The 57,671-nt window shown below is 46.0% G+C and carries 54 protein-coding genes and 3 tRNA genes (2 of these 57 running past the window's edge); 24 read left to right on the top strand and 33 right to left on the bottom strand.

Annotated features, from left to right (window positions below; translation table 11 throughout):
* From gspM to ACT6PV_RS07415, 9 genes are all read left to right on the top strand, one after another.
* Positions 1 to 243, top strand: the 3' portion of a protein-coding gene (gene gspM / locus ACT6PV_RS07455) for a type II secretion system protein GspM (protein ID WP_445115773.1). 240 nt of this gene lie to the left of the window's left edge; 243 of the gene's 483 nt are visible here — the last part of the coding sequence; the start codon falls outside the window, past its left edge; its stop codon occupies positions 241 to 243.
* Between the two features lie 89 nt (positions 244 to 332).
* On the top strand, positions 333 to 1,337 hold the full coding sequence (locus ACT6PV_RS07450) for a quinone-dependent dihydroorotate dehydrogenase (RefSeq protein ID WP_445117059.1): 1,005 nt from the start codon (positions 333 to 335) through the stop codon (positions 1,335 to 1,337).
* 2 nt (positions 1,338 to 1,339) lie between these two features.
* Positions 1,340 to 1,921, top strand: coding sequence for a CvpA family protein (locus tag ACT6PV_RS07445; protein ID WP_445115772.1), 582 nt, complete (start codon positions 1,340 to 1,342; stop codon positions 1,919 to 1,921).
* A gap of 24 nt (positions 1,922 to 1,945) precedes the next feature.
* Positions 1,946 to 3,487 (top strand): amidophosphoribosyltransferase, encoded by a 1,542-nt coding sequence (gene purF, locus ACT6PV_RS07440; RefSeq protein WP_445115771.1) that lies wholly within the window; start codon positions 1,946 to 1,948, stop codon positions 3,485 to 3,487.
* An 89-nt stretch (positions 3,488 to 3,576) separates the two neighbouring features.
* The gene (locus tag ACT6PV_RS07435) at positions 3,577 to 5,466 is read left to right on the top strand and encodes a M48 family metalloprotease (RefSeq protein WP_445115770.1); all 1,890 of its coding nucleotides are present in this window, start codon (positions 3,577 to 3,579) and stop codon (positions 5,464 to 5,466) included.
* Between the two features lie 132 nt (positions 5,467 to 5,598).
* Positions 5,599 to 6,300, top strand: a complete 702-nt coding sequence (locus ACT6PV_RS07430) for a hypothetical protein (RefSeq protein WP_445115769.1) — start codon at positions 5,599 to 5,601, stop codon at positions 6,298 to 6,300.
* A gap of 13 nt (positions 6,301 to 6,313) precedes the next feature.
* The gene (locus tag ACT6PV_RS07425) at positions 6,314 to 7,282 is read left to right on the top strand and encodes a 2-hydroxyacid dehydrogenase (RefSeq protein ID WP_445115768.1); all 969 of its coding nucleotides are present in this window, start codon (positions 6,314 to 6,316) and stop codon (positions 7,280 to 7,282) included.
* A 111-nt stretch (positions 7,283 to 7,393) separates the two neighbouring features.
* A complete protein-coding gene (locus tag ACT6PV_RS07420) occupies positions 7,394 to 8,800 on the top strand; it encodes a M48 family metalloprotease (protein ID WP_445117058.1) in 1,407 nt (468 codons plus the stop codon).
* A 168-nt stretch (positions 8,801 to 8,968) separates the two neighbouring features.
* Positions 8,969 to 9,316 (top strand): hypothetical protein, encoded by a 348-nt coding sequence (locus ACT6PV_RS07415; protein WP_445115767.1) that lies wholly within the window; start codon positions 8,969 to 8,971, stop codon positions 9,314 to 9,316.
* A 77-nt stretch (positions 9,317 to 9,393) separates the two neighbouring features.
* Here the strand turns inward: ACT6PV_RS07415 and ACT6PV_RS07410 are convergent, their stop codons facing one another.
* Together ACT6PV_RS07410 and rpsU are read right to left on the bottom strand one after the other, a co-directional pair.
* Positions 9,394 to 9,840: a GatB/YqeY domain-containing protein gene (locus ACT6PV_RS07410; protein WP_445115766.1), complete on the bottom strand. Its 447-nt coding sequence runs from the start codon at positions 9,838 to 9,840 to the stop codon at positions 9,394 to 9,396.
* 36 nt (positions 9,841 to 9,876) lie between these two features.
* The gene (gene rpsU, locus ACT6PV_RS07405; protein ID WP_054581683.1) at positions 9,877 to 10,092 is read right to left on the bottom strand and encodes a 30S ribosomal protein S21; all 216 of its coding nucleotides are present in this window, start codon (positions 10,090 to 10,092) and stop codon (positions 9,877 to 9,879) included.
* A 145-nt stretch (positions 10,093 to 10,237) separates the two neighbouring features.
* Between rpsU and tsaD the strand changes: the two genes are divergently transcribed.
* Together tsaD and ACT6PV_RS07395 are read left to right on the top strand one after the other, a co-directional pair.
* Positions 10,238 to 11,275 (top strand): tRNA (adenosine(37)-N6)-threonylcarbamoyltransferase complex transferase subunit TsaD, encoded by a 1,038-nt coding sequence (tsaD, locus tag ACT6PV_RS07400; protein WP_445115765.1) that lies wholly within the window; start codon positions 10,238 to 10,240, stop codon positions 11,273 to 11,275.
* A gap of 142 nt (positions 11,276 to 11,417) precedes the next feature.
* Complete coding sequence (locus ACT6PV_RS07395) at positions 11,418 to 12,767, top strand: esterase-like activity of phytase family protein (protein WP_445115764.1); 1,350 nt, start codon at positions 11,418 to 11,420, stop codon at positions 12,765 to 12,767.
* A 197-nt stretch (positions 12,768 to 12,964) separates the two neighbouring features.
* On the opposite strand, the gene ACT6PV_RS07390 is transcribed toward ACT6PV_RS07395, so the two are convergent.
* Together ACT6PV_RS07390 and ACT6PV_RS07385 are read right to left on the bottom strand one after the other, a co-directional pair.
* Positions 12,965 to 13,741 carry an L-threonylcarbamoyladenylate synthase gene (locus ACT6PV_RS07390; RefSeq protein ID WP_445115763.1) on the bottom strand — a complete coding sequence of 259 codons (777 nt, stop codon included), beginning with the start codon at positions 13,739 to 13,741 and terminating at the stop codon, positions 12,965 to 12,967.
* A 509-nt stretch (positions 13,742 to 14,250) separates the two neighbouring features.
* Positions 14,251 to 15,123: an ATP-binding protein gene (locus ACT6PV_RS07385; protein WP_445115762.1), complete on the bottom strand. Its 873-nt coding sequence runs from the start codon at positions 15,121 to 15,123 to the stop codon at positions 14,251 to 14,253.
* A 262-nt stretch (positions 15,124 to 15,385) separates the two neighbouring features.
* Between ACT6PV_RS07385 and ACT6PV_RS07380 the strand changes: the two genes are divergently transcribed.
* The 5 genes from ACT6PV_RS07380 to ACT6PV_RS07360 all read left to right on the top strand — a co-directional run bounded on the left by ACT6PV_RS07380 (position 15,386) and on the right by ACT6PV_RS07360 (position 18,311).
* Positions 15,386 to 16,897 carry a DUF3336 domain-containing protein gene (locus ACT6PV_RS07380; protein WP_445115761.1) on the top strand — a complete coding sequence of 504 codons (1,512 nt, stop codon included), beginning with the start codon at positions 15,386 to 15,388 and terminating at the stop codon, positions 16,895 to 16,897.
* A gap of 61 nt (positions 16,898 to 16,958) precedes the next feature.
* Positions 16,959 to 17,693 carry a protein kinase domain-containing protein gene (locus ACT6PV_RS07375; protein WP_445115760.1) on the top strand — a complete coding sequence of 245 codons (735 nt, stop codon included), beginning with the start codon at positions 16,959 to 16,961 and terminating at the stop codon, positions 17,691 to 17,693.
* Positions 17,694 to 17,801: 108 nt separating this feature from the next.
* Positions 17,802 to 17,886, top strand: a tRNA-Leu gene (locus ACT6PV_RS07370).
* Between the two features lie 40 nt (positions 17,887 to 17,926).
* A tRNA-Trp gene (locus ACT6PV_RS07365) sits at positions 17,927 to 18,000 on the top strand.
* Between the two features lie 226 nt (positions 18,001 to 18,226).
* Positions 18,227 to 18,311 (top strand) — tRNA-Leu (locus ACT6PV_RS07360).
* Positions 18,312 to 18,477: 166 nt separating this feature from the next.
* On the opposite strand, the gene ACT6PV_RS07355 is transcribed toward ACT6PV_RS07360, so the two are convergent.
* From ACT6PV_RS07355 to ACT6PV_RS07300, 12 genes are all read right to left on the bottom strand, one after another.
* On the bottom strand, positions 18,478 to 18,681 hold the full coding sequence (locus ACT6PV_RS07355) for a hypothetical protein (protein WP_445115759.1): 204 nt from the start codon (positions 18,679 to 18,681) through the stop codon (positions 18,478 to 18,480).
* A gap of 404 nt (positions 18,682 to 19,085) precedes the next feature.
* On the bottom strand, positions 19,086 to 19,817 hold the full coding sequence (gene gloB, locus ACT6PV_RS07350; RefSeq protein WP_445115758.1) for a hydroxyacylglutathione hydrolase: 732 nt from the start codon (positions 19,815 to 19,817) through the stop codon (positions 19,086 to 19,088).
* Between the two features lie 143 nt (positions 19,818 to 19,960).
* A complete protein-coding gene (locus ACT6PV_RS07345) occupies positions 19,961 to 20,656 on the bottom strand; it encodes a methionine ABC transporter permease (protein WP_445115757.1) in 696 nt (231 codons plus the stop codon).
* Positions 20,653 to 21,678, bottom strand: coding sequence for a methionine ABC transporter ATP-binding protein (locus ACT6PV_RS07340; protein ID WP_445115756.1), 1,026 nt, complete (start codon positions 21,676 to 21,678; stop codon positions 20,653 to 20,655). Before ACT6PV_RS07340 ends, ACT6PV_RS07345 begins: the two co-directional genes overlap by 4 nt.
* A gap of 73 nt (positions 21,679 to 21,751) precedes the next feature.
* A complete protein-coding gene (locus tag ACT6PV_RS07335; protein ID WP_445115755.1) occupies positions 21,752 to 22,621 on the bottom strand; it encodes a MetQ/NlpA family ABC transporter substrate-binding protein in 870 nt (289 codons plus the stop codon).
* Between the two features lie 344 nt (positions 22,622 to 22,965).
* Positions 22,966 to 24,252: a phosphoribosylamine--glycine ligase gene (gene purD / locus ACT6PV_RS07330; RefSeq protein WP_445115754.1), complete on the bottom strand. Its 1,287-nt coding sequence runs from the start codon at positions 24,250 to 24,252 to the stop codon at positions 22,966 to 22,968.
* Positions 24,253 to 24,377: 125 nt separating this feature from the next.
* A complete protein-coding gene (gene purH / locus ACT6PV_RS07325) occupies positions 24,378 to 25,952 on the bottom strand; it encodes a bifunctional phosphoribosylaminoimidazolecarboxamide formyltransferase/IMP cyclohydrolase (RefSeq protein WP_445115753.1) in 1,575 nt (524 codons plus the stop codon).
* 95 nt (positions 25,953 to 26,047) lie between these two features.
* The gene (gene fis / locus ACT6PV_RS07320; RefSeq protein WP_001086304.1) at positions 26,048 to 26,317 is read right to left on the bottom strand and encodes a DNA-binding transcriptional regulator Fis; all 270 of its coding nucleotides are present in this window, start codon (positions 26,315 to 26,317) and stop codon (positions 26,048 to 26,050) included.
* Between the two features lie 374 nt (positions 26,318 to 26,691).
* Positions 26,692 to 27,615: a zinc-ribbon and DUF3426 domain-containing protein gene (locus tag ACT6PV_RS07315; protein WP_445117057.1), complete on the bottom strand. Its 924-nt coding sequence runs from the start codon at positions 27,613 to 27,615 to the stop codon at positions 26,692 to 26,694.
* Positions 27,560 to 28,474 (bottom strand): 50S ribosomal protein L11 methyltransferase, encoded by a 915-nt coding sequence (gene prmA, locus ACT6PV_RS07310; RefSeq protein WP_445115752.1) that lies wholly within the window; start codon positions 28,472 to 28,474, stop codon positions 27,560 to 27,562. The genes ACT6PV_RS07315 and prmA overlap by 56 nt, the downstream gene beginning before the upstream one ends.
* 112 nt (positions 28,475 to 28,586) lie before the next feature.
* Entirely contained in the window at positions 28,587 to 29,474 is an 888-nt protein-coding gene (locus ACT6PV_RS07305; RefSeq protein WP_445115751.1) for a bile acid:sodium symporter family protein, read from the bottom strand.
* Between the two features lie 191 nt (positions 29,475 to 29,665).
* Entirely contained in the window at positions 29,666 to 30,013 is a 348-nt protein-coding gene (locus ACT6PV_RS07300) for a hypothetical protein (protein ID WP_445115750.1), read from the bottom strand.
* Between the two features lie 365 nt (positions 30,014 to 30,378).
* On the opposite strand from ACT6PV_RS07300, the gene mnmG reads away from it, so the two are divergent.
* Positions 30,379 to 32,259 carry a tRNA uridine-5-carboxymethylaminomethyl(34) synthesis enzyme MnmG gene (mnmG, locus tag ACT6PV_RS07295; RefSeq protein WP_445115749.1) on the top strand — a complete coding sequence of 627 codons (1,881 nt, stop codon included), beginning with the start codon at positions 30,379 to 30,381 and terminating at the stop codon, positions 32,257 to 32,259.
* Positions 32,260 to 32,776: 517 nt separating this feature from the next.
* On the opposite strand, the gene ACT6PV_RS07290 is transcribed toward mnmG, so the two are convergent.
* Complete coding sequence (locus tag ACT6PV_RS07290) at positions 32,777 to 33,772, bottom strand: helix-turn-helix transcriptional regulator (protein WP_445115748.1); 996 nt, start codon at positions 33,770 to 33,772, stop codon at positions 32,777 to 32,779.
* 353 nt (positions 33,773 to 34,125) lie between these two features.
* Here ACT6PV_RS07290 and ACT6PV_RS07285 point away from each other — a divergent pair, with 353 nt between their 5' ends.
* The 4 genes from ACT6PV_RS07285 to ACT6PV_RS07270 all read left to right on the top strand — a co-directional run bounded on the left by ACT6PV_RS07285 (position 34,126) and on the right by ACT6PV_RS07270 (position 37,915).
* Positions 34,126 to 35,694 carry a circularly permuted type 2 ATP-grasp protein gene (locus ACT6PV_RS07285; protein WP_445115747.1) on the top strand — a complete coding sequence of 523 codons (1,569 nt, stop codon included), beginning with the start codon at positions 34,126 to 34,128 and terminating at the stop codon, positions 35,692 to 35,694.
* A 32-nt stretch (positions 35,695 to 35,726) separates the two neighbouring features.
* Positions 35,727 to 36,335, top strand: a complete 609-nt coding sequence (locus ACT6PV_RS07280) for an alpha-E domain-containing protein (protein ID WP_445115746.1) — start codon at positions 35,727 to 35,729, stop codon at positions 36,333 to 36,335.
* Positions 36,332 to 37,111 (top strand): transglutaminase family protein, encoded by a 780-nt coding sequence (locus ACT6PV_RS07275; protein WP_445115745.1) that lies wholly within the window; start codon positions 36,332 to 36,334, stop codon positions 37,109 to 37,111. Before ACT6PV_RS07280 ends, ACT6PV_RS07275 begins: the two co-directional genes overlap by 4 nt.
* 69 nt (positions 37,112 to 37,180) lie before the next feature.
* Positions 37,181 to 37,915, top strand: a complete 735-nt coding sequence (locus ACT6PV_RS07270; RefSeq protein ID WP_445115744.1) for a peptidase — start codon at positions 37,181 to 37,183, stop codon at positions 37,913 to 37,915.
* A 112-nt stretch (positions 37,916 to 38,027) separates the two neighbouring features.
* Here the strand turns inward: ACT6PV_RS07270 and alr are convergent, their stop codons facing one another.
* From alr to ppsA, 13 genes are all read right to left on the bottom strand, one after another.
* The gene (gene alr / locus ACT6PV_RS07265; RefSeq protein WP_445115743.1) at positions 38,028 to 39,116 is read right to left on the bottom strand and encodes an alanine racemase; all 1,089 of its coding nucleotides are present in this window, start codon (positions 39,114 to 39,116) and stop codon (positions 38,028 to 38,030) included.
* A 262-nt stretch (positions 39,117 to 39,378) separates the two neighbouring features.
* On the bottom strand, positions 39,379 to 39,858 hold the full coding sequence (locus tag ACT6PV_RS07260; RefSeq protein ID WP_445115742.1) for a DoxX family protein: 480 nt from the start codon (positions 39,856 to 39,858) through the stop codon (positions 39,379 to 39,381).
* 178 nt (positions 39,859 to 40,036) lie between these two features.
* Positions 40,037 to 41,482: a replicative DNA helicase gene (gene dnaB, locus ACT6PV_RS07255; protein WP_445115741.1), complete on the bottom strand. Its 1,446-nt coding sequence runs from the start codon at positions 41,480 to 41,482 to the stop codon at positions 40,037 to 40,039.
* Between the two features lie 208 nt (positions 41,483 to 41,690).
* Positions 41,691 to 42,137, bottom strand: coding sequence for a 50S ribosomal protein L9 (rplI, locus tag ACT6PV_RS07250; protein WP_445115740.1), 447 nt, complete (start codon positions 42,135 to 42,137; stop codon positions 41,691 to 41,693).
* Between the two features lie 8 nt (positions 42,138 to 42,145).
* Entirely contained in the window at positions 42,146 to 42,373 is a 228-nt protein-coding gene (rpsR, locus tag ACT6PV_RS07245; protein ID WP_445115739.1) for a 30S ribosomal protein S18, read from the bottom strand.
* Positions 42,374 to 42,384: 11 nt separating this feature from the next.
* On the bottom strand, positions 42,385 to 42,774 hold the full coding sequence (gene rpsF / locus ACT6PV_RS07240; protein WP_445115738.1) for a 30S ribosomal protein S6: 390 nt from the start codon (positions 42,772 to 42,774) through the stop codon (positions 42,385 to 42,387).
* A gap of 297 nt (positions 42,775 to 43,071) precedes the next feature.
* A complete protein-coding gene (gene cyoE / locus ACT6PV_RS07235; RefSeq protein WP_445115737.1) occupies positions 43,072 to 43,950 on the bottom strand; it encodes a heme o synthase in 879 nt (292 codons plus the stop codon).
* 10 nt (positions 43,951 to 43,960) lie between these two features.
* Complete coding sequence (cyoD, locus tag ACT6PV_RS07230) at positions 43,961 to 44,293, bottom strand: cytochrome o ubiquinol oxidase subunit IV (RefSeq protein ID WP_445115736.1); 333 nt, start codon at positions 44,291 to 44,293, stop codon at positions 43,961 to 43,963.
* Entirely contained in the window at positions 44,293 to 44,910 is a 618-nt protein-coding gene (cyoC, locus tag ACT6PV_RS07225; RefSeq protein ID WP_445115735.1) for a cytochrome o ubiquinol oxidase subunit III, read from the bottom strand. The genes cyoD and cyoC overlap by 1 nt, the downstream gene beginning before the upstream one ends.
* A gap of 4 nt (positions 44,911 to 44,914) precedes the next feature.
* Positions 44,915 to 46,903, bottom strand: a complete 1,989-nt coding sequence (gene cyoB, locus ACT6PV_RS07220; RefSeq protein WP_445115734.1) for a cytochrome o ubiquinol oxidase subunit I — start codon at positions 46,901 to 46,903, stop codon at positions 44,915 to 44,917.
* Positions 46,904 to 46,906: 3 nt separating this feature from the next.
* Positions 46,907 to 47,953: a ubiquinol oxidase subunit II gene (gene cyoA / locus ACT6PV_RS07215; RefSeq protein WP_445115733.1), complete on the bottom strand. Its 1,047-nt coding sequence runs from the start codon at positions 47,951 to 47,953 to the stop codon at positions 46,907 to 46,909.
* A gap of 320 nt (positions 47,954 to 48,273) precedes the next feature.
* On the bottom strand, positions 48,274 to 49,020 hold the full coding sequence (locus ACT6PV_RS07210; protein WP_445115732.1) for an RDD family protein: 747 nt from the start codon (positions 49,018 to 49,020) through the stop codon (positions 48,274 to 48,276).
* 651 nt (positions 49,021 to 49,671) lie between these two features.
* Positions 49,672 to 52,050: a phosphoenolpyruvate synthase gene (gene ppsA, locus ACT6PV_RS07205; protein WP_445115731.1), complete on the bottom strand. Its 2,379-nt coding sequence runs from the start codon at positions 52,048 to 52,050 to the stop codon at positions 49,672 to 49,674.
* 156 nt (positions 52,051 to 52,206) lie between these two features.
* On the opposite strand from ppsA, the gene ppsR reads away from it, so the two are divergent.
* Entirely contained in the window at positions 52,207 to 53,043 is an 837-nt protein-coding gene (gene ppsR / locus ACT6PV_RS07200) for a posphoenolpyruvate synthetase regulatory kinase/phosphorylase PpsR (RefSeq protein ID WP_445115730.1), read from the top strand.
* A 55-nt stretch (positions 53,044 to 53,098) separates the two neighbouring features.
* Here ppsR and ACT6PV_RS07195 read toward each other — a convergent pair whose 3' ends face one another.
* From ACT6PV_RS07195 to ACT6PV_RS07185, 3 genes are all read right to left on the bottom strand, one after another.
* Positions 53,099 to 54,103 (bottom strand): LLM class flavin-dependent oxidoreductase, encoded by a 1,005-nt coding sequence (locus ACT6PV_RS07195; protein WP_445115729.1) that lies wholly within the window; start codon positions 54,101 to 54,103, stop codon positions 53,099 to 53,101.
* 194 nt (positions 54,104 to 54,297) lie between these two features.
* A complete protein-coding gene (locus tag ACT6PV_RS07190; RefSeq protein ID WP_445115728.1) occupies positions 54,298 to 54,807 on the bottom strand; it encodes a hypothetical protein in 510 nt (169 codons plus the stop codon).
* 278 nt (positions 54,808 to 55,085) lie between these two features.
* The gene (locus ACT6PV_RS07185; protein WP_445115727.1) at positions 55,086 to 55,514 is read right to left on the bottom strand and encodes a hypothetical protein; all 429 of its coding nucleotides are present in this window, start codon (positions 55,512 to 55,514) and stop codon (positions 55,086 to 55,088) included.
* A 365-nt stretch (positions 55,515 to 55,879) separates the two neighbouring features.
* Here ACT6PV_RS07185 and prfA point away from each other — a divergent pair, with 365 nt between their 5' ends.
* Together prfA and prmC are read left to right on the top strand one after the other, a co-directional pair.
* A complete protein-coding gene (gene prfA / locus ACT6PV_RS07180; protein ID WP_445115726.1) occupies positions 55,880 to 56,968 on the top strand; it encodes a peptide chain release factor 1 in 1,089 nt (362 codons plus the stop codon).
* Positions 56,968 to 57,671, top strand: the 5' portion of a protein-coding gene (gene prmC / locus ACT6PV_RS07175; protein ID WP_445115725.1) for a peptide chain release factor N(5)-glutamine methyltransferase. Its footprint extends 112 nt past the window's final position; 704 of the gene's 816 nt are visible here — the first part of the coding sequence; its start codon is at positions 56,968 to 56,970; the stop codon falls past the right edge of the window. Before prfA ends, prmC begins: the two co-directional genes overlap by 1 nt.

Genomic DNA, 57,671 nt, shown 5'->3' with positions numbered 1-57,671 from the left:
AAGCCGACAGATGATCCAGCCATGACCACTGCCGATAAGGTTCAGCGGGCGGCACAGCGACAGGAGCTGGCTGTGGCGGTATCACAGCAGGCGGACAAACAGATGCAGATTGTTGCACAGCATGAAAACTATGCTGTATTGGCCAATTTTCTGACTCAGCTGGCGCAGGCGGGAATCAGTATTCAGAAAATGGAACTCAGCAAGGCGGACGGCAAGGTCAAACTGACTGCAACTGTACAGTAGTGAACAAATAAACGGTTGTCAGGCATGGTGTTTTATATGATCTATGTCATATAATGTCACTATCTGGAAAGCAGTAGACTTTGATTGATATGTTATATTCGCTTGCACGCCCTTTGTTGTTTTCCCTGGCACCAGAACGTGCGCATGAACTGACATTATCATTACTTAAATCCTGTCAGAAAATAGGCATGATGCGGCAGCCTGTTGCAGCTAAACCAGTGACCTGTATGGGAATCGAATTTCCCAACCCTGTGGGGCTTGCAGCAGGCCTGGACAAAAATGGTGCCTATATTGATGCGCTGGCAGCGCTTGGTTTCGGTTTTATTGAAATTGGAACCGTCACACCACGCCCTCAGTCGGGCAATCCTCAGCCCCGTTTATTCAGAATTCCGGGAGCCCGCGCCATTATTAACCGTATGGGATTCAATAATGAAGGCGTCGATCAACTGGTAGAAAATGTCAAGGCTGCACGTTTTAAGGGTATTTTAGGCATTAATATCGGCAAGAACGCCGATACCTCTGTTGAGGATGCTGTTGCTGATTATTTGCTCTGCCTGGAAAAAGTCTATCATTATGCTTCCTATATCACAGTCAATATTTCCTCTCCAAATACGAAAAATCTGCGTAGCCTGCAAAGTGGTCATGCGTTGACTGAACTGCTGAGAACGCTCAGAAAACGTCAGTTGGAACTGGCCGCAGAATATCAGCACTATGTGCCACTGGTGCTGAAGGTGGCACCGGACCTGACCGGGCAGGACATTGAATTTATTGCATCACAGTTGATTCAGTTTAATATTGATGGATTGATTGTCACCAATACCACGCTGTCACGGGAGGGTGTGGAAAATCTGCCCTTTGCTGATGAAAGTGGTGGTCTGTCCGGTGCGCCAGTATTTGAAAAAAGCACGTGGTGCCTGGCAGAATTTTCACAGCACCTGAAAGGCACGGTCCCCTTGATCGGGGTGGGTGGTATCCTCAGTGGCGAGCAGGCTGCTGCAAAACAGCAGGCCGGTGCCAGTCTGGTTCAGTTATACAGCGGTATGATTTATACTGGGCCGGAACTGATTAAAGACTGCGTTAATGCCATGATCTGACTATGAATACAATTGATATTGTTATCCTGATTATTCTGCTGATTGGCGGATTGAATGGTTTGCGTCAGGGATTTATTCAGGCATTTGCCAGTCTGGCAGGCTGGATATTTGCTTTCATTGTCGCTGCAAAATATGCGGTTGTGGTTGCTCCCTATATGGCGGGTCTCAGCCACGATCCTGTAGTGCAGAAGATTGCTGCCTTTGCCGCAATTGTACTCGGCATTCTTGTGCTGACCTGGCTGGTCAGTGCATTACTGGGCAGTATTTTAAACAGTTTAAGACTCGGACTGCTGAATCGGCTGGTGGGTGGTGTATTCGGGACCTTGAAAGGTCTGTTTATCGTCCTCATTATCATGCATATGCTTGGACCGTGGGTCGAAAGTTCACCTCACTGGAAACAGTCAAAAGCCATACAGCTGCTGTTGCCTTATGCATCACGGGTGACTGAACTGGGCAAAGACGCTGCAAGTCTTGCCCTGAATGAAATACAGTCGTCCGGCAGTCAGTCTGCGGGCACTGGATCAGAACCTGATACTGCTGAGAAAGTAAAGTCTTTTGATTCAGTCAGAAATTCCTTTTATTAATCCCAGCCCGTCTGCGAGGTAGTTATGTGTGGAGTCGTTGGTATAGCCGGTAAATCACCTGTGAACCAGATGTTATTTGATGCGTTGACGATGCTGCAGCATCGCGGACAGGATGCAGCCGGGATTGTAACGTGCCATAACGGCCGTCTTTTTTTAAGAAAGGACAATGGCATGGTCCGGGATGTCTTTCATACCCGTCATATGCGCGCATTACTGGGAAACTACGGGATTGGTCATGTGCGTTATCCGACTGCCGGTTCTGCAAGCAGTGCTGAAGCCCAGCCATTTTATGTGAACTCCCCCTATGGAATTACGCTGGCGCATAACGGTAATCTGACCAATGCTGCCGATATTCATGATGATCTGTTCAAAACCGATTTGCGTCATATGAACACAGATTCGGATTCGGAAGTGCTGCTGAATGTTTTTGCACATGAGTTGCAGAAGTGTGGTACGCTGGTCCCGACACCGGATGATATTTTTCATACGGTAAAACGGGTACACGAACGCTGCAAGGGTGCTTATGCCGTGGTGGCCATGGTGACCGGGCATGGCCTGGTGGGCTTTCGTGATCCCAATGGGATCCGACCGTTGATTTTTGGTTCCCGCCTGGCAGATAATGGTGAAAAGGAATATATCATTGCATCAGAATCAGTGGCGATTACCGCACTGGGCTTTAAGGTTGAACGTGATGTTGAACCCGGCGAAGCCATTTATATTGATGCAGAAGGGAAATTATTTTCACGTCAGTGTGCGGCGGAGCCACGCTATCGTCCATGTATTTTCGAATATGTTTATTTTGCACGTCCGGATGCAACAATTGATGGCATTTCCGTGTACAAAGCCCGTCTGAAAATGGGTGAAAAACTGGCGCATCGTATTCTGCGTGAATGGGGCGAGGATCATGACATTGATGTTGTGATTCCAATTCCGGACACCAGTCGGACCTCAGCACTGGAGCTGGCCAATATACTGGGGGTGAAGTTCCGTGAAGGTTTTATGAAGAACCGTTACATTGGCCGGACCTTTATCATGCCGGGTCAGCAGCAGCGTAAAAAATCGGTCCGCCATAAACTGAATCCGGTTGAGCTTGAGTTTAAGGACAAAAACGTTTTATTGGTGGATGACTCCATTGTCCGTGGTACCACCTGTAATGAAATTATTCAGATGGCACGGGATGCCGGCGCTAAAAAAGTATATTTTGCATCAGCAGCGCCCATGGTCAAATATCCGAATGTTTACGGTATTGATATGCCGGCCAAGGCGGAACTTATCGCTTCCAATCGCAGTGTCAGCGAAATTGAAGCCATTATCGGTGCTGACCGGTTAATTTTCCAGGATCTGGAAGAGCTGAAAGCAGCAGTCCGTACCAGAAAAGTACCAGTCGTGACTGAGTTTGACTGTTCAGTATTTGATGGAAGCTATGTGACCGGAGATATTGATGCAGATTATCTGGAACGGCTGGAACAAAGCCGCAGTGATACTGCAAAGGAAAAGAAGGATGGTTATATTGATGTGAATGTCGATAATGCCTCAGTCGATTTGAGCGGTATTGTGGAAGAATAACAGCACGTTGAACAGGGACGGATAAAAAAGCGGGTAATTCCCGCTTTTTTATCTTATGCTGTATCAGCAATCTAAGGGGGAATTCTGCATTGAAGGATGTCAGTCACTACCTGGTGAAAAATAAGAATATGCTGTGGTCGGCAAGCATTTGCCTGCTTGCGGTCATGCTGACGATTTTTATCTTAAATATCATTCTCGGATTGTTTGTCTATTATGTCGATCCGACTGAATCCATTTTCTGGCATGTGCTGAGTCCCCGTTTTGTCTGTCTGTTACTGGTCATTATTGGCTGGTCCATCGCCTGCGAGTTTTATGTATTTCGGGCGGGTGGACATTCACTGGCCAAACAGCTGAATGCCAGGCGCCTGAGCCTGATTGAAAGTACCCCGGAAGAAAGTACTGCACTGAAAATAACGAACCAGCTTGCAGAGACTTTTGCCATTGATGTGCCGGCTGTTTATGTGCTGTCGGATGAAATAGGGGTCAATGCGCTGACTGCCGGTTTTTATCCCAGTGATACGGTGATCATACTGACCTGGGGAGCCTTGCAGAATCTGGATGAACAGGAGCTGTATGGTCTGTTGGGACATGAGTTTAATCAGATTTTATCCGGTGAGGCAAAAGAGAATACCCGATTAAAAATTCTGTACAGTGGATTAACCACATTCAGCCAGTGGGGCAGTAAAATTGCCAAGCAGGGATTCAGCCGTTATGGCATGAGCCGTCGGCATAAGTTTGAAACCAGTTTTGTTGCCGTCGGAGGTGTTATCTGGCTGATGGGCAGTATGGGAGTCCTGATTTCCCGGCTCATTAAATATTTCACCCTGGGGGGACGCACTTTTTATAATGATGCCAGAACCCGGCGCCTGGTGTTGAAGGACGCCAATATCCAGACCCTGCTGCGTATTTATGTACATCATGCCGGTTCACAGATTCACAGTGAATATTCAGAAGCCATTGCTCATATGTGTTTTGCAAACTCACTCAGTCCACAAAGCTGGCTGAATATCCATCCCAGTATTGAAGACCGGATTTATGAGCTGAATCCGACTTTATTGCAGGGTCTGCAGCTTGAAAATCTGAAACGTTTAAAGAATGTGCCCTGGTTCAGTCTGATGCGTTCGTTTGAGGAATCCACTGTTGAAATTCATAGTCCCTGGGTTTCTCCTCAGCCACTGCCTTTGCTGCGCTTATCGCCAATCAGTTTTGCATTGAATGATGCCATTAAACCGTTGAATCCTGACATCAGACGCAATATGGAACGCCCGGAGCTGCTCCAGCGTGCCATGCAGACAGCGACTGGTTCACGTGAAGTGATGGTGGCCATTCTGATGATCCGTCAGTATCGTGAATTTATTCCATCGGGTGCAGAAGTCAGTCGGGCAATTGTTGATTCACTGCTGAATCTTGATGGTCGTGTACATATTCAGATTTTTTATGATGCCTGTGAAAACCTTGGCAATATGCCGGCAACCAGTGCCCGGCAATTTATTACCCGGTTGTCAAAAATTATTCAGGAAGATGGTGAAATTGGGTTGCTGGATGCCTTGCTGATCGAGAAGGTCAAGGCAGAACTGCATCTATTGCCGGCTCATACTCCTTCATCACTGCAGGAGGTCAAGCCGCAGATTGTGCGACTGATTGATGCGCTGCTGCATGTTCAGCAGATTAACAGTGCCAGTCAGCTGGATGTCCGCTATCAGATTCTGGAGCGGGTACTGAGTCATGAGGAGCTGGTTCTATATGAGGAAATCTCGGATGAGCCGATTGATCTTGGTGAAATTGTCAATGATATTGCAGGCTTACTGTTGCGTGATCGTTTAACTATATTGGGCGTGGCTGAAATTTGCCTATGGCATGATCGCATCATTACTCAGGATGAACTGGATGTGCTGGAATTGCTGTACTGGCGACTGAGTTTTGAAACAGAGGATATCGTCGATCAGATGCAGAAGAAAAATAGTGTCATGATTGTTTAAGTGATTTATCTTCGCGGATTATCCTGCATACCGGTGCAGGGTTTTTCTTCAGCCAGCAGGGAAAACGCTGCAAAATCGGTAAAAGCCCGTTACACTGTATGAGGAATACAGACTCTTTAAGTGGTCATGAATGTGAATAAATCAGAACATCAGCGCAGTATTTTAGCGGTATTGGGGATCGATATCTGGGTGCCCAGGACAGTACAGTCACGTTGCTATCTGAATGCTCTGTATCGTGATGTGCCGGCAGCTGAAACACAATCAGTCATTGCTTTGCAACCGGTTCAATTCAGTCCGGTTCAGGAACAGCTCTCAGACAACGGACAGGGACCGGCAAATCAGCAGGCAGAAAAAAATGGTACTGATATTGACGATATTGACCTGCAGATTGATGCAATACCGGTCAGCACAGCACCTGCTGCACAGCCGGTTCATGCAGAACGGTTGCCTGAAATATCAGCCACGGTTGTGATGATTGCACCCTTCATGCTTCAGATGTTTTGTATGGACAGTTATGCATTGATGGTGGATGCGACAGATTTAAGCGCTGAACAGCTGCGCTTATGGACCAGTATTCAGGCGGCAATACCGGGAACACTGCATGACGTCAAATGGCCATTTCCGCTGGAAAGTTTTCAGGATGAGCGGGGCGTAGAAACCTATATTCAGGGTTTTCTGAATGCGTTCTGTCAGGAAAGAAAAATTTTATGCTTAGGCACAGTGCCATATCGGGGTCATTCGGAGAGTATCCCGCTCCCGGGTTTACAGGAGATGCTGGATGCACCACTGTTAAAGCGGCGTTTATGGCAATTGATGCAACAGAATTCAGTATAAAAGTGGATATGAAATGAACAAAAAAGTGGTCGTTTTCAGCCAGATTGATCCGGATATTTTATCCAGGTTACAAAGCATGTATCGCGTCGCGGTCATTCACCCGAAAAATGGTGATGTCAATGAACAGATCAGCAGGGAAACAGTGGATGCCGACGCCATGATCGGGGCCGGGCGGTTGTTGAATGCCTCCAGTCTGCAGAATGCCCGACAACTGAAAATTATTTCCAGCGTCAGTGTCGGTTATGACAATTATGATGTGGATTATCTGAATGAACGCAAAATATGGCTGGCACATACGCCGCATGTTCTGACCGAGACTACAGCTGACCTGGCATTTACTTTGCTGATGAGTGCTGCACGCAAAGTTGTTGCACTGGATCGATGGACTAAACAGGGCGAATGGAAACGTACAGCAGGCCCTGAGCTGTATGGACGGGATATATTCGGAAAAACCCTGGGGATTATTGGTCTGGGGCATATTGGTGCAGCCATTGCCCGTCGGGGACTTTATGGTTTCCACATGAATATTCTGTACCATAACCGTCGTGAAAGGCCGGAACTGGCGCAGCCTCTGAATGCCGGGTATCGGAGTCTGGAAGCATTATTGCAACAGGCTGATTTTGTGGTGGTTGCAGTGGATCTGAACCGGGAATCCCAGGCGCTGATTGGTGAAAAAGAATTCAGTCTGATGCAGCAACATGCCGTCTTTGTGAATATTTCACGCGGTTCTGTGGTTGACGAACAGGCTTTGATTCAGGCTCTGCAGAGTCGGCAGATTTTTGCAGCAGGGCTGGATGTATACGCCCGCGAACCTTTACAGACATCTGCACTGTTTCAGTTGGATAATGTGGTGACTTTACCGCATGTTGGTTCAGCGACCGCTGAAACACGTAAAAAAATGGCTGAACTTGCCTTTGAAAATCTGGTGAATGCGCTGGAAGGGCGGTTGCCCCGTTATCTGGTCAATCCGGATTTCAGTTAAAACAACATAACAGTTCATTGCGTATTTATCCTGATTTCAATGCTATATTAAATTTAATTTTTCCTTAGAGTTCCGGGTTTGAAAAAAACTTTACTGATCCTCAGTTTATGTCTGAATACAGTCATCAGTTCAGCTGAAGGATTCCATTCGTCAGTGGCACCGCAATTTGAGGTGCCGGAAATTGGCGGAGGGGTGGGTTTGATTGACCGGCAAAAAGAAAAAATGATTGGTGAAAAAGTCTATCGCCAGGTGCAGCAGCAATTGCCGATTATTCAGGATCCCTGGCTGGAAGATCAGTTTATGGCGATTTTCAGTCGCTTGCTCAGCCAGACCCAGTTGGGACAGCCCATTGGCCTGGTCATGGTCAGGGATGCGCAGATTAATGCCTTTGCAGTTCCCGGTGGATTATTTGCCTTAAATGCCGGGATGGTAACATCATCAAAAAATATTGATGAAGTGGCCGGAGTGATGGCACATGAAATTGCACATGTCACACAACGTCATTACAGTCGATCAAGAGAGGCTTTCAAGGGACAGGGATTATTGGCATTGGCTGGTATTATTGTCGGTGCAGCATTGGCTGCCAAAGCAGATGGTGATGCCGGTGGTGCCGTCATGCTGGGTACACAGGCTGCGTTAATGGATCGACAACTCAGTTACAGCCGAAATCAGGAGCGTGAAGCAGACCGTATTGGTATGCAGTTTATGTATGGTGCAGGTTATAACCCGGAGAGCATGGCCGATTTTTTTGAAACCATGCATCGGACCACCAGCCGATTGAGTTTCCTTCCTGATTTCTGGCTGACGCATCCGTTGACAACTGAGCGGATGAGCGAGGCCCGTTTACGTGCATCTCAGTTCCCGCGCATTCCATACCGGAATGCCCAGCCTGAGTTTGACATTATTAAATGGTATACTGCGGTCATTTCAGAACAGGCGACAGAACGGCAATTACAGGTATTGGCACAGGGTAATAATATGGCGGGCTTACTGGCATTCAGCCAGTTTTACCTGATGCAGGGGGATTTTGAAAATGCACAGAAACAGTTGAATCTGGCAAAAAAAATCAGCCCTGATCATAATTTAGTGACCCTGATACAGACCAACATCTATCTTGGGCAGAATAAAATGGATGATGCATATCAGACTATCGTCAATAAGCAAAGAATCATGCCGGAAAACAGGGCACTGACTTATAAGCTGGCTGAAGTCCTGATCCGTCAGAATAAACCCCGGGATGCAGAACAGTTGGTCAATCGATTTATCAACCGCAATTACCGGGACATTATGGGCTGGCAATTATTGCAGCAGGCAGCCAATATGGATCGGAGCAATCCATTACGTACAGTGAATGTGCTGCGTAATCGTGCTGAGGTACAGTATTGGTCGGGTGCGGAAGAAAGCGCCATTAAGTCGCTGCTGCATGCTCAGCGACTGGCAAAGGACAATAATGCCATGAGTGCCAGAATTGATGGGCGACTGAAAACCATGCAGGATGAATATAAACTGAAAATTTAAAGGATGATTGTTCTGGAATGACTTGGATCCAGCGATTTGTGGCAAATGGAACAGCATGGGGTAAAGAAAATATACTGTTCCCTGTAAAAGGAACCCGTTAAGCTTGAATGCCTGACTCTTTGAGAAGAGATTTGATACTCAATGAAAAAAATTCTGATGATGACTGGCATGATGGTATGTTGCACAATTGGCTGGAATGCAGAGATTCCAGAGGCGTATGTACGGGGCGTTGAAAAAGCTTCCAGTCAGTACAATACTGAGATGAGGAATTTTCTGAGAAGCCTGGATCCGAAACTGACCCGGTTTGATTCCCGGCAGCAGGATCGATTCTGTCATATTGTTACACAGTATATTAATGATATTTATCGCATAACCGACCAGAACAGAGGGCAGTTGCCTTTATCCTATGCCTCGTTCAGTCAACAGGATGTGATTAATCAGGTGATGGCTTCAACTGAAATGCAGTTACTGAAAAAATATGATATTCAGTGTGATTTTAAAGCAATTGAAAAATAGATAAAGGAATGGAATAGCAGTGATTGTGAATATAAAATAATAACAGGAAGTCAGATCAGATTTGAACTGGGATCAGCTTATGTAAGCTTTGCCTTAATTTTGGCTGAAACCTGTGCAGGATCGGCACGTCCGGCTATGATCGGACGTAGAGAATTCATCACCTTACCCATATCTTTCATGCCAGTTGCATTCTGAGCATTAATTGTCTGCTCAATGATGGAATCAAGCTCTTCCTCAGTCATAGCGGCTGGTAGAAACTGAGAGATAATCTCAACTTCGGCTTGTTCCTTACTGGCTAAGTCTTGTCGACTGGCGCCTTCATAGGCTTTAATCGACTCTTTACGTTGTTTGATTTGCTTTTCGATGACAGCTAAAACCCGACCTTCATCAAGTTCTATGCGTTCATCCACTTCGATTTGTTTGATCGCTGCCTGCAGACCACGTAAAACTGTTACTGTTGCCATTTCTTTGGCACGCATGGCGCTTTTCAATGCATCAGTAATCTGAGTTTTTAAGGCAGTCATTTATTTTGTCCGGCGGGTCGATCAATCACAAATTAATTAGTAAAGGCGAGTGGTACGAATGGATTCGCGTGCCAGTTTTTTCTGGTAGCGTTTTACTGCAGCTGCTTTTTTACGCTTACGTTCCTGAGTCGGTTTTTCGTAAAACTCACGTTTACGAACATCAGCTAAAACACCTGCTTTTTCGCATGAACGCTTGAAACGGCGGATAGCGACGTCTACCGGCTCACCTTCTTTCAATTTAACTTGTGGCATGAATAATCCTCTGAGTGATGGGATAGATCAGATGCACCATTGCACCGGATCACAAGTGAAGGACCGTATTTTACTCATTTACAACCGATACCACAAGTCTATAATAGCGCAGGGCAGTATTTGTAACAGATAAAAAGGCAGTTTGATGATTGTTCTTGGCTTGGAAACGTCGTGTGATGAAACCGGACTGGCGCTGTATGACAGTAAAACCGGTTTAAGGGGGCAGGTGCTCTACAGCCAGATCAAACTGCACGCCGAATACGGTGGTGTGGTGCCGGAACTTGCTTCACGTGATCATGTGCGTAAATTGATTCCGCTCATCAATCAGCTGCTTGAACAAAGTGGCGTCAAAAAATCTGAAATTGATGCAATTGCCTATACCCGTGGTCCGGGCCTGATGGGCGCTTTAATGACCGGTGCATTGTTTGGCCGTAGTCTGGCTTTTGCACTCAATAAGCCTGCCATTGGGGTGCATCATATGGAAGGTCATATGCTTGCACCGTTATTGTCTGCCAATCCACCTGAATTTCCTTTTGTCGCCTTACTGGTTTCTGGCGGTCATACCCAGTTGATGGCGGCCTATGGCATTGGACAATATGAAATGCTGGGTGAATCCATCGATGATGCAGCCGGTGAGGCATTTGATAAGGTCGCAAAAATGATGGAGTTGCCTTATCCAGGAGGACCCAGTATTGCACGACTGGCAGAACAGGGTGACAGCAAAGCCTTTGATTTCCCCCGTCCAATGCTGCATCAGGGACTGGATTTTTCATTCAGTGGCCTGAAAACTTCGGTGTCCAATCAGCTGAAAAAAGTACAGGGCCAGCAGCGTGAAGAGGATATTGCTGCGTCATTTCAGGAAGCGCTGGTGGATACCCTGGTAAAAAAATCGGTCAAGGCACTGAAACAGACCGGTTTAAAACGACTGGTGATTGCTGGTGGGGTCAGTGCCAATCAGCGCTTACGGCAACGATTGGAAGCAGATCTGAAAAAAATGAATGCACAGGTTTATTATGCTGAGCCGGCATTGTGTACAGACAATGGCGCCATGATCGCTTTTGCCGGTTATCAGCGTTTAAAGGGAGGGCAGCAGGATGGATTATCAGTGACCACCACACCCCGCTGGCCAATGACCGAATTAAGCGCACCTGCCGATCAAAGCGAAGCAACTGAGGAAAACTGAGTTACCACCCAGGACTGAAACCGGGGCAATGGAGACTGAAAACCATAAAATGGATGGTTTAGACTGAAAAGACAAAGCCGGGCTTGATTAAGCGTTTAGTTTATACCATGATTTCAGTCATGCATTAAAATCAGAGCTGAAAATGAAAACATCAACGCATGAATTGCCCGATCATTCATTAGACGTAGAACCAGTCGATCACTTTTACTCGAAATTTGCACAAGGTGTACCATTGGCTTATGAAGTCATGGATATTCATCATATTGAGGATGCTGCAAAACCCGGTAGTTTCATTGAATTCCGGCTGGGGGGATTCGGTTCAGAAATATCGGCACATCCTTTTGAAAAAAATAAATTTTACTTGCTGACGGATCGTGGGCCCAATACCACCTATGATGTCAATCATGATCACGGTAAAATTTTTCTGGATCCGGCTTATACGCCCAGAATTGGCCTGTTTGAATTGCAGGAAGACGGCTCGATTCAGAAAATTAAGGAAATCCTGTTAAAAAATCCGGAAGGTCAACTTATTACCGGCCTGCCTAACCGACATTTCGGTGCGACCAAAGAAGTTGCCTATGATCAGTATGCGAAAATATTGCAACAGGGCACAGATGAGTTCGGTCTGGATTCCGAAGGACTGGTGGCTCTTAAGGATGGGACTTTCTGGGTCAGTGATGAATATGGCCCGCATCTGGTTCACTTTGATGCCAATGGTGTGGAAATTGATCGTATCAATGCCTATGTACACGACAGCCGCAGAAAATCAGATTACCTGTTGCCGGCAGAATATGCCAGTCGACGGCCAAATCGGGGAATGGAAGGCCTGACCATCAGTCCGGACCAGAAAAAGCTGATCGGAATCATGCAATCTGCCATGAGTAATCCGGATGCATCCGTAAACAAATCGGATTTAACCCGTATTGTCATGATTGATCTGGATACAAAAGCTGTTTCGCAGTATTTATATCGGCAGGAAGGCGGGGCAGACGTACATTCCAATACCGCAATTACCGCATTGAGTGCAACCAGTTTCCTGGTTGCAGAGCGTGACGATGACTTTTATAAGGATAATCCACAGGCGTTTAAGCGTGTTTATAAAATCAGCCTGAAGGGCGCAACGGATCTGGAGCAGATACAGGAAATAGATATGCTCAGGCAGCATGCAGATATGGGTGTGACTGTGGATGGACAGAGTCTGGAGCAGTATGTGCTGAGTGCAGGGTGGGATGGGCTGGCAGAACTGGGGATTTTACCTGTCACCAAAACACTGGTGGTGGATCTGGTGGAGCGCTTGCAATACCCGCACGATAAGGTGGAAGGCTTGTGGATTGTGGATGAACAGCATCTGGCAGTGATCAATGATGATGATTATGCCTTTACGGAAACAGAAGGGATGCTGACACAAAAATATCTGGATCGGGATCAGCAGGTGATTGATGGAAATACTTTATATATTATCGATCAGCTGGATTTAAAACCGTTGCCATAACCGGTAATGGTGCTTGTGTCCAATTGGATAGTGGCTGTAAAAGTAGGTGTTGTTCTGATTGCATCAGGCGGCTGAGATCCACCACCTGATGCAAAAATAAGATTCAGTACTGGAACGGGGTACATGGGGCTGTCTGATCAATAACGGGATTGGTGGACCATTAGCCTGTCATCCCCGCGGTGTCAGTTGTCACGGCATTAATAATAACTGCCATGCATATAACTCCATGAGTTAAACTGCTGCGCCAGTGAAGAAAGAATAAAATCAATATCCAGGCCCTTACGGATCACAACCGGATAAGGACTGATCTGGCGTTCGCCTTTTTGTGCTGGAATCAATTGCCCCTGTTCATCGACCAGTGAGACCATGACGCCCTGTTCATAGCGGTTGATAACCTGACTGGCTGGCTGAATGGAGTCAACATAAGCATCTGCTTCAATAATCAGGTCGGCTTCAGCGGTAATCCGCTCACCAATCCCGGTGACCAGCCCCCGGTTGCCCTGACCTGATGGGTTGGCCGAACTGGCAAAACACAGGGTTTTATTGTTATTCCATAATTCAGCGACAATATTTTCACTGGGCACACCAAATTTAATGACAAAGCAACTGGTCTGACGCTGGTCCATCATTAACGTTTCAGAGCCATCCTGTGGAATATAGCTGCGTCCCTGTTCCTTCCACGGCAGAATGCAGCCTAACAGCACATCAGCCTGCCAGTGCTGTTCATAAAATTTTTCAATTTCAGGATTCATTTCTGCAAGTTCCCTGAGTTGTTGCAGCGAACCGCAAAGTACAACACCGGGTTTATTTCTTTTCCTCTGTTTGGCGTCAAACTTTCTCTCCAGACCCACTCGGTCAGTGGTCATAACGATATAACCGACTTTGGTCGGACTGACAATCATGCCGCCTGCACGGGACAGAATATCGACGGCTTCCGGTTGAATTGCCTGATTCCATTGAATTAATTTATTCATCAGTACACCCTGATAGCTGGTTTATGCCTATTTTTATTTGAATCTGTTGTTAAAGCAGATTCAGTGTCTGTTTTGTTCAGTTGAGTTGCCCATCGTCAGTAATATATTTTAGAGTTTTTCACCATTTTCATGTTCTGCATCGACTGAATCTGCGAGCGTGACAGGGATATCTGTATCATCGGGTAAAAACTGGCATGCTGATTCATCATCAGATGAACACTTCTTTCTCATGATCGAATGAATTTCGGGCTTCCAGATCCACCTGGGTTATAATGATAATCATTCATATTTGTGTATTCAATATAGTCATCTATTCATGCATTTTCAAGCAATTTTATGCATTGCATTTTCCGGTCGGGCCAATTCATTGCCAGTAAACCCATATCGAAAATACGTTAAAGTAACGCTGCTAAAAATCTACTTTAAACAATCTCAGGATGTGATAGGAACAGCTGCAGAAATGGATGAAATAGTACAGATACCTTTAATCCATTGCCCGCTGAACAAACCTAAAGTGCCCTGAGTTTTTTTGACCCGATCCAGTGTTTTGAAAACTGATACGCCGCACGACCTGAGCGCTGGCCACGGGCCTGACACCAGCGCAGGGCTTCGCTACGGGCTTCTTCACTAAAAGGCATCTGCTCTTTTTTCAGATAGTGCTCGGCAATTTCCAGATACAGTGCCTGATCCATCGGATAAAAAGACAACCATAGACCAAAACGGTCAGACAGGGAAATTTTTTCCTCAATGGCTTCCTGGGGGTGCAATTCCGTATATTGAGGCACATCCACCCGGGTGACCGGGGTATTTTCATGCATGAACTCAGGCAGTAAATGACGGCGATTACTGGTGGCATAAATAATAAAATTACTAGCACCTGACTGTAATGAACCATCCAGTACACTTTTTAAACTGCGGTAATTCTCATCTTCAGCATTAAATGCCAGGTCATCACAATAAACAATATATTTTTCAGGGCGGCCCTGGATCAGTTGCTGGATTTCCGGCAGATCAGACAGATCATCCCGTTCAATTTCAATCAGGCGGAGTCCCTGGTGCTGATATCTGGTCAGCAGGGAGCGGACAATGGAAGATTTCCCGGTACCCCGCGAACCGGTCAATAAAATATCATTTGCCGGCAGCCCCTTTAAAAACTGTTCCGTGTTTTGCAGAATACTGGCTTTTTGACGTTCAATGCCCTTTAAATCATCCAGCTGCATGGCTCTGGGCTGATAAATGGATTTCAGTTGTTTATCCTGCCATTTAAATGCCGGGGCAGAAAAATCGGTCTGCTGCCTGGCAGCTGGCAGGGATTGATGTAACTGTTCAAGGACGACAGTCAGAGATTGAATTAAATGTTCAGGTAAATCAAAAGTAGCCATAGCCATTCGCTGAATATTTGCAGTATTTAATCAGCATAGTAGCATCGTAATTTTATGCTGTCCCTGTATATGCACTGATTTTGATTGTAAAAGTCAGTAAATAATGCTTTTTGACCATTGCCAATCCCGATATGATTGGACATATAGTATGGATGGCAGGCTGAGCACTTTTTGAGTCGGATTTCCTGGTCGTGTGATTGTAATAACATGATTTTAGTGGTGTAGTCGTTTTTGAGTGTGACTTTAAGGAAAAGAGGCGCATATGATTCTGGATTCCGTTCGTGATCTTAATCCGCATCAGGCATACCGGATAAAAAAATTAAAAAGGGAACTGGACCGGGCTGAAAATTATCAGCAGTGGAAGTCGCTTGCCCTGAAAATGGATGAAGAAAGCGGGGCACAGGAGTGGAAATACGATAACAGTTCGCCTTATTTTGATGCTGAAATTATTGCGCATCGTCTGAATCTGTTAAAACGCTATCGTTCCCAGCACCGTACGGCTGACCTGATTTATATCCTGCGGGAAGGTTTCAGTCATGATGTTGCCAATATCGGACATCCAATGTTGTTTGCACACAGCTATATTGGCACTAAAAAAATTATTGAGGATTATATAGAGGAAGTCAGTCAGTCACTGGCTCATATTGCTTCTGAAAATTGTGCAAATTTAAGCATTCAGGACAAACTCAGTTTTTTTGAAAACTGTCAGAAAGCCTATGGACAGCCGGCGCTGATGTTTTCCGGAGGCGCAACCCTGGGACTGTTTCACAGTGGTGTCTGTAAAGTACTGATGGAACAGGACTTAATGCCAAAAGTGCTTTCCGGTTCAAGTGCAGGCGCCATCGTGACTGCCATGATGGGGGTGTCAACACCTGAAGAGATTCCAGGCATGATCTGCGGGGAACATTTCTACAGTGAGGCTTTTCATTTCCGGAGTTTCAGGGAGTTAATCAAAGGTAATGGCGGTTTTGCCGATGTCAGATATCTGAAAAAATTCCTGATTGAAAATTTAGGTGATTTGACCTTTGCAGAAGCATTTGAGCGATCCGGGCTGGATATTAACGTCACGGTAGCGCCCTACGACATTTCCCTGGAAGATGTCCGTATCATGAATAAATATACATCGCCTGATCTGCTGGTGTGGAGTGCGGTACTGGCATCCTGTGCGGTGCCTGTGTTATTTCCACCCATTCGCCTCACCAGTAAGCGTTATGATGGTGTGCAGACACCCTACCTGGCGAGTACCCGCTGGGTGGATGGCAGTGTACGCAATGACTTTCCTCAGGAACGTATGTCGAGATTGTATAATCTGAACTATACCATTGCCAGTCAGGTGAACCCGCATATCGTACCTTTTATGCAGGATGATGAAGCACGGTTTCGCAGAAATCTGCTCAGTTGGCCTGAAAAAATTATCAGGAAACAGGGGAAACTGGTGGCCATGGAAGCAATGGATTTCACCCGTGACCGTATGGGACGGATCCCGTCCATTCGCCGCATGCTGGATCATTGTTACGGCATTGTTGATCAGCGTTATTATGGCGATGTCAATATTATCGGAAAATACAGTCTGCGGCATTATGGCTATATGCTGCAAAATCCCCGCGCACATTTATTCAAACTCTTACAGCAGGAAGGTGAACGGGCGACATGGCCGAAAATTTCTTCCATTGAAACCCATGCCCGGATTGGCAAAACCATACAGCATTGTCTGGAAGAACTGCGATCTGCTGAACGCACAATAGACATCCCCACTCAGCATGCCGGAATATGATTTTACTGATCAGCTGAGGCAGCCCTGCAACTCCAGCCACAGTCAGGTAATGGGGCGGCGTTTGTATCAGCTTTCACTGAATGGAACAATCTGTTGGCTGAAATTTCAGCTGGCGGGAGTAAACCGGAGCAGCGAACAGGCATTTTTAAATGAAATCAACTGTTATCGGCACTTTGGTGAATTGACTGTAGAGATGGTTTTACCTTTTGAAATCATAAACTTAAATTCTTGTTTTGGGTTTTCGGATCAGATGGTTGAACAGGCATTACTGGTCAGACATGCAGATCAGTTATTTGACATCAGTCCTGAACAGCTTGACTGGGATCAGTTGCTGGATCGGTTGCTGAAAAGCCTGGATGCCCTGCAGCAGTTGCATGATGCCGGTTATTTACATGGTGATTTAAAAACAGCGCATTTTCGAATGTATGATCAACAATGTTATCTGATTGACCTGGAACAATGCATGCCTCAGGCACAATCGGATGTGGATTTGAGCAGCGGGCATTCGGCTACTCCCCGCTATATGGCGCCGGAACTGTTCCATGGTCGGCAGAAATCGATACAGTCTGATATTTATGCCCTGGGGCTGATCTGGTTGCAATGGCTGAACGGGCAAGGTTTGCAGGAGAGAAGCTATATGGACTGGGCTGATTTACATTGTCAGCAGCTGGAGGTTAGTTTGGCGCTTGCGTTTCGGCCACTGGAAAGTACCCTGCGGTCTATGCTGAGCAGGGTCAAAGCCCGGCGCAGTATGAATATTCATCAGATAAAACAATCATTAAGCCGTATTTTATAGACCGCAGGAAACCCATTTCGAATTTGTTTTATATTTAGTCAAACAACTGTTTTTTTCGGAAAAAGGGCTTGTCATGCCGGAATGATCTCTATAATATACACAGCCATCGGGGGCGTGGCGAAATTGGTAGACGCACTGGATTTAGGTTCCAGCGCCGCAAGGTGTAAGAGTTCGAGTCTCTTCGCCCCCACCATGCAACTATTAAGTGGTGCCAGAACTTAATTCGCTGCAACAGAGGATTGGTGTAATGGTAGCATGACGGTCTCCAAAACCGTTCGTCAAGGTTCGAATCCTTGATCCTCTGCCAGATGATGATTGTGTGAGCGTGGTAGAGTAGTCAGACATCATCACGCAGTGCTATAATCGGTAAGCATGGGAAGGCATCAGGCGCAATGAATTCAGATTCAGTGTGGGATGCAACAGCTGATTTTTAAACTGAAAAGTTTTTGGTCAGCTACGGAAAAAGCAGTGCAGTGATCTTGCTTTTTGTTTCAGTCAGTAGATTGCGCTGAAAATTTTTAAATATCCAGATTGGGGATGTGGCGAAATTGGTAGACGCACTGCCTTCAGGTGGCAGCGCCGCAAGGTGTAAGAGTTCGAGTCTCTTCATCCCCACCATATACAAAAAAGCAGGATCCATGATCCTGCTTTTTTATGCCTGAATGTTAATGAGTAAATATCCGGAATGTTCTGACTGATGCTACGGACGTAGTGTTGAGCAGTTAATGGCTATCTAAAGTCAAAGCAAATTAAAATGTCAGATCAGAATGGCTATTTAAAACGATCAGGCTTTTAAGTGGTCTTCAAACTCTTCACCCAGTTGCATGGCCAGTGAATTACCTTCCAGTTCTCCAGTGACAAGACCATATTCTTTTTTAAAGCTGAAGGTGAACCCTTTACCATCTGTAAGATTTTTGACGGTATAACCCAATTTTTCCAGCCAGATGCGAAAAGCAATTAAATTTCTGGCTTTTACCACTTTTTTCATAAACGATCTCCTTCACTGTGCCTATAGATTTAAATAAGGATGATCGGCGGACTTTTAAAGGGGCAGACAGCCATGATGACGGTGACGATGGATGTTGATTAAAATTTACAGATAAATCGCCAGTTCACCAGCATGTACGATAACAGCCATATTCAGGGGTGTTTGCTGAAATTTAAATTTTAATAAAATTATACGCATGTTTTTATTTATATTATTTTGTGGTTTTAAATTTATTTTTATTGGAAATAAAGCCGGGATAACAATAATAGTGAAAGATCTGATGAGTACCGGGTGATAATGAAAGTGTAAGTAAATATGTCCGAATGGGCATCAACAAACCGATCGCCAGGAAGAGACAGCAGAACTGAGCCAACAGGCATTATCACCTGACCGTGATCCATTTTTTAAAAATGGTCTTTCAATGCCCGGAGACGGGCAAATTCTTCGGCACTTTCCACCCTTAAAAATGGATTGGTTTCCAGTTCCAGGGCAATGGTACTGGGCAGGGTGATCTGACCCTGTTTACGTTGCAGCTGGACCTGTCGGGTCCGGTGCTGAATGACTGGATTATCTGGTTCAATATGCAGGGCAAACTGTGCATTGGACAGGGTATATTCGTGTGTACAGTAGACTTGGGTCTGTGGTGGCAGCGCAGCAAGGCGATTCAGTGAATGATACATCTGCTCAGCGCTGCCTTCAAATAAACGGCCACATCCCATGGCAAACAGAGTGTCTCCACAGAACAGAGTATCCAATGCATCAATAAAATACACAATATGGCCCAGGGTGTGGCCCGGTACGGCAATGATCTGAACTTTTAATCCATGAAAATAAAACTGATCATCATGCTGTAATGGATGGCTGATAAAAGGAATTTTACTGATTTCCTCACGCGGCCCATAAACCGGTAAGGGGTGATGGGCAAGCAATTTCGGTACACCGCCGATATGGTCCTGATGCCAGTGGGTCAGCCAGATCTGGCTCAGCTTGAGATGATTGTGTTGACAATAATCCCTGACCAATCCTGCTTCAGTAGGATCAATGGCCACAACATCGCCACTGACGGTTTCCTCAAGCAGCCAGATATAATTTTGCAGCTGATTTTTAACATCAATGACATGAATTTTAAAAGTCATTCTGGATTCCATATTCTGCGGTTGGCAGATGCTGATGTGAAAAGCATAGGGTCAATGGGGGGAAAATTCAATGTTCAGAAATAAAACAGAGGATGAATCAAAAGCATCCTCTGTTTCTGTAGCGATTATATTTATGCTGCTGTTTATCTGAGTCTGGACAGCCAGTCGCCGGTACTTTGTATCAGCTGTACGATCAGGATCAGAATAAAAGCGGTCAGATAGACTGCTGTATTGTCAAAACGCTGATAGCCATAGGAAATGGCCAGATCACCAACACCACCGCCACCGACTGCGCCGGCCATGGCTGTTGCCCCGATCAGACTGATGGTGGCCGTGGTCAGATTTAAAATCAGTGAACTGCGCGCTTCAGGAATAATAAATCTGAAAATAATCTGCCACGGACTTGCCCCCATGGCCTGTGCGGACTCAACAATACCTGGATTGACCTCAAGCAATGAGGTTTCAATTAAACGACCCATATATGGCCCAATATAAATGGTCAGCGGTACGATGGCGGCCCAGGTGCCAATGGATGTCCCCACCAGCGATCTGGTCAGTGGAATCACGGCAATCAGCAGAATAATAAAGGGCAGGGAGCGCAGTGCATTAACAATTGGGTTCAGGATATGGTAAATCGCTGCATTCGGTAAAATACCGTTCGGACGTGTGGTCAGCAGGATAATCGCCTGGATGAATCCCCAGATGCCACCAAACAGCATTGCAAAGAAAACCATGTGGAAGGTTTCCTGCAATGCCGTGACAAATTGATCAATGGACAGAGAACTGTGCCAGAAGGGTGCAGTGGTTTCAGTCAGCCAGCGTACGATAAAATCTCTCATACCGACTCTCCTGACTGTTCAACTTTAACGCCATTCTGTTCCAGAAATTCAGTTGCTTGCCGGACAACTGCCGGATCTCCCAACAGCTGAATAAACATCTGACCAATCACGGTGCCATTAATTTCGGTCATATTGGCAAATAAAATATTTAAACTGATATCAAATTGCTGAATCACTGCCTGAATGACCGTTTCCTGGGCAGATTTTCCTAAAAACTGCAGACAATAAATGCTGTTATGATGCTGATCTGCCAGTTTATTTAAAATATTGACCGGCAGTTGCTGCTGTAAAACGGTCTGAATGAAGTTCTGGGTGGTCGGATGCTGCGGCTGACTGAAAATATCAATGGTTGAGCCGGTTTCAATAACCTTGCCCTGTTCCATGACAGCGACATAATCACAGATACTTTCAATCACATCCATTTCATGAGTGACCATGACAATGGTGATGTTCTGTTCCTGATTAATTTTTTTCAGTAAAGCCAGTACCGATTTGGTGGTCTGCGGATCCAGCGCAGAAGTGGCTTCATCACACAGTAAAATACGGGGATGACTGGCCAGTGCACGGGCGATACCCACCCGTTGTTTCTGACCGCCGGACAACTCATCCGGGTAGGCATTTTTTTTGTTTTTCAGGTCAATGAATTCCAGTAATTCATCCAGTCGTTTTTCACGTTCAGCCTTGCTGTAGCCCAGTAGTTTCAATGGCATTTCAATATTGGCCGCTACGGTTTTGGTTTGCAGCAGATTAAAATGCTGAAAGATCATTCCAATACTGGCACGTTCCTGACGTAATGCACGTGCATCCAGTGCAGTAAAGTCTTTCTGATGAATGATGATCTGCCCCTCGGTCGGGCGTTCCAGCAGATTAATCAGGCGGATCAGGGTACTTTTACCGGCACCACTATAGCCAATAATGCCAAAAATACTGCCTTCCGGAATCTGTAGATTAATCTGATCCAGGGCATGCAGTGTCTGGCCTTTCAGCGTATAGTGTTTTGAAATGTTCTTAAATTCAATCATATCATCAAAAAAATTAGCAAAATGAAAAAACAGGCAAAGAGACTTTGCCTGTTTCGTTTGGAGCATTATATGTCTATTTTGCTTCGGTGAGATAGCTGACGGGTTCGTTTACATCAACTTTTGTGCCGCCGAAGTGTTCCTGCACATATTTTTTCACCGCTTCTATATGATACAGCGCCGCAACCTTCTGCAGCAGAGGATCATCTTTACGGGATTCAGACGTAGCCAGTACATTGACATTCATCCGGGTACTCTGGTCAATTGATTCATAGTAAATTGAATCCTTCAGTACGTTCAATCCACCTTCCATTGCCAGGGTGTTGCCCAGTACAATGGCATCCACTTCATCCTTAACTCGGACCGCAGTGGCCATCTGAATGGGTTTGATGACAATTTTTTTATTATTTTCAATGATATCAGCCGGTGTGCCTTTCACATTGTCAAAACCGGGTTTGAGTTTAACCAGTCCAGCTGACTGCAGTAGCAGCAAGGCACGTGATTCATTGGCTCCGTCATTGGGAATGGCAATGGTCGCACCGTTACCGAATTCCTCAACTTTTTTAACCTTACCTGAATAGATACCCATCGGCTCCAGGTAGGTGGTGGCGACGGCCGCAATCTTATCTTTATTGCTGGCATTGAATGCCACCAGATAGGCATAGGACTGGAAGGCGTTCAGATCAATTTCCTTATTGGCCACAGCGGTGTTCATGGCCACATAATCGGTAAAGTTTTTGACGTCCAGTTTGATTCCTGCCTGTCCGGTTTCAGGCAGACCTGCTATATAACGCCACACATCTGCATCGGACCCGGTAGAGGCAATCACAACCGTTTGTGTCTGTGCGTTATCCTGCTGGGTTTCTGTGGCAGGTGCCTGTTGTTTCCCACAGGCTGCAAGTGTCAGTACACATGCAGTCAATAAAAGGCTGATCAGTTTTTTCATAGAAATATCCTGAATGTTCCAACAGCAGTATTGCTGATTACTGTCTGAAACAGATCTTAAGGTTTTGTTTATCATATCAATAAAAGCCAGCGATACATAGCGCATGCTTTCAGGGAGAAAATGTGTACAGTGTTCGTCATATGATAGGCATATTCAAAAGGATTCTAAAACCAGTATTCTGATTTACTTTTCATCAATCCATCATAGGCTGAACACAGGGCTGCAACTGGATCGGAAAATTTAATATTTTGTCCATGCCCGGCAGGCATTCCAGACAGAAGCTTACCCTCCGTAGAGGGCTTTTTCAGAGGATCTCTGAGTTTCTGTCTGATTTCTGCTCAGTTTCAGTCGGCCTGCTCACGTGCAATGGCACGGTAACCGATATCATTACGATATTGCATGCCAGTGAAAGTGATCTGGCCACAGACTTCAAGAGCATTGATCTGTGCTTCCAGCACATTGTTCCCCAGCGCTGTCACGCAAAGCACACGACCACCAGCGGTAATGATATGACCGTCTTCAGTCATTGCAGTACCGGCATGAAAAATTTTAGTGTCTTCAGGAGACTGCCCCAGTCCGGAAATAATATCTCCCTTACGGACACGTTCAGGGTAGCCTTCGGCAGCCAGTACAATGCCAATGGATTTGCGTTCGTCCCATTCTGCTTCAGCAGGTAAATGCCCGGCAATGCCTGCCTCAACCAGTTCAAGCAATGAGGATTTCAGACGCATCATAATCGGCTGGGTTTCAGGATCACCAAAACGGCAGTTAAATTCAATTACCCGGGGCTGGCCCTGTTCATTAATCATTAAACCGGCATACAGGAAGCCGGTATAAACATGTCCGTCCTTTGCCATGCCTTCGACGGTTGGGCGCATGATCTGGGTCATGACTCGTTCAAATACTTCCGGTGTTACCACAGGTGCAGGGGAGTATGCACCCATTCCACCGGTATTTGGTCCCTGATCGCCTTCAAAAATACGCTTATGGTCCTGTGAGGTGGCCATCGGCAGAATATTCTGTCCGTCAATCATACAGATGAATGATGCTTCTTCACCGGCAAGGAATTGTTCAATGACTACTCGTGAACCGGCATCACCAAATTTGTTGCCTGACAGCATGTCATCGATGGCTGCAAAAGCTTCTTCGTTGCTCATGGCAACAATGACGCCTTTTCCTGCGGCCAGTCCATCTGCCTTGATTACGATGGGCGCACCATGCTGTTCTACATAGGCTCTGGCGGCATCAACCTCGGTAAATACGTCATAGAAAGCGGTTGGAATGTTATGACGCTGCAGAAAATGTTTTGCAAAGGCTTTAGAGCCTTCAAGCTGTGCAGCATATTGAGTGGGTCCCCAAATGTTTAAACCGGCTTCACGGGCAGCATCTACAACACCATTGACCAATGGTGCTTCCGGGCCGACCACAATCAGTTCAATCTGACAGGCTTGTGCAAAAGCTATAATTGCAGGGTTATCTAAAATGTCGAGGGCGACATTCTGACATTTGTCCTCAGTTGCCGTACCGGCATTGCCCGGTGCAACGAATACTTTTGCTACTTTTTCATCCTGCGCAATTTTCCATGCCAGGGCATGTTCACGACCACCGCTACCTAAAACTAAAATATTCATCGGTTCATACTCCATGAATCGAAATGGCATAAAGTCCTCAGCCGAAAGCAGAGGACTTTATGCAGGATTTAGACATCTATTATTTATTTCATAAACCATGAGCTTGCTTATGCATGGTTTACTGATCAGTGACGGAAATGGCGCATGCCGGTGAACACCATGGCAATGCCATGCTCGTTGGCTGCGGCAATAGTCTCTTCATCCCGCATGGAACCACCGGGTTGAATAATGCATTGAATGCCTGCTTTTGCTGCGTTGTCTATGCCATCACGGAATGGGAAAAATGCGTCGGATGCCATAACTGCACCTTCAACGACCAGACCGGCATGCTCTGCCTTGATGGCGGCAATACGGGCAGAGTTGACGCGACTCATCTGACCGGCACCAACCCCAATGGTCTGGCGGTTTCTGGCATAGACAATGGCATTGGATTTAACGTATTTGGCAACTTTCCAGGCAAAAATCAGGTCATCAATTTCCGCTTCGGTCGGCGCACGCTGAGTAACCACTTTCAGGTCATCCTTTGTAATCATGCCCATATCCTGGTCCTGAACCAGTAAACCTCCATTAACCCGCTTATAGTCCAGCTGAGGCGTGCGTTCGGTAATGGCCGGTAATTCGCCGCAGACCAGTACCCGTACATTTTTTTTGGCACCTGTCACGTCCAGTACACCTGCTGCAATGGACGGAGCAATGATCACTTCAACAAACTGACGTTCAACAATTGCCTGGGCGGTTGCAACATCCAGTTCACGGTTAAAGGCAATAATCCCACCGAATGCAGACTCAGGGTCGGTCGCATAGGCCAGGTCATAGGCCGTCTGAATGCCTTCCAGTGAAACTGCCACACCGCATGGGTTGGCGTGCTTGACAATCACACAGGCCGGTTTTGCAAATGATTTGACACATTCAAGTGCTGCATCGGTGTCTGCAATATTGTTATAGGAAAGTTCCTTGCCCTGAAGCTGGGTGGATGTGGACACAGAGGCTTCGCGGGCAGCTGCTTCCACATAAAATGCTGCTGACTGGTGAGGGTTTTCACCATAGCGCAAATCCTGAACTTTATTCAGTTGCGTATTAAAGGTGCGTGGGAAGTGGTCTGCCTCGCCTGCAACTTTGCCAACACGGGCACCCAGGTAAGAGGCAATCATGCCATCGTATTGTGCTGTATGCTCAAATGCCTTGACCGCAAGGTCAAAACGGGTCTGGTCCGACAGTAAACCATGGGTCTGCAGTTCTTCTGCAACCATCGGGTAATCTGCGGCATTGACCACAATTCCGACTGAAGCATGGTTTTTGGCCGCAGCCCGGACCATGGTTGGGCCACCAATGTCGATATTTTCAATGGCATCAGCAAGAGAACAGTCCGCTCGGGCAACTGTGGCAGCAAATGGATACAGATTGACCACCACCAGATCAATGGCATCAATATTGTGTTCCTGCATGACGGCTTCATCCAGGCCACGGCGAGCCAGAATTCCGCCATGAATTTTAGGATGCAGTGTTTTGACACGACCATCCATCATTTCTGGAAATTCAGTGTGCTCGGAAACTTCAGTGACGGCAATGTTGTTGTCTTTAAGCAACTTATATGTACCACCGGTTGACAGGATTTGAACCCCTGAATTTACGAGGTTTTGAGCAAATTCGACAATTCCTGTCTTATCAGATACAGAGATTAAAGCACGTTTAATAGTCATGGTTTTCAGATCTATGGTTTCAGGTCAACAGATTAAACAAACAGGCAAAACCCGGGATAAAAAAATGCCCACGTAATTTGTGAGCATTTTATCAGTTATTCACTCATTAATCCGTGAGCTTTTAACTTTTTGCGTAAGGTTCCACGGTTCAGTCCGAGAATTTCAGCAGCACGCGTCTGATTGCCACGTGTGTATTCAAGAACGACAGATAAAAGGGGTTTCTCCATTTCTGCCAGCACCATGTCATAAACCTGAGAGGGCTGCTCACCTTGCAACTGGGCAAAATAGTGACGAACTGCGCGATCTACGTGAATACGAAGAGCGACATCAGACTGTGCAGTAAAAATAGGAGACTTACTATTCATGCGTGTTAATCCGGAAATTAAATATCACTGGGTAAAGTAATATTATATTGTGGTCTAAAAAATCATCTGAGCTCCGTTTCAGATCCTGAAAGGGGTGGCTCTGAACAAGAACAATTAGCTTGCCACAACTCAGGCAGTTGAGCGAAAAATAAGCGTAACAAAAAATTAACATTTGTTACAGCGCTCTTTTAACACAAAAAAAATCCAGTTGCGCCATATTGCTCATAAGGCACATCACTGAACGGCATTATTGTTTGTGGAAAACTGCGAGGAGTTTACAGGGCAAAGCTTTCGTGGCGCATATAATAGCATTGTCTGCGAAAAAATGATCAGGAAAAGTGCATTTTTTTTAATTTTTATCATTTTTTTATGTTTCAGGGGTGACTGATTTCCAGCTGGTACTGCCCGGCAGGCTGGCCCTGATCGTCCATGCTGAACTTAAAACGATATGGACGGTGCTGTGGAATACGGGCAATGCCGGCTAAACTTTCGATTAAATATTCATCCGGCATAACGGTTTTTAAGGTTGTGTTTACCCCATTGTGACGGAGAACTACTTTAATGATGGGCAGTGCCAGGCTTTTTTTGTAATTGTTGATCAGCACGCCGGAAAACTCGGTTTTGTTCCATTCAGATTTATGGATACTCAGATGTCTGATATACAGCTGGCTGTAGCGCTGGTCAATAGTGTCACAATGTAATATTTCACAGGTACCTGTAAAAGCTGTGTTCAGCCAGGGATATTTATCTAGCAGCGCCGGGTTAAACCATAAGATCTGGAAAAAAAGCACGGAAAGCAGTAAGAAATTGACCAGGCCCCAGGTAATATAATAACGGGGGCGTCTTGGCTGGTAACGTTGCGGGGAACCATAGCCATGCAGTAACTCTGATGACAGATACAGAGGGGGAATATTACTGACCTGTTCATGACTGAAATGATTCAGGTTATTCAGGTAGGTCCGCAGATTAATATTGGAGTTCTGAATTTTTCGATCAAATATATCCAGTAGGGAATTTTCATGACTGAAATCCTGTTCAGTCATCGATTGATCGACAGGCTGCTGCTGTGATTCCGGCGCCGGGTTCTGTGGTGCCTCAATAAGATTGAGCAGGGCATTGAAATTAAATGTACATTTTGGGCAGCAAACCATACCCTGTGCAACAGTCAGCTGTGTAACCGAAACATTATACACTGTATGGCAACTGGGGCAGCGGGTTTGCTTACTGGTCATATTTAACAGATCACTCTGATTCAGGCGCTGCTTTACGGTAACCTGAAATCCGGCACCAGTTTTCATCACGCTTTGCCACCGCTGTAATCTCAAAGGAACCGGCATAGGCCTGAGACACATCGGCCACCTGTTCTTCAATTACGCCAGCCAATGCAAATTCACCTTTAGGTCTGATCAGAGTCGCAAATTCATCTGCAAGCGACATCAATGGTCCGGCCAGAATGTTGGCTACCAGTACATCGGCAGGGGTACCCTTGATGATCTGGTGGAATGCTTCCGGCAAATCCACATACAGATTTTCAGACACGCCATTCAGTTCAGCATTTTGTCTGGTGGCCAGTACAGCCTGAGGGTCAATATCCGTTGCATAGACCTTACGGGCGCCAAGTAATAACGCCGCCACGCCCAGAATTCCTGAACCACAGCCATAGTCAATGACTACTTTATTCTTTACGTCCGTCTGTCCAAGCCATTGCAGGCACAGGAAGGTGCTGGCGTGGTTGCCGGTACCAAAGGCAAGACCGGGATCAAGTCTGATATTCACGGCATCTGCTTCAGGGGGTTCAAGCCATTCCGGTACAATCCAGTATTTTTCACCAATCTGGATGGGTTCATAGTAATCCATCCATGAACGTTCCCAGACCTGATCTTCCAGGAATTCAGTGCGAAGGTGAACTCCCGGCATCTGTGCCTGAATAAATGCTTCAAGCGCGATGACGTCAATCTCTTCCTCATCGTCCTGTGCATAAATACCAGTCACGACGACAGTATTCCATAGCGGCGTTTCACCGGGCAATGGTTCGAGTAAATCCTGATTTTCAGCATCATCCAGGGTCACACTGACAGCACCCAGGGAGCTGAGCAGGGTTTCAGTAAAACCAACCTGTGCCTGATCAACAGTAATATGAATTTGTAACCACTTCACCAATAATGCCTAATCTGTTTTTAAAAAACCATTGTAGCGGAATCGCTCCGGGTTCGCCTATAGATGAAACGCGAAAACCGAAACAATACGATGTACTGTTCCGGTTTATTTGCTATGTGGGGGATGTTGTACGGCTGCTGACATCATCGCGGCTGAATCGATTCAGTAAGGTGCCAAAAATTGCGGCAAAGACATACATGAATATCGAATAAATTGCAGCAGGCATGGCCACAGCTGAATTTGCCATGACAGTCAGGGCAATGGTCATGGCCAGGGTGCTGTTATGAATCCCGATTTCAAAGGCACAGGCTCTTGCCTGAGCACTGTTGATGCCCAGCAACCGTGGTACAAAATAACCGATCATCAGGCTGCAGATACAGAAAATGACAGTGGCCAGTCCGACCTGCGTGATGTAGCTCATAATCTGGTGACTTTCTTTGATAATGGCACCGACAATGATCAGAATCAGGAACAGTACGGCGAAAATACGCAGTGGCTTATTGAGTTTTTCGGTAAGGTGTGGGGCAAAATGCCGAATCAGCATACCCATACAGACCGGTACAATGATAATACTGAATACCTGAAGAATTTTGCTGAACTGCAGGCTGATCTGCTGGCCGTCATTCATGAAATATTGAATGGAAAAATTGACGATTAACGGCAGGGTAAATGCGGCGATGACAGAGTTAATGGCGGTCAGGCTGATGTTCAGGGCAATATCTCCCTTGAACAGATAACTGAATAAATTGGCTGTACTGCCGCCGGGTGAGGCTGCCAGCAGCATTAAGCCCACTGCAAGCAGTGGCGGCAGTGCCAGTACCTTACAGATGACAAAGGCAATTCCAACCAGCAGAACCAGCTGGCAGAACAATGCGATTAAAACAGCTTTCGGGTGTTTTCCAACCCTGGAAAAATCCCGGGGGGTCAATTCCAGTCCCAGTCCCACCATAATAATGGCAAGTGCAAGCGGCAAGAGTATGGTAATAATCCCTGAATCCATATCCAATCCTTTTTCAGTTTTTTATATATCCTTAAGTGAATAATATATAAATGACTTTTCAGGAAGATACAATAAAAAAGCAGTCATGTGAAAAACTGCTTTTTTAACTCAGGTTACGGACGACGTTAAGTTTCTGGACGACGGTGACAACAATAAGTTAGCAGCGCTTATTCAGTCACCGCTGTCAGAGGTCAGGACTTCGGTTGTGGAGCAGCAAAGCCCAGTGCACATTTACCTTTAATTTCCTTACCTTCAATCGTCACTGATTTTGCACTTGCATCGCTTGCACAGGTAGTGTTCAGTTCCGGCTCATTGCCTTTTACAGCCGTACTTTTGGTTGCAAAAAACTGTGGTTCACAGCTGCCATTCCAGACAATGCCCTTATAGGCAAAACTGATCTGATCACCCTGTTTCTTGTTTTTGCAGACCTGCTGGTATTTTTGAGGATTATACGTGGTTTCGACCTTGTCATTGGCCTGGGTATAACTGCTCAGACATAATCCAGAGAGCAGTATTGAAACGAAGATTTTTGTATTCATAGGTTCATTCCGTGTTTGTTATTGACACTTGATAGAATAAAAAACAGACAGAATAAAGCAATCCCGTTCCAGTAACTTTTCGCATTGTTATTGTGAAATTTTGATCCATATATGCAAAAAAGTGCATGATGTTTTTTTGGGAAATTGTTTTTGGATCACTTTCAGAGAATGGACTGAATTTAATCCTGTTCAGGCTTTAGCCGCTCATTGCTGTAAAGTCATTGATTTATTTCATGGTATCTGGGTTTTTATATAAAAACCACAATTTTATGCAGGTGGTGCTGATCAACCGCCGGGAATTTGTCAACCTGTCTGTAAAATTTTTGCTATAATTTCCTGTCATTTTTTGTTTTTCGATTACGGTCATGCATTATCCTAAAGTTTACGATGTCATTGTTATCGGTGGCGGTCACGCAGGTACGGAAGCAGCACTTGCTGCAGCGCGTATGGGCCGACAGACACTGCTCCTGACGCATAACATTGAAACGCTGGGGCAAATGAGCTGTAATCCGGCAATCGGAGGCATTGGCAAGTCCCACCTGGTACGTGAAATTGATGCGTTGGGTGGATCCATGGCGCTGGCTGCAGATCAGGGCGGCATCCAGTTCAGAATTCTGAATTCACGCAAGGGCGCCGCAGTGCGTGCCACCCGTGCTCAGGCGGACCGGGTCCGTTATAAGGCGGCAATTCGTGAAAGCCTGGAAAATCAGGCGAATCTGGATGTTTTCCAGCAGGCGGCTGATGATCTGATTGTGGACGGTGACACTGTAAAGGGTGTGGTCACTCAAATGGGTATCCGTTTTGAGGCAAAAACTGTGGTGCTGACGGCCGGAACCTTCCTGGGCGGGGTGATTCACGTTGGACTGGAACAATCCCGCGGGGGGCGTGCCGGAGATCCACCATCCATTGCACTGGCAGATCGTCTGCGTGAACTGCAATTGCCGGTTGGCCGTTTAAAGACAGGAACGCCGCCGCGGATTGATGCCCGTTCGGTTGATTTTTCGGTGATGACACCACAACCGGGTGATTTTCCTTCACCGGTCATGTCCTTTATGGGCAGTGCTGCCATGCATCCGCGACAGGTGAATTGCTATATTACACATACCAATGAACGTACGCACGAGATTATCCGGAGTGGACTGGATCGTTCACCTATGTATACCGGGGTGATTGAAGGGGTGGGACCACGTTATTGTCCGTCCATCGAAGATAAAATTCATCGTTTTGCAGACAAAGATTCACATCAGATCTTTCTGGAACCGGAAGGGCTGGATACGCATGAACTGTATCCGAATGGTATTTCGACTTCTCTGCCATTTGATATCCAGTTTCAGCTGGTGCGTTCCATTCGCGGTATGGAAAATGCGCATATCCTGCGTCCGGGTTATGCCATTGAATATGATTATTTCAATCCACAGGCACTGAAGTTCACGCTGGAAACCAAAGCCATCAATAACCTGTATTTTGCTGGTCAGATTAATGGAACCACCGGTTATGAAGAAGCCGGTGCCCAGGGTTTGCTTGCAGGACTCAATGCTGCACGCCGTGCCTGGGATCAGGAACAGTGGACACCCAAGCGCGATGAAGCCTATATCGGCGTGCTGGTGGATGATCTGATCACGCTGGGCACCAAAGAGCCTTATCGGATGTTTACCTCCCGTGCCGAATACCGTCTGATGCTGCGTGAAGACAATGCAGACCAGCGTCTGACACCGATTGGCCGTGAGCTTGGTCTGGTGGATGATGCCCGCTGGGCAGCCTACAGTGACAAAATGGAGGCGGTGGAACGTGAAACCAGTCGTTTGCAGCATCTATGGGCAGCACCGAATAACGCAATGGGTAAACAGTTTGTGGAAATGACCGGCGCAGATTTAAGTAAGGAATGCAGCGCAATTGATTTACTGAAACGGCCGAATATTAATTTTGCGCAGATTGCTGAATTAACCGGTTCTGAGGTTTCTGCATTTGTAGGGGAACAGATTGAAATTGCGGTGAAATATGAAGGCTATATTAACCGTCAGCATGAAGATGTTGCCCAGCTGAAACGGCTGGAAGATACCCGGATTCCGGATGATTTCAACTATGATGCTGTGTCCGGACTGTCCCGTGAAATCACGCTGAAACTGAAGACAGTGTTGCCTGAAACGCTGGCTCAGGCAAGTCGTATTCCCGGCGTGACACCGGCAGCGGTACAATTGGTGATGATCACAATCCGCAAAAATGCACAGATTAAAAAATCAGCATAACGGACCAGTCTGATTGTACAGTTGTTCAAAAATCCGCTCAGGCGGATTTTTTATATCATTTAAAAACGAAACCTGTAAAACATGGTGTCGGTGGAGTGCAATAAAACCTGAAAATACTTTTCTGCAATTTTTCTAAGCAAAAATTGTGAATAGTTCAGCATGACTCATTATTTTTCATACAGGATCTGACCGGTTATAGTGGTTTTACGTTCACAACAGGAGCAAGACCATGACGATGAAATCAATTCGTTATAATGGTTACGATCTGGCCTGCTGCCTTTGATCTGTCATCCATTATTTCCAGCCGTTCATTCATGTTGTATGGGGAGATGCTGATACAGCATGAATGTCTGGTGATGAAACCAGCCCATTACTGGAATGATTATATTCAATGGTTCCAATGGAAATACGAAAACAGCGCATGCAAAAATAATCATATCAAACAAAGCATAAAAAACAGTGTATATAAAAACAACTCAGTTGCATAAGAGAGCTCATGACCTGTAGCTCTCTTTTTTTATTCTATTTCATGGACTGCATTGAACACTGTCTCGGGTTCAATGCGAATCAGCTTTTTACCAAAACTTCTGAGCCACCAGACCAGCTGGGAGGTAAAAGGCACCACAGCGCTGATCTGGTATAGTTCCGCATTGAGTTGTTCAATCTGCTGGTTTTCACTGAGCTGACTTTCAGTAAAATACTGCGCATCATCTTCGTTCATGACCAGTTTTAATTCAATATGTTCAGTGGGGGTATTGAAATCCACCCGAAAGCCCAGTGCACCGGAATCAATATAGCTGTCAATATCAAAGTTGACCGGATGCATGGCCCGGGTGTCCAGTACTTTGGCAGATTTAAAGCGATGCAGCGCAAAGGTCTGCACATCGGATTTGTCATGTCGGGTACAGACCAGGTAGATAATGGCACCTTTCTGCACCAGACCGAGAGGGTTCAGAATATAACTTTTTTCTTCCGCCAGATGGCCCCGGGAACGATAGAGACATTCCACCTGTTTGTCCTGTAGCAGTCCTTCATAAATTGCCTGCTGTGCCTGGCGCTCCACCAGTGGTGGAATCAGTGGCTGGGTGGCAGGAACAATCCTGACACGGTTGATCCACTGACGGACATTGTTCTGTGTGGAGAGACTGCGCCGGGCAAGATCAAACCAGGGTGTCATTTCCTCAACCAGGCCTGGGGGAAGCAGGTGTTTTAAATGTTCTTCCACCATCATGAAAGTCACTGCCTGCGAACTGGTCATGTGCGGAAGGCTCTGAATGGGGGCATCGGAACGCCATCGCCAACCCTGGGGAATGGTTTTGTTGCTTTCAATAGGGAAACGCTGCGCAATCTGATTTAAATCACGTTGAATGGTCCGCAGGCTGATTTCAACGCCTTCACGTTGCAGGGTTTCCTGTAATTCCCGTGTTCCCATCCATTTCCCCGTGGAAAGCCGGGACAGAATTTGCCATTGGCGATACAGGCTGCTGGAGGTTTCTTTTTCTTGTGAGGACATAATTTAATCAGAAAATAGAGTAAGTGAGTAGGAAGGATATTAATCACCCTGACACAATAAAAAATATCTTCACTTTCTGCAAGGAACTTTCTGCAGAAAACGTGATGTAAAACTTCAGACAGTACATTTCACACAGGACATTTTATACGGGGAAGTTTAAGTCACGCAGACAGTTCTGGTCGAACAACATTCAACAGACAGGGTGCGCTACAGGCTTTTCCATATTCTGAAACATGTTGATGCAAAACTTGTCTTGAGCAGGAATGAAATTGGTGAATTAATAAACGAATGGCTGATAGCTGGCATCGTTATTGCTTCATTAAAAAGGCGATAGATAAAGAAACGAGGTTTGTATGCTAAAAGATAATGTAGATACAGATGTAGACCTTGAAGCATATGCTGGACATGCCAATGATCGCGTGTTAAAGAAAAATAATGACATCAGCATATTGCAGCATGAAAAAAATACGATTGCAGATAGTTCCCTGCAACGATTTAAGCAATTTAAATCACAGTTTTTCAACGAATTGACTGATGATCATACCCTGCCGGCAGATGCCGCTGAAAAAATTGAGCAATGGCTTTCCCGGCACAGCCTGGAGGAACTGCATCAACTGAATTTAAGTGCCAAGGAATATTTTTTATACCAGGGCATCACTTTTCATGTCTATGGCGAGTCCACAGGCATTGAACGGACCATTCCTTTTGATCTGATTCCACGTGTCATTGCCAGGCAGCAGTGGAATCAGATAGCCGCCGGCTGTACCCAGCGGGTCAAGGCACTGAATCTGTTTCTCAGTGATATTTATCATGAAGGGCATATTCTGAAGGATCAATTATTGCCGGAATTACATGTATTAACGCACGAAGCTTACCAGCCACATATGATTAATCATCGTCTGAATGGAAACATATACAGTCAGATCAGCGGCGTTGACATTGTCCGGGACAGCAGTGGTGAGTTTTATGCACTGGAAGATAATTTAAGAACTCCTTCCGGGGTGTCCTATATGCTGGAAAGCCGGAAAATGAGCAAGCGCTTCATGCCGGATCTATGTGGGAAACAGCTGCTGGCGATCGAGCACTATCCACAATTATTGCGGCAAATTCTGATTGAAAACGCCTATGTTGATCATCCGTTTATTGTGGTGCTGACGCCGGGCCGCTATAACAGCGCCTATTATGAACACGCCTTTCTTGCAAGGGAAATGGATGTACCCCTGGTGACATCACGTGACCTTTTTGTAGAAAATAACAGGGTTTATGTCAAAACCATCCGGGGACGTCAGCAGGTTGATGTAATTTACAGACGGCTGGATGATGACTTTCTTGATCCGCTGGCATTCAGGCCGGACAGCAGCCTGGGTGTGGCAGGGCTGATGTCGGTTTATTTGCACCATCGGGTTGCCATTGTCAATGCGCCGGGGACCGGTGTTGCAGATGATAAATCCATTTATCCCTATGTCGATCAAATGATTGAATATTATCTGGGTGAGCAGCCGATTTTAAGGAATGTGCCCACCTGGCAGTGCCGGGAGCGGGAACAACTGGATTATGTACTGGCCCATCTTGAGCGGCTTGTGGTGAAGGAAGCACAGGGATCAGGTGGTTATGGCATGCTGATCGGTCCTCAGGCAACAGATCAGCAGATTGAGAGTTTCAGAAGCAAGTTGATTGCTGCGCCACATCATTATATTGCCCAGCCGACCCTGGATTTGTCGGTTGCGCCTGCATTGGCTTCCAGTGGTCTTGCCGAGCGACATATTGATTTGCGGCCGTTTATTTTAAGTTCACCCCAGCGGACTGAAATTGTGCCGGGCGGATTAACCCGTGTCGCCATGCGGGAAGGTTCATTAATTGTGAATTCCTCACAGGGCGGCGGCATCAAAGACACCTGGGTGGTTGATCATTTACATGCCTGAGTCAGACATTCAGAAAGCTAAAGGAGGAAAGCGTGATTTTATTGAATTCCAATGTGCAGCATATTTTCTGGCTGGGCCGTTATCTGGCGCGTATTCAGTATCTGTGCAGTCAGTTTCCCTTTAAAGGCAATGAAACCGCATTAAGCTATGCCCGTGCATTCTGCTTGCCGGCCTTTGATGCATGTTCCCTGAATGAGTTGATCCTGGATCAGGAGCAGCCTTCATCCTTTCATCAGTTATTTGCATATGCCCGCAATAATATTCACGATCTAAGAGGAGTATTATCCGCAGCATCCTTTGCAGAGCTGCATAAACTGCTGAGTCAGGCCGGGCAGAATGCGGCATTCATCTGCGATGTTGCTGCTGATTGTAACGATGTAATTGAGTCAGAAGAAAATACCGATATTTTTCTGTTTTTCAGTCTGGGACAAAAACTTGAGGAACTGGATCGCCGGATCCGCCTGAGACATTCCTGTGAACAGATTCTGACGGATACCGACCAGCTGATTGCATCACTGCACGGTTTTGGCTGGAGCAATATTGCCGAGGTCTGGGCGGCACTGAAACAGAATCCTGACAGTCAGCATTTTTACCATTTCAGTGACCATATTCATGCATTGTTTGAAGCGAATACCCGATGAAACTGATGATCAACCACCAGACGTATTATCAATATACCGAACATGCGTCACAGAGTATTCAGTATATTAAAATGACGCCGCAGAGTAATGAACACCAGCAGGTTCATCACTGGAATATCAGCGTGCCGGGTCAGCAGCAGATCAGCCGGGATGTGTTCAGCAATATATGGATCACCAATACACAGAATTTTGATTACCGGCATATGATGATCATGGCGCAGGGCGTGGTGGAAATTGATGAAACCCGCTTACATGGTGTTCAGCTTGATTTATCTCCCATGATTTTTCTGCAGACCACGGCAACAACGCTGTGCAGTGCCGACATGTTGGGTTTTGTCAGGCAGCATGTGCCGAATATCTCACTGCAGAACCTGCGTGGTTTGTCGGCAGCCATACTGAGCCATATGCCCTATAGTTCTGAAAGTACGCTGGTGACGTATTCAGCCAGGGAATCCTTTGCGGAAAGACAGGGGGTTTGTCAGGACCACAGTCATGTATTTATTGCCATGTGCCGGGCATTGGGTGTGCCGGCACGTTATGTTTCAGGCTATCTGCATGTGCCGGATACCCCTCATCTGGCCAGTCATGCCTGGGCGGAGGCCTGGATTGACGGGATATGGCATTGTTTTGATGTCAGCAATCAACTTTATCAGCCGAGTTCACACATTTATGTGGCCATCGGACGTGATTACTGGGATGTAGCACCGGTACGCGGTGTGCGTGCAAAGGGCGGTGATGAACTGATGTCTTCAATTGTGCAGGTTCTGGCTTGTTAATTCTGTTGCTTATACATAAAATGAGCGTTGCACTCTGAAATAGCAAAGTATTAAGTAAAAGGGACCTTGATGACCTACTGCTGCGCACTGAGACTGAAAAATGGAATGGTTTTTATCAGTGATACCCGAACCAATGCCGGTGTAGATCACATTTCTGTATTTCGTAAATTATATACCTTTGGACATCAGGGCGACCGCTTTATCTGCATTCAGACCTCTGGGAACCTGGCAACCACTCAGGCCGTGATCGGTCATCTTAAAAATCATCTGGCGCTGGATCAGGAACCGAATCTGTACAGTGTTAATACCATGTTTGAAGTGGCTGACCTGATTGGTCAAACCCTGCGAAAGGTCATTGCTGATGTAACGGATGATACCCAGGAGCAGAGCAATTATTATTGCAGCCTGTTGGTGGGTGGACAAATTCAGGGGGAGGAAATGCAACTGTATAATATTTACCCGCAGGGGAATTTTATTTCAGCGACCAGTGATACACCGTATTTCCAGATTGGGGAAAGTAAATATGGCAAGCCCATTCTGGATCGGGCCCTGAGCTATGATATGCCATTGGATGAAGCATTGCGCTGCTGTCTGATTTCCTTTGACTCCACCATACGTTCCAATGTTTCGGTAGGTACGCCTATGGATGTCATCATCTATAATAAGGATTCATTAAAAATACCGAAGGGTAAACGCATTACCGAAGATGAACCTTATTTCCAGCATATCAGTCGGCAATGGTCAGAGACTCTGCGCCGTGGTTTACAGAATCTGCCGAAGCCAACTCCGGATTTTTTTGAATAATGTTGCTGTTACGTTCTTTTAAAAGAAAATTAAGTCAAAACAGCATTTGAATATCCATTCAATGTAATGACATTGTGCTTTAAAAATCCCGGTTGGTTATAAAAACATCTTCCTATTGGTCTGTGATCAACTGTTGCTGACGCACCGGTCGACTGCTCAGGCGGCACAGCAATTCATAACCGATGGTTCCATTGGCCATTGCAACGTCATCCACCAGTCGGTTTTTGCCCCATAGTTCCACGGAAGTACCGGCTGTGACGTTTAATCCCGTGACTTCAACGGCAATCATATCCATGGAAACCCGGCCGATAACCCGACATGGCTGGTTCTGTATCGACACATAATTCTGGCTGAAAAAAGTACGTGGATAGCCATCTCCATAGCCAATGGAAACGATGGCAATTTCCATGTCCTGTGTTGCTGTAAATGTAGAGCCATATCCGATGGATTCACCGGCCTGAACCGTATTCAGGGCAATAATGGCGGCGCTGAAAGTCATAACCGGTTTTAAATCCAGTGCGGTTACGGACTGGTCTGCAAAGGGTGATGCGCCATACAGCATGATCCCCGGTCGGACAAAATCAAAATGCAGTTCAGGCCACTGAAACAGAGCGGCAGAATTACAGCATGAAGCCAGAATAGGTTCACAGCTGGCTTTGACCTGAAGAAATTCATTGATTTGCTGTTGATTCAAAGGATGATCACGGACATCCGCATTGGCAAAGTGCATGGTCAGCACACAGTTAAAGCCATCTGCCTGGAGTGCATGAATGATGTCGATGATGTCCTGAAACCTGAAACCCAGTCGGTTCATGCCGCTGTTCAGCTTAACCCAGACTTTCAGTCCTTTGGCAATATAAGGCTGTTTATGCTGCTGTAACCATTCCAGCTGTTGCCAGTGATGAACCACCACTTCCAGCTGATGCCGGACAGCAACGTACATTTCATCTTCAGAAAATACACCTTCCACCAGGGTAATGGGGTGCTTATAGCCCAGTTCGCGTATTTGCAGTGCTTCTTCAAGGCAGGCCACTCCAAAGGCATCGGTTGAACTTAAGGCGGGCAGAGACTCACTGATGCCATGACCATATGCATTGGCTTTCACCATGCTGACGATTTCAGCCGCCGGGGCAAGTTGTCTGACACGGTTTAAATTATATTGAAGTGCCTGATGATCAATATAAATGTTTGCCTGGCGCACCCTGATACTCCTTAAGGGAATGCATGCAGAATTGATGCATGCTGCACCATTTCTGCGATCAATTAAATTAAGTTATGTTGCATGTATACGTATATGTAGACATGACTGGCAGTCGCTTTCGATATGTATTGCTGTGATATTGTATTCCTGTCATGAAGAAATAAACATATATGATTGACGGATTTACAGCAGATGTACACTGCTCAATTTCTTAAAATAGCCGGATGGCTACAGATTGAACACAGCACCTGTGGGTCTGCAATCATTTCACCGATTGGCCGGTTTTTTTACTGAGGAAATGATCAACTGACCCGGCCACCGGCCTGTTTGTAATCAATAAAGCCAGGATAATCATATAAATAAGATCGTTAACATAGAAAAACCAGCTGAACCAGCCGATCATGGTCTGTCCGGCTGGAATATCATGGATCCCCACGGTGATCAGTGCGGTGAAGCAAATAATAAATAACGCAATAGCGCTGATTTGTGTCAACAGACCCACCAGTAATAACAGGCCTGCAATCAGCTCTACCAGCGAGACAAATACCGCCATGAATTCAGGAAAGGGAATTCCGGCAGATGTAATGGTATCCAGCATCACCAGCCGGTTTTGTTCAACAAATATTTTATTGAATCCGGTACTGCTGAAAAATAAACCCATTGAAATTCTGGCCAGCAATAAAGCCGTCTGCTGTATTGGCTTGCGATATAAAAAGTTGTCATAAATAAGTCTGAGTAGCATTTGTTTCATGGGACAGCATTGGCAAAAAGGAATCAATATATAATTGCTGCCGGTACCGGGGTGCTGGATTTGTGTAAGAACAGCATGCTGCAGTAATGGAATATGTTAAGCAACCGTATCTGCATGGATGCCCGGACAAAAAACTCAGCCTCTGATGTCATGCGTCATCGCTTTATTTCTATTCGTCATCCTGGTATTGTGCATAATATTCAGGTGACAGGTTACTGAAGCGGGTGTACTGGCCCTCAAACGCCAGGCGGACCGTTCCAATGGGGCCGTTACGCTGTTTACCGATAATGATCTCTGCAGTACCGGCTTCCTTGGATTCACGGTTATAGACTTCGTCCCGGTAAATAAACATGATCAGGTCAGCATCCTGCTCAATTGCACCGGATTCACGAAGATCAGACATGACCGGGCGTTTGTTGGGCCGGTTTTCCAGTGAGCGGTTCAACTGGGACAGTGCAATGACCGGACAATTCATTTCCTTGGCGAGCGCTTTTAAGCTTCTGGAAATCTCGGAAATTTCACCGACACGGTTATCGCCCATTCCCGGGACTTTCATCAGCTGAAGATAATCAACCATGATACAGCCGAGTTTTCCGCCATGCTGTTTGGCAATACGACGGGCCCTGGACCGCAATTCTGTAGGTGGCAGGGCAGATGAGTCATCAATATAAAGATGTTTCTCCTGCAACTGCAAAATGGTGCCGGTGACCTTGGACCATTCATCACCATCCAGCTTGCCTGAGCGTAAATGCCCCTGATGCACTTTGCCGTATGCAGAAATCAGACGCATGGCAATGGAGTCAGCCGGCATTTCCATGGAAAATACCAGTGCAGGCAAGTCACAGTTGAATAAGACACTTTCCACCAGATTCATGGCAAATGTGGTTTTACCCATGGATGGGCGGGCAGCGACAATAATCAGGTCACCGGACTGCATGCCGGAGGTTTTATTGTCCAGTTCCAGGAAGCCTGAGGTCAGCCCGGTAATATTGCCTTCCATTTGAGACAGTTCATTCAGTTTATCAAAGACATCTGCCACGACTGATGAAATGGCTTTGGGGCCCTGTACTTTGGCATTATTATTATGTTGTTCTGCAATGGAAAAAATATTGGTTTCCGCCAGATCCAGAATTTCGCTGACTTCACGGCCCTTGGTGTCATAGGCATTCTGCAAAATTTCATTGCCGACTTTAATCATGCTTCTTAAGGTTGAAAACTCACGAATTTTATGTGCATAGGTCTCCAGGTTATAAAAACTGGAAGGGGAATCTGCCATTAACTGCATCAGATATTCTTCACCTCCAATGGCATCGAGCAGATTCTGTTTTATCAGCCAGTCATTGACCAGTACCGCATCATAAGGTGAGTTTTCCTGCGCGAGTTTTTCAATGGCACGAAAGATATATTTATGCCGGGTTGCATAGAAATCACTTTCATGCAGTGCGTCGCTGACCTGTTCAAATGATTCTGCCACAGTCATCAGGGCAGCCAGTACCGCCTGCTCAATGGCCAGGTTATGCGGTGGTGTACGGAATTCCTTCAGCTGGGCCGCCTCATTGATTTTATGGTCGGACTTTGACGGCTGGGGTGCGGCAGTGGCATTTGCCTGAGACATATTAAACCCTGGTTGCTGATACAACAGATAAAAAAGAGAAACGGAAAAATAAGCTTTTTATCTTAATGCAAAAATCAGAGGACGAGAACAGGAGAATTGAATTATCAATCAGGAATGGGACAATGCGCTGAAAAATGAGCATTTAAAAATGCAGGGATAAAAAAGAGCATGCGGTTGCATGCTCTTTTTTTATACGTCTTACAGAAGATTACTCAGATACGATGGTCACGAGTACTTCGGCAATGACATCATGGTGCAGTTGAATGACAATGTTGAATTCACCGGTATGACGCAGTGCGCCATTTGGTAAACGCACTTCTGAACGGTCAACTTCAAGACCGGCATTGGTCAATGCATCAGCAATGTCACGGGTACCGATTGAACCGAACAATTTACCTTCATCACCCGCTTTGGCAGTGATGACGATATTGACTTCGTTCAGTTGATCAGCACGAGCCTGAGCAGCAGCCAGTACTTCAGCTTCCTGTTTCTCAAGTTCAGCACGACGGGCTTCAAAAGCTGCAGTATTTGCTTCAGTTGCAGCAACTGCTTTACCCTGAGGGATGAGGAAGTTACGGCCATAACCGGCTTTCACTGAAACCTTATCACCTAATTTACCCAGGTTGTTAATGCGTTGTAATAAGATAATATCCACAGCTCACCTCACTTATGGTTGTCAGTGTAAGGGATCAAAGCCAGGTAGCGGGCTTGCTTGATGGCAAGGGCCAGCTGACGCTGATAACGAGCTTTTGTACCCGTGATACGGCTTGGAACAATCTTGCCGTTTTCAGTGATATACTGTTTCAGAGTGTCTGTATCTTTGTAATCGATATATGTCACGTTCTCAGCTGTAAAGCGGCAGAACTTGCGACGACGGTAAAAGCGTGCCATTAATGTTCTCCTTAAGCTTCTTCAGCAGATTCCAGTACTTGTTGTGCTTCTTCACGTTGTGCTTTACGCGCACGTTTTTCTTCAGCACTTTTAGCAAGCAGGGATTCTTCAGTGATTGCGTGTTCACGACGGATGATAAGACTGCGAATAATTGCATCGTTATAACGGAACAATTCTTCAAGTTCATCAAGCGTGGTCTGACTGCATTCGATATTCATCAGAATGTAGTGCGCTTTGTGGATTTTGTTGATTGGGTAAGCCAATTGGCGACGGCCCCAGTCTTCAAGACGGTGAATTTGACCTTCAGCTTCCTTGATCTGGGAAATGTAGCGTTCTACCATTCCCACAACCTGATCGCTTTGGTCTGGATGTACCAGCAGTACGATTTCGTAGTGACGCATTGTCAGCTCCTTACGGTTTATGCAGCCCCAGTTTCAAAAAACTGAAGCAAGGAGTCACAATCCAATGGATTGTGTCGCAAAATTGCGAGGTCTGAATTTTAGGGCCTAATCTGTAAAAATACAAGGACTAAAATCATGAATGTCAGTTTAAATCCATATCGGTTGTGGTCTGGTGCAGAATAACCGGAGATGATGAAGAAACGGATGACAGCATGGGACGACAGACAGTCCAGTGATGGCGGACCAGGCTAAAACCCGGAAGATAGAGCAGGGCTCTATCTTTTTTGAACCGGACTTTTAGAAAAGTGGCAGATGCGGTGCGGGAGAAACATAGCTGAAACTAAAGCTGAAACTTAATACGGTGATTAAAATCACTGAATATAAAAATGAATGTTTCGCCCATAATTGGTCATTTTCTGCCTTAAAACCTGCCAGGGATAAATAGATCCAGTAAGCACACAGGACATTAAAAACAACCAGGAAGATAATATTGGTATAGCCAATACAGTACAGACCATTTAATACACCGGTAAATAACAGCACATAAATCAGGCTTTCAACCTTTGTACGGTAAATGGAGCGTGCAATTGGTAATATTGGTATTCCTGCATTTTTGTAGTCATCATAACGATAGACTGCGATTCCCCAGGAATGCGGCATTTGCCATAGTGCATAGGCCAGGAAAATCAGCAATGCAGCGACATCAAACTCATTTGAAACTGCGGTATAACCAATCACAGGTGGGCTTGCGCCGGAAATACTGCCAATGAGTGTTTGATGAATGGTAATTCTTTTACTCCACAGGCTGTAAAAAATCACATAGACCACAAAGCCGAGTACAGCAAAAGCAAACGCATAGGCATTGACAAAAAACCATAATAAGCCGAAGCCAAGTAATCCCAGTCCAGCAGCAAACAGTGATGCTACAGCCGGGCTGATGGTTTTCTGAACCAGTGCACGATTCATGGTGCGCAGCATTTTCTGGTCAATGTCCTGATCAATAATATTATTCAGAACACAGCCAGAAGCGACTACGCAGGTTGTACCGGATAATGTAAGAAAGAGAAGGAGGAAATCCACTGAACCCTGGGCGGCCAGGAAAAAGCCGCCCAGCGTGGTAACGAAGTTACCAAAGAGAATTCCTGGTTTAGTCAGGAATAAATACTTTTTAAACATGACGATCAGTTTAGATCATCATGTTTGAATGTAAATAATTCATGATCCATACCGAACCGACCAGCAATACTGCGATGGTCAGAATGGTATAGATGAATGCAATCACGTTCCAGCGTTGTTCCGATGAAGAGTTCATATGCAGGAAGAAAACCAGCTGTACAAGTACCTGAGCAATGGCCGTAATTGCAATGGTGGCAATAATGGCGCCACGGCTGAAATCTTCAGTGTGCATTGCCATATAAAATGGAACAATGGTCAGCAACACTGAAAGAATAAAGCCGATGGTATATTGCTTAAAGTTACCGTGTGATGCACCGGCAGCATTATGTTCATGACTACTCATTATACAACTCCCATCAGATAAACCACGCTGAATACACAGATCCAGACGATGTCAAGGAAGTGCCAGAACAGGCTCAGACAGGCAAGACGACGTGTATTGGTTGTTGTCAGACCATATTTTTTGAGCTGAACCATCAATACAATCATCCACACCAGGCCAGAGGTAACGTGAATCCCGTGCGTACCCACCAGGGTGAAGAACGCGGAAAGGAATGCACTGTGGCTCGGGCCATGACCTTCATGAACCAGATGATGAAACTCATACAGTTCCATGCCAATAAACGATGCACCAAAGATGAATGTGACGATCAGCCATAAAATGACCTGGTTCACTTTCTTTTTGTATGAAGCGAGTACTGCAAAACCAAAAGTCACAGAAGAAATGAGCAGGGCAAAGGTTTCAGTTAAAACGAAACCCAGAGTGTCACCAAACAGCTCTTTCGGACTTGGAGTTCCAGGTGGAATATGACTGCTTAATACAGCGAACGCGATGAAGAGTGTACCGAATAAAATCAAGTCACTCATCAGGTATGTCCAAAAACCAAAGACGGTCAGATCAGTATCATCGTGATGATGATCATCATGTCCGTGGTTGTCGTGATGAAGTACTTCAGCCATTTCCTTAGTCCTTCTTCAGATGTTGTTCAAGTAACGCATAGCGTTCATTTTCAATGCGCTCAACCTCAGCAGCAGGCACGTAGTAATCCACTTTTTTGGTGAATGAACTGACGATAAAGCTTATGATGGAACCGATGAAGGTCATAACGGCCAGCCACCAGATATGCCAGACCAGCGCAAAGCCCATGATGGTCAGCAGCATGCCAATAACGAAACCGGCAGCACGATCAGTCGGCATATGAATGGCTTCATATTTTTCCGGACGTGCATAGGCCACACCGTTTTCCTTGTCAGTCCAGAAACGATCAATACCGTTACCTTCCGGAACCTGTGCAAAGTTATAAAAAGGTGCAGGGGATGACGTTGCCCATTCAAGCGTACGGGCATCCCACGGATCACCGGTATGGTCCATATGCTCATGGCGCTGCAGGTAACCCACGATAATCTGCATCAGGAAGCAGGCAATACCGATTGCAACCAGGCATGAACCAAAGAAGGCAATGGCCAGGTAAGGGTCCCATTCCGGATTGTCATATGTATTCAGACGACGGGTCATGCCCATAAAGCCCAGAATATATAGCGGAATGAATGCAAAATAGAAACCAAAGAACCAGAACCAGAACGAGGCTTTACCCCATGCTTCATTTAATTTCCAGCCAAACATTTTTGGCCAGTAAAAAGTGATGCCGGCAAACATACCGAACACCACACCGCCAATAATTACGTTATGGAAGTGAGCAATAAGGAACAGCGAGTTATGCACCAGAAAGTCCGCAGGTGGCACAGCCATGAGTACACCGGTTAAACCACCAATACCGAACGTCACCAGGAAGCCCAGAGTCCAGTACATAGGTGTGGTGAAAGTAATGCGTCCTTTGTACATGGTAAATAACCATGAAAAGATTTTCACACCGGTTGGAATCGCAATCACCATGGTCATAATACCGAAGAACGCATTGACGTTGGCGCCGGCGCCCATGGTAAAGAAATGGTGAACCCATACCACAAATGCAAGTACGGTAATTGCAATGGTTGCATACACCATTGACTTGTAACCAAATAATGATTTACGGCTGAATACGGAAGTTACTTCAGAGAAAATACCGAATGCAGGTAAGATCAGAATATAAACTTCCGGGTGACCCCAGGTCCAGATCAGGTTCACATACAGCATTGGACTGCCGCCAAGCTCATTGGTGAAGAAATGGAAGTCGAAGTAACGGTCCAGCGCCAGCATTGCGATGGTTGCAGTCAGTACCGGGAATGATGCAATGATCAGTACGGCAGTACACAGTGCAGTCCAGGTAAAGATGGGCATATCCATCAGGCTCATGCCGGGAGCACGCATCTTGATGATGGTCACAAAGAAATTGACACCGGTCAGCAGTGTCCCGAGTCCCGAAACCTGCAGGGCCCAGATATAATAGTCAACACCGACCCCTGGAGAATACTGAATACCGGACAGAGGAGGGTAAGCCATCCAGCCTGTTGCAGCAAATTCACCCAGTACAAGTGAGGCCATCATTAATCCGGCTGCGCCGGCAAATAACCAGAAACTGACCGAGTTCAATAATGGAAAGGCAACGTCACGTGCACCAATCTGCAGAGGTACCGTGATGTTCATCATACCAACCACAAGACCCATGGCAACAAAGAAGATCATGATGACACCATGTGCGGTGAAAATCTGATCATAGTGGTCCGGGTGCAGATAACCTTCACCGCCGCCTTTGGCCAGGAACAACTGGAGACGCATCATGATGGCATCGGCAAAACCACGCACCAACATGACCACAGACACCAGGATATACATGATACCGATTTTTTTATGGTCTACTGAAGTAAACCATTCTTTCCACAGATAACCCCATTTTTTGAAATAGGTGATACCGCCAAGTATTGCAATTGCGCCAAGTGCCATGATGATCATTGTCACAATAACAAGAGGCTCTTTCGGGATGGCATCCCAATTGAGTTTACCTAATAACAACATGTCTTATTCCTCTACAGAAGCAGTCCCATGTTCAACAACCTGATGAGCAGTTGTCTCAGCATGGTCTGCGCCATGGTAGTTACTCATGTATGTGTTAATCACGGACTTGAACAATTCAGGCTCAACGGAAGAATAATAAGTCACAGCATGAGGCCTGGTCGGGAAAGGACCTTTACGTTCAGCTTCTTCTGCAAGGGCTTTTTCTTTGGGCGTATGAGCATTATTGACCATTGCTTCAATCTGGTGAACAGAACGGTCGCCATCTTTAAGGGATGCAAATTCCGCATGATCCAGCGCAGTTTTCTGCACAGCTTCAGCATTGATTGACGTGCCTTTTCCGGTTTTCACCGCAGCAATCCAGTCATTGAATTCGGTATCAGTCACACTGTATGCCCTGAACCGCATCTGAGTAAAGCCATAGCCGCTGTAGTTGGCCGAAAAGCCCCGATATACACCAGTATGATCTGCCAGCATGTGGAGTTGTGTCTGCATGCCTGCCATTGCATAAATCTGACCTGCCAACTGTGGAATGAAGAAAGAGTTCATTGTAAAGTTGGAGGTGATATCGAAATCAATGGGGGTTTTCTCTGGGAACCGCACTTCATTAATTGTTGCAATTTGCTGTTCCGGGTAGATGAAAACCCATTTGAATTGTTCTGCTATAACCTGAATGGTCAATGGCGTCTTATCTGATTCAAGTGGACGGTATGGGTCATACTTATGTGAACCCCACCATGTTAACCAGGCTAAAATACCAATAATAATGACTGGAACACCCCAGACCACAATTTCAATTGAAGTGGAGTGTGCCCAGGTAGGCTTATAGTCTGCATTCCTGTTCGACGCACGATATTTCCAACCAAACCATAATGCCATCAGGATCGAAGGGATCACAACGAGTAACATTAAATAGATCGCAGTCATCATCAGGCTACTTTGACCTGCAGCGACCGGACCTTTAGAGTTTAGAAGTACAATATCACCACCACACCCGGTTAAAAGTATGGCCAGCGTAGATAAAGACAATGCAGCTAAAATCGTTTGTCTCATTTTACAACCTCGGTGAAGAGTCCCATTCCCTAAGTAAATCTGGGATAGCGATTAAAGTGTCGCATGATTGGGAATGTAATGGATGCATGGCACATGCAATGCAGGTATTCCCAATGATCTGACACCCTGTGTTGTAGGGCATTATGCCTTATATCAAAAAACTTAGCTATACATAAAGTGGCTTTAATAAGCGTCTGCAAAGCCAGCTTTTTTACTCGGAATTGACTATTCTGACAGCATTGCGGCGAAAAATCGGAGGCAAAAAAAATGAGACGAATATTCGTCTCACTGGCTGGTTGCGGATGATTATTTACGGCTGATTACTTAATGACTCTGGTCCGGGCCAGTTTGTCATGCAGCGTCTGGCGTTTGCTGTTCAGGCCAAATATATGATCCACAATTGCGATAAAAGGCATAAAGATTAAATTAAGAACCACAAAAAGCAGGCTGCGTAATAAAAAGACACGGGTCAGGGAAACTTTCTCACCGGAATCTGCATCCACAATTCTGATGCCCGTCAGTTTCTTACCCAGGCTCTGTCCTGATTTTGCCAGCAGGAAAGCCTGTACTGCAAGCATGATGACGACATAAACCAGCATGGCCTGCCAGGCTTCAATCGGGATCAGGCTGATCAATTGCTGTTGTAACTGCAGGGCCTGGGTGGAACTACTTGCTGCCTGCATTTTTTCCTGAATATCAGCAAGTTGAGTAACTTCCTGTTGATTCATAAAAAAGGAGGGAATGCTTGCTGCCGGAAGCCACAATAATAAGTCGATCAGTTTTGCCAGGATGCGTGAACCGAAGCTTGCCAGTTCATTTTTTTCTGTTCTGCTGACCTCTATCCGACTGATGGTGCTGTTTTGTGTCGGATGTACAGGAAGGCTATGACCGGCCGGATGATAGACCAGCTGACCCTGGGTCAGCTCACCCAGTGGTTTCCATTCGGCCATTCCCTGATGCCAGGTCAGATCGGTCAGTAAAATTTGCTGGCTTGCAAGCATCTGATTGATCTGATCCAGAGTATATGGACCAGCTTGTTGATTATTACGTGCCAAGTAAATTTGCATAAAACTAAAATCTCAAAATCTGGAAGAAAATAAAATCAGTGACTACAGTATTTTATTACAGAATGTTGTTCAGGCATACAGCAATACTGTATTGCTAAAACATTGTACGGGCTAAAAAACGGAGTAAAAGATATGGGTTGACTGAATGAATGAAGTCATTAAATTATATTTTAAAAGAGCGGTGATGTGAAATAAAAACTGTCCGATCCTGATGATTTACAGGGTACGACACATAAAATAAAACGCTGTTTATGGAATTATCCATCTGACGGGTCAAACAATGCGGATGAGCATGAATACCTGGAAAATGATCGATATAATCAACCTGTCAAAAAATTCATACGGCTGCAAACAAAGCTGCGCTTTGTTTTTGCTCATGTTGGGCGAGGGGTACATCCAGAGCAACTATAAAGCACTGCTTTGAAGGCAGCGCAAGTCCGCCAACGGCAGGACAATCATCCATGACTCAAAAGTGCAAAAATATATTTTTCATTTATAATCAATATTTTGAGTAAAATCATATGCATGAATAATTAGGTGGTTTGACTATAAATGAATTATTAAAAAGAAAAACAGCTATCTGCTTTTTTGTCATTCCTGGTCAATCAAAAAAGCCCATTACATGAATGGGCTTTCTGAACTTTTGTCTGCTCAGTTTTGTTTGATTTTCTCTTCTGCCAGGAAGAACCATGTGTCCAGCACAGAGTCCGGATTCAGGGAAACAGATTCAATACCCTGTTCCATCAGCCATTTGGCAAGATCGGGATGATCAGAAGGTCCCTGACCACAGATTCCGATATATTTACCTGCTTTGCGGCAGGCATGAATCGCCATGGACAGCAGTGCTTTTACTGCAGGATCACGTTCATCAAACAGATGGGAAACAATACCGGAGTCACGGTCCAGACCCAGGGTTAACTGAGTCAGGTCATTGGAACCAATGGAGAAACCATCAAAGTGCTCAAGGAACTGTTCAGCCAGCAGTGCATTGGTTGGCAGTTCACACATCATAATTACTTTCAGACCATTTTCACCGCGTCTCAAACCATTTTGTGCCAATAGTTCAATCACACGTTTTGCTTCAGAAACAGTACGTACAAATGGAATCATAATCTGAATATTGGTCAGTCCCATTTCATCACGTACTTTTTTCAGTGCCCGGCATTCAAGCTCAAAACAGTCACGGAAATTATCTGAAACATAGCGGCTTGCTCCCCGGAAACCCAGCATTGGATTTTCTTCTTCCGGTTCGTACAGTTTCCCGCCAATTAAGTTTGCATATTCATTTGACTTAAAATCAGACATACGGACAATGACCGGTTTATCTGCAAACGCAGCAGCCAGCGTTGAAATACCCTCCACCAGTTTTTCAACGTAGAAGTCAATCGGTGATGCATAGCCAGCAGTCCGGGTCATAACTGCAGCACGTGTTTCACGTGGCAGGCTGTCAATGTTCAGTAATGCTTTTGGATGCACACCAATCATCCGATTGATGATGAACTCAAGACGGGCAAGGCCAATCCCTTCGTTGGGAATCTGGGCAAAGTCAAATGCACGGTCCGGGTTACCGACGTTCATCATAATTTTAAACGACAATTTCGGCATGGATTCAATGGAGTTGCGCTGAATCTCAAAATCCAGTGCACCTTCATAAACAAAACCGGTATCACCCTCAGCACAGGATACGGTCACTTCCTGGCCATCAGTCAGTACTTCAGTGGCATTACCGGAACCGACAATGGCAGGAACACCCAGTTCACGGGCAATAATGGCAGCATGACAGGTACGGCCACCGCGGTTGGTGACAATTGCCGCAGCACGTTTCATGATCGGTTCCCAGTCAGGGTCAGTCATGTCAGACACCAATACATCACCCGGCTGAACTTTATCCATTTCCTTAATGGAGGTCACCACACGGACTTTACCGGAACCAATCCGCTGACCGATTGAACGGCCTTCACACAGTACGGTCCCTTTCTGTTTCAGCAGGTAGCGTTCCATGGTGCCAACATTTTCACGGCTTTTTACTGTTTCAGGACGGGCCTGAACAATATACAACTGACCGTCATCACCATCTTTTGCCCATTCAATGTCCATAGGCGCATTGTAATGTTCTTCAATAATCATGGCCTGTTTCGCCAGTTCCTGCAATTCCATGTCATTCAGGGCAAACTGCTGGCGTTCCTGTTTTTCAACATCAACCACCACCACAGACTTACCGGCAGAACCTTCTTCACCATAAATCATTTTCTGGTGTTTGGAACCCAGATTACGACGCAGAACTGCATGCTTGCCGGCTTTGATCAATGGTTTTGAAATATAGAACTCATCGGGGTTTACTGCGCCCTGAACCACCATTTCACCCAGACCATAAGAGGCGGTGATAAATACGGCATCACGGAAACCTGACTCGGTATCCAGGGTAAACATTACCCCGGCAGCACCTGTTTCAGAGCGCACCATACGCTGGATACCGGCAGAGAGCGCAACCACGTCATGGTCAAAATTCTGGTGAACCCGGTAGGCAATTGCACGGTCATTATATAAAGAGGCAAATACTTCCTTAATAGCGACTAAGACGTTATCAATACCACGAATATTCAGGAAAGTTTCCTGCTGACCGGCAAAGGAGGCATCCGGTAAATCTTCTGCTGTTGCCGAGGAGCGGACTGCAACCGCAATATCCGGGTTTCCGCTGGCCAATACTGTAAATGCATCACGTACTTCTTTTTCCAGCTCAGGAGTGAGGGGCGTATCTACAATCCATTGACGAATTTTTGCACCTGTTTCAGCCAGGGCATTGACGTCATCAACGTTCAGCTGCTTTAACTCAGCTGAAATTTTTGCATTCAAACCACTTTGTTCAAGGAATTCACGATAAGCTGCTGCAGTCGTTGCAAATCCACCTGGTACAGAAACACCGGCATTTGCCAGATGACTGATCATTTCACCAAGTGAAGCGTTTTTACCACCTACGATCTCAACGTCGTGTTTCCCCAGTTTTTCCAGACTGATTACGCGTGCTTCCAAAGTCGTTACTCCACTTTTGCAGTATTAATCACTATATTTGGCATGAAATTATAACAAAAAACTTAGCATTTTAATTCAACTAAGTGATAGTCATGTAAGATGGGTTTACTATAAAGATTATACAGCAGCAAGACAAATGTTTGAGGAGAATTTTTAATGTCGGAAAGTAAACAGATCAGGCGGAGTGTGTTTTTTGTTTCCGATGGTACGGCCATTACAGCCGAGACCCTGGGACATTCATTACTGGCACAGTTTCCCAATGTGAACTTTGACATTCATATTATCCCCTACATTGCCTCAGAAGAAGCTGCCATGAATGTGGTCGAGGAAATCAACAGAAGAGCCGAACAGGATGGACAGCAGCCACTGGTTTTTGACACGCTGGTTGATCCCTATGTACGCGATATTATCAATACCGCCAATGCCGTGAATCTGGATGTTTTTGAAGGGCTGATCAGTAAATTGTCCGATGTGCTGGGGACACCGCCGACAGCACTGGTGGGGCAAACACATGCAGTAACCGATTCTGAGTCCTATAAATCCCGTATTGATGCAGTACATTTTGCGCTGGACAATGACGATGGCGCCCGTACCCGGCACTACGATAAAGCCGATCTGATTCTGATTGGGGTGTCACGTTCCGGTAAAACGCCGACCTCCATTTATTTGTCATTACAATTTGGTATTCGGGTGGCAAACTATCCACTGACCGAAGAAGACCTGGATGATAACCGTCTGCCGCAGGTGTTAAGGGAACATAAACATAAGCTGTTTGGGCTGATGATTGATGCAGAACGACTGGTTGCCATTCGTACTGAACGCAAGGCCAATAGCCGTTATGCAAGTTTCAGTCAGTGTCAGATGGAGCTGCGGGCAGTTGAGGGCATTTATATTTCAGAAGGCATTAAATATTTAAATGTGTCTGAGATGTCCATTGAAGAAATTTCAACCCGTATTTTGCAGATGACTGGTCTGAAACGTCGGATTGTTTAAAAGGCGCTGATGCATCCCGGCCTGATTTCAGCCAGCAGGATTCTGTAGATGTGCTTTATGACTGATGTTTTATGTCCATCAGCAAACTGAAATTATCCAGGCGTTTTTCAGTCTCATAAATGTCACAGGTAAAAATAAACTCGTCTACCTCATACTGTTTCAGCAGCCGGTTCAGTCCGGCGCTGACTGTTTCGACAGAACCAATCTGCGCCATCGCCAGAAAGTTCTGAACCGCAATTTTTTCAGCAGCTGACCAGCGTCCTTCCATGCTTTCCACCGGAGCTTTCAGTTTAATGCTCTGGCCTGTCAATAAATGCTGTATCCGCTGATAGACACTGGTTGCCAGGTATTGGGCTTCTGCATCTGTGTCTGCAACGACCGTTGGAACCGCCATGGCCACATAGGGTTTATCCAGATATTCAGAAGCTTCAAAATTGTCACGGTACAGCTGAATGGCCTGATCCAGCAGGCGTGGTGCAAAATGTGAAGCAAATGAATAGGGTAGTCCCAGTCTGGCGGCAAGCTGAGCACTGAACAGGCTTGAACCCAGCAGCCATACCGGAACATGGGTCCCCTGGCCGGGTGTTGCGGTAATTCGCTGTCCTGGTACGGCATCTGCAAAATAATGCAGAATTTCCACCACGTCCTGTGGGAACTGTTCTTCTGTTTCCTGACGCCCGCGTCTCAGTGCACGCATGGTCGGCTGATCACTGCCCGGCGCACGTCCCAGTCCCAGATCAATCCGACCCGGATACAGTGTGGCCAGCGTACCGAACTGTTCTGCAACCACAAGTGGAGCATGGTTGGGCAGCATGATTCCACCGGAGCCGACCCGTATATGCTGTGTATTTGCCAACAGGTAACCCAGCAGTACCGCGGTGGCTGAACTGGCGATTCCATCCATATTGTGATGTTCTGCAAGCCAGATACGTTCATAGCCCAGTTTCTCTGCATGCTGCGTCAGTTCCAGGGCATGCCTCAGGGAAAATTCGATACTCTGGTTGTCACGTACCGGAGCAAGTTCCAGTATGGAAAATTTAGTGTCCTGAATGGATCGCATGCGCATGTCCCTGGTCAATTTATATCGAAATAATACGATATAAGAAGGCACTTGTATATCGAAAATTTTCGATTTATGTGGGGATGATCACGGCCATCATAAAGTGGATATGCGCTGTGAACAAAGTGTGCATCCTGTCCTGAAACAAAAAAGACACCGGATAAGTGTCTTTTTGATCAAAGCTAATCAAACGATTAACGATAGTGCTTATAGTGGCCCCGGTGCCATCCATTATCGTGTCGGTAATGACGACCGTTGTAACGATAACCGTCATCTCTGTAGCCATTACGGTAACCGTAGCGATTATTGTCATAACGATTGTAACGGTCATCATAGCGACGATCTTCACTGACCTTACGGCCAAGTACTGAACCACCGGCAGCCCCCAGACCTGCGCCTGCATAGCCGCCTGTAGTTCCGGCAATATTTCGGCCTACAGTATAACCACCGGCACCGCCCAGTGCACCGCCAATGATGGCACCGGTACGGTCACGACGATTGGTGGATGCTGCTGCGCCACCGGCACCGCCCAATGCAGAACCAATCATGGCACCTGTTGAACCACCCATCTGCTGGCCAATGGCAGCACCGACCACACCTCCAAGGCCTGAGGTTAATGCAACACGTGAACTGTTGTCAGCATATGCTGTTGTCATTGTTACTGCTGCGATTACAGTCGCAGTAATTATGGCTTGTAGTTTCATATTTAAACTCCTTTGGATGGAGGTTCCGATTCATTGTTGATCCTGAGTTCAATGTACTCAAAGACTGAGATTTGATTGTGAATGGCCATGTAGTCAAGATGATTGATTCAGTAAATACATTGTATTTTTTCTGCTGTTTTTCTCCATAATCAGCTGGGTCCAGCCCACAGCTCCGGTGGACTGCTATGCGGGCTGGAATGTTGTTTGTCATGGCATGTGTTTAAAAATCTAGGGCAAATAAAAAGCACCCGCAGGTGCTTTGGTATGTCGTCTGGACATTAATGACGACGATGTTTTTTGTAACGCTTTTTGTTGTACTTGCGCTGATCATAACGGCGATCTTCAGATACTTTTTTACCCAGTGCTGAACCACCGGCAGCCCCTAAGGCTGAGCCAATATAACCGCCGGAAGTTCCTCCGACATTTTTACCGACGGTATAACCACCGACACCACCCAGACCACCACCAATGGCAGCGCCGGTACGGTCACGGCGGTTGGTTGCTACCGCAGCACCGCCTGCACCACCCACTGCTGAACCGATCATGGCGCCGGTATTTCCACCCATATGTTTTCCGATGGCGGTACCTGCAACACTGCCTAAGGCTGAAGTTGCTGCAACACGGCCTGTATTATCTGCATGGGCATTTACGCTGAATACTGTAGCAACTGTCAGTACAGTGCTGAATAACATTTGATTGAATTTCATTTTGTGCTCCACGGCTTGAATCCATGCCGCTAAATGTAACAAAAAGCTTCATGAAAAATGTGGAGAAGCATACCGGGTACTGGAGTGTTTTGTATCTGATTGTGTGTCTTTGATTGCAATTGCTGTTTATATCGTCAGCTGGCTGACCTGTTGGTAGAAACTGTGTGCAGAATGACTGAAATACATGATTCAACGCATGAAATATCGGCTTAAAACTCAGCGATACCGGTGAGGATATGTCATTTGAATGACAGAATCGGTAAACTACGCATAATTGAGCAATAACCATTGAGCTGATCCGACCGAACTGTTGCAAATATACAGCATGCAACCAGGCCGGGTATTGAATTGAGATTTGATTGAACATGAAACAATCGTTACGTTTACGATTAGACCAGCTATGTGATCGGCAGGAAGAATTAACGGCATTACTGGCAGATATGGAAGTGATATCTGACAACAGGCGTTTTCGCAATTTATCACGTGAACATAATGATTTAACAGAAATTACAGCGGTCTGGCAGAAGTACAGACAGGCAGAAGCTGATATTGAAACAGCCGAAGCCATGTTGTCTGATCCTGATTTTAAGGAAATGGCACAGGAAGAAATCAGGGAGAATAAAGCACAGCTTGAACAGCTGGAAGCTGACCTGAACATTCTTATGATTCCAAGGGACCCGAATGATGCCAATGCAGCCTATCTGGAAATCCGTGCCGGAACCGGGGGCGATGAAGCGGCAATTTTTTCCGGTGATTTATTCCGCATGTACAGTAAATATGCGGAAACTCAGGGTTGGCGTGTGGAAATTCTTTCAGAAAATGAAGGTGAGCATGGTGGTTATAAGGAAATCATTTGTCTGGTGAATGGTGAAGGTGTGTATGGCCGCTTAAAGTTTGAAAGCGGCGCACATCGTGTACAGCGGGTTCCAGCCACAGAATCACAGGGCCGGGTACATACCTCAGCCTGTACTGTAGCCATTTTGCCGGAAGTGGATGTGGATACCTCAGTGGATATTAATCCTGCAGATTTACGCATAGACACTTACCGGGCTTCCGGTGCCGGTGGTCAGCACATTAACAAAACCGATTCTGCCGTGCGGATTACACACATCCCGACGGGCACCGTAGTTGAGTGCCAGGATGAACGCTCACAGCATAAGAACAAGGCAAAAGCGATGGCCTTGCTTGCATCACGACTGGAAAATGCCAAACGTGCAGCAGCAGATGCCGCGACTTCTGAAATGCGTCGTGATCTGGTCGGTTCGGGTGATCGTTCAGAGCGTATCCGTACTTATAACTATCCTCAGGGACGCATGACAGACCATCGTATTAACTTAACCCTGTATAAGCTGGATGCCGTTATGGAAGGAGACCTGACCGAATTACTGGACAGTCTGCACCGTGAATATCAGGCAGACCAGCTCGCGTTGCTGGCTCAGCAGAATGGTGGCTGATGAAGATTGCAGAGGCGCTGGCACTGCGTGGTGAACCGGACAGTTATGAACGTCAGGAAAATGCCTGGTTACTGGAACATTTACTGAACATTCCGCTGTTGATGCTGAAGTTAGCAATGGACCAGGAACTGACCGGGCAACAGCAGCTGGATTATCTGCAGGCCCTGCATCGGCTGAAAAGTGGAGAACCACTGGCTTATATCACCGGTTCACAACCGTTCTGGACGCTGGATTTAAACGTGACCACCGATACATTGGTGCCGCGTCCGGATACCGAAATACTGGTGGAAACCGTGCTGAATTTAAACCTGCCGGAAAATGCCAGTATTGTGGATCTGGGAACCGGGACCGGTGCCATTGCATTGTCACTGGCCAGTGAGCGTCCGGCATGGTCGATCACTGCAACAGATATTCACCTGCCTGCCTTAAAGGTTGCTCAGGGAAATGCTGAAAAATATGCTTTCAACCAGGTCAGCTTTTGCTGTGGTGCCTGGTATGCGGCTTTATCTGCTCAGAAATTTGATCTGATTGTGTCCAACCCACCTTATATCGATGCGGCAGATCAGCATATGAAGCAACTGGCTTGTGAGCCTGAACGGGCACTGGTGGCGGCTGACCGCGGTCTGTCCGATATTGACATCATTCTTGATCAGGGACGTTACTGGCTGAATACCCACGGCTGGATCGCGCTTGAGCATGGCTA

The sequence above is a fragment of the Acinetobacter sp. WZC-1 genome, from assembly GCF_052544965.1.
The sequence above is the reverse complement of the archived record's forward strand: the minus strand, read 5'-3'. Positions and strand labels throughout refer to the sequence as shown.

Bases quoted from the DNA above. Each gene is read 5' to 3' on its own strand.
- purF (WP_445115771.1), top strand. From the start codon at position 1,946: ATGTGTGGAGTCGTTGGTATAGCCGGTAAATCACCTGTGAACCAGATG.
- cyoD (WP_445115736.1), bottom strand. From the start codon at position 44,293: ATGAGTAGTCATGAACATAATGCTGCCGGTGCATCACACGGTAACTTT.
- ACT6PV_RS07300 (WP_445115750.1), bottom strand. From the start codon at position 30,013: ATGAATACAAAAATCTTCGTTTCAATACTGCTCTCTGGATTATGTCTG.
- ACT6PV_RS07185 (WP_445115727.1), bottom strand. From the start codon at position 55,514: ATGAAATTCAATCAAATGTTATTCAGCACTGTACTGACAGTTGCTACA.
- fis (WP_001086304.1), bottom strand. From the start codon at position 26,317: ATGAATAGTAAGTCTCCTATTTTTACTGCACAGTCTGATGTCGCTCTT.
- ACT6PV_RS07445 (WP_445115772.1), top strand. From the start codon at position 1,340: ATGAATACAATTGATATTGTTATCCTGATTATTCTGCTGATTGGCGGA.
- prfA (WP_445115726.1), top strand. From the start codon at position 55,880: ATGAAACAATCGTTACGTTTACGATTAGACCAGCTATGTGATCGGCAG.
- rpsU (WP_054581683.1), bottom strand. From the start codon at position 10,092: ATGCCACAAGTTAAATTGAAAGAAGGTGAGCCGGTAGACGTCGCTATC.
- ACT6PV_RS07415 (WP_445115767.1), top strand. From the start codon at position 8,969: ATGATGGTATGTTGCACAATTGGCTGGAATGCAGAGATTCCAGAGGCG.
- purH (WP_445115753.1), bottom strand. From the start codon at position 25,952: ATGACTATTAAACGTGCTTTAATCTCTGTATCTGATAAGACAGGAATT.
- tsaD (WP_445115765.1), top strand. From the start codon at position 10,238: ATGATTGTTCTTGGCTTGGAAACGTCGTGTGATGAAACCGGACTGGCG.
- ACT6PV_RS07275 (WP_445115745.1), top strand. From the start codon at position 36,332: ATGAAACTGATGATCAACCACCAGACGTATTATCAATATACCGAACAT.
- ACT6PV_RS07195 (WP_445115729.1), bottom strand. From the start codon at position 54,103: ATGCGATCCATTCAGGACACTAAATTTTCCATACTGGAACTTGCTCCG.
- ACT6PV_RS07380 (WP_445115761.1), top strand. From the start codon at position 15,386: ATGATTCTGGATTCCGTTCGTGATCTTAATCCGCATCAGGCATACCGG.
- cyoC (WP_445115735.1), bottom strand. From the start codon at position 44,910: ATGGCTGAAGTACTTCATCACGACAACCACGGACATGATGATCATCAT.
- ACT6PV_RS07190 (WP_445115728.1), bottom strand. From the start codon at position 54,807: ATGAAACTACAAGCCATAATTACTGCGACTGTAATCGCAGCAGTAACA.
- mnmG (WP_445115749.1), top strand. From the start codon at position 30,379: ATGCATTATCCTAAAGTTTACGATGTCATTGTTATCGGTGGCGGTCAC.
- ACT6PV_RS07305 (WP_445115751.1), bottom strand. From the start codon at position 29,474: ATGGATTCAGGGATTATTACCATACTCTTGCCGCTTGCACTTGCCATT.
- gloB (WP_445115758.1), bottom strand. From the start codon at position 19,817: ATGACTTTTAAAATTCATGTCATTGATGTTAAAAATCAGCTGCAAAAT.
- ACT6PV_RS07390 (WP_445115763.1), bottom strand. From the start codon at position 13,741: ATGAATAAATTAATTCAATGGAATCAGGCAATTCAACCGGAAGCCGTC.
- ACT6PV_RS07450 (WP_445117059.1), top strand. From the start codon at position 333: ATGTTATATTCGCTTGCACGCCCTTTGTTGTTTTCCCTGGCACCAGAA.
- ACT6PV_RS07395 (WP_445115764.1), top strand. From the start codon at position 11,418: ATGAAAACATCAACGCATGAATTGCCCGATCATTCATTAGACGTAGAA.
- ACT6PV_RS07345 (WP_445115757.1), bottom strand. From the start codon at position 20,656: ATGAGAGATTTTATCGTACGCTGGCTGACTGAAACCACTGCACCCTTC.
- ACT6PV_RS07385 (WP_445115762.1), bottom strand. From the start codon at position 15,123: ATGGCTACTTTTGATTTACCTGAACATTTAATTCAATCTCTGACTGTC.
- cyoA (WP_445115733.1), bottom strand. From the start codon at position 47,953: ATGAGACAAACGATTTTAGCTGCATTGTCTTTATCTACGCTGGCCATA.
- ACT6PV_RS07285 (WP_445115747.1), top strand. From the start codon at position 34,126: ATGCTAAAAGATAATGTAGATACAGATGTAGACCTTGAAGCATATGCT.
- ACT6PV_RS07290 (WP_445115748.1), bottom strand. From the start codon at position 33,772: ATGTCCTCACAAGAAAAAGAAACCTCCAGCAGCCTGTATCGCCAATGG.
- cyoB (WP_445115734.1), bottom strand. From the start codon at position 46,903: ATGTTGTTATTAGGTAAACTCAATTGGGATGCCATCCCGAAAGAGCCT.
- ACT6PV_RS07315 (WP_445117057.1), bottom strand. From the start codon at position 27,615: ATGAAAACTGGTGCCGGATTTCAGGTTACCGTAAAGCAGCGCCTGAAT.
- dnaB (WP_445115741.1), bottom strand. From the start codon at position 41,482: ATGTCTCAGGCAAATGCCACTGCCGCACCCCAGCCGTCAAAGTCCGAC.
- ACT6PV_RS07355 (WP_445115759.1), bottom strand. From the start codon at position 18,681: ATGAAAAAAGTGGTAAAAGCCAGAAATTTAATTGCTTTTCGCATCTGG.
- purD (WP_445115754.1), bottom strand. From the start codon at position 24,252: ATGAATATTTTAGTTTTAGGTAGCGGTGGTCGTGAACATGCCCTGGCA.
- rpsR (WP_445115739.1), bottom strand. From the start codon at position 42,373: ATGGCACGCTTTTACCGTCGTCGCAAGTTCTGCCGCTTTACAGCTGAG.
- ACT6PV_RS07210 (WP_445115732.1), bottom strand. From the start codon at position 49,020: ATGCAAATTTACTTGGCACGTAATAATCAACAAGCTGGTCCATATACT.
- ACT6PV_RS07410 (WP_445115766.1), bottom strand. From the start codon at position 9,840: ATGACTGCCTTAAAAACTCAGATTACTGATGCATTGAAAAGCGCCATG.
- cyoE (WP_445115737.1), bottom strand. From the start codon at position 43,950: ATGTTTAAAAAGTATTTATTCCTGACTAAACCAGGAATTCTCTTTGGT.
- ACT6PV_RS07340 (WP_445115756.1), bottom strand. From the start codon at position 21,678: ATGATTGAATTTAAGAACATTTCAAAACACTATACGCTGAAAGGCCAG.
- ACT6PV_RS07260 (WP_445115742.1), bottom strand. From the start codon at position 39,858: ATGCTACTCAGACTTATTTATGACAACTTTTTATATCGCAAGCCAATA.
- rpsF (WP_445115738.1), bottom strand. From the start codon at position 42,774: ATGCGTCACTACGAAATCGTACTGCTGGTACATCCAGACCAAAGCGAT.
- ACT6PV_RS07425 (WP_445115768.1), top strand. From the start codon at position 6,314: ATGAACAAAAAAGTGGTCGTTTTCAGCCAGATTGATCCGGATATTTTA.
- ACT6PV_RS07335 (WP_445115755.1), bottom strand. From the start codon at position 22,621: ATGAAAAAACTGATCAGCCTTTTATTGACTGCATGTGTACTGACACTT.
- ACT6PV_RS07270 (WP_445115744.1), top strand. From the start codon at position 37,181: ATGACCTACTGCTGCGCACTGAGACTGAAAAATGGAATGGTTTTTATC.
- ppsR (WP_445115730.1), top strand. From the start codon at position 52,207: ATGTCGGAAAGTAAACAGATCAGGCGGAGTGTGTTTTTTGTTTCCGAT.